General features: G+C 68.6%; 49 protein-coding genes, 2 rRNA genes and 1 other RNA gene (1 of these 52 running past the window's edge). 19 read left to right on the forward strand and 33 right to left on the reverse strand.

Annotation, left to right across the window (positions count from 1 at the left end; translation table 11 throughout):
- Window positions 1–2808: the 3' portion of a bifunctional diguanylate cyclase/phosphodiesterase gene (locus tag B9N72_RS13675; RefSeq protein WP_085276869.1), read on the forward strand. Its footprint begins 363 nt before the window's first position; only the last 2808 of its 3171 coding nucleotides appear in the window; its start codon lies beyond the left edge, outside the window; its stop codon occupies window positions 2806–2808.
- Between the two features lie 137 nt (window positions 2809–2945).
- Here the strand turns inward: B9N72_RS13675 and B9N72_RS13680 are convergent, their stop codons facing one another.
- Together B9N72_RS13680 and B9N72_RS13685 are read right to left on the reverse strand one after the other, a co-directional pair.
- The gene (locus tag B9N72_RS13680; protein WP_085276870.1) at window positions 2946–6758 is read right to left on the reverse strand and encodes a translocation/assembly module TamB domain-containing protein; all 3813 of its coding nucleotides are present in this window, start codon (window positions 6756–6758) and stop codon (window positions 2946–2948) included.
- Window positions 6759–7103: 345 nt separating this feature from the next.
- Window positions 7104–8873: an autotransporter assembly complex protein TamA gene (locus tag B9N72_RS13685; RefSeq protein ID WP_085276871.1), complete on the reverse strand. Its 1770-nt coding sequence runs from the start codon at window positions 8871–8873 to the stop codon at window positions 7104–7106.
- A gap of 155 nt (window positions 8874–9028) precedes the next feature.
- Between B9N72_RS13685 and B9N72_RS13690 the strand changes: the two genes are divergently transcribed.
- Window positions 9029–9232: a DUF3079 domain-containing protein gene (locus tag B9N72_RS13690; protein ID WP_014088666.1), complete on the forward strand. Its 204-nt coding sequence runs from the start codon at window positions 9029–9031 to the stop codon at window positions 9230–9232.
- 427 nt (window positions 9233–9659) lie between these two features.
- Here the strand turns inward: B9N72_RS13690 and lpdA are convergent, their stop codons facing one another.
- The 8 genes from lpdA to B9N72_RS13730 all read right to left on the reverse strand — a co-directional run bounded on the left by lpdA (window position 9660) and on the right by B9N72_RS13730 (window position 20853).
- The gene (gene lpdA, locus B9N72_RS13695) at window positions 9660–11435 is read right to left on the reverse strand and encodes a dihydrolipoyl dehydrogenase (RefSeq protein WP_085276872.1); all 1776 of its coding nucleotides are present in this window, start codon (window positions 11433–11435) and stop codon (window positions 9660–9662) included.
- Window positions 11436–11548: 113 nt separating this feature from the next.
- A complete protein-coding gene (gene aceF / locus B9N72_RS13700; RefSeq protein ID WP_085276873.1) occupies window positions 11549–13192 on the reverse strand; it encodes a dihydrolipoyllysine-residue acetyltransferase in 1644 nt (547 codons plus the stop codon).
- Between the two features lie 101 nt (window positions 13193–13293).
- Window positions 13294–15960, reverse strand: coding sequence for a pyruvate dehydrogenase (acetyl-transferring), homodimeric type (aceE, locus tag B9N72_RS13705; protein WP_085276874.1), 2667 nt, complete (start codon window positions 15958–15960; stop codon window positions 13294–13296).
- 296 nt (window positions 15961–16256) lie between these two features.
- Window positions 16257–17696 carry a M48 family metalloprotease gene (locus B9N72_RS13710; RefSeq protein ID WP_085276875.1) on the reverse strand — a complete coding sequence of 480 codons (1440 nt, stop codon included), beginning with the start codon at window positions 17694–17696 and terminating at the stop codon, window positions 16257–16259.
- A 56-nt stretch (window positions 17697–17752) separates the two neighbouring features.
- A complete protein-coding gene (locus tag B9N72_RS13715; RefSeq protein WP_085276876.1) occupies window positions 17753–19423 on the reverse strand; it encodes a SulP family inorganic anion transporter in 1671 nt (556 codons plus the stop codon).
- The gene (locus B9N72_RS13720) at window positions 19420–19836 is read right to left on the reverse strand and encodes a YeeE/YedE family protein (RefSeq protein WP_085276877.1); all 417 of its coding nucleotides are present in this window, start codon (window positions 19834–19836) and stop codon (window positions 19420–19422) included. Before B9N72_RS13720 ends, B9N72_RS13715 begins: the two co-directional genes overlap by 4 nt.
- 253 nt (window positions 19837–20089) lie before the next feature.
- Window positions 20090–20518, reverse strand: coding sequence for a YeeE/YedE family protein (locus B9N72_RS13725; RefSeq protein WP_085276878.1), 429 nt, complete (start codon window positions 20516–20518; stop codon window positions 20090–20092).
- Entirely contained in the window at window positions 20515–20853 is a 339-nt protein-coding gene (locus tag B9N72_RS13730) for an ArsR/SmtB family transcription factor (RefSeq protein ID WP_085276879.1), read from the reverse strand. Before B9N72_RS13730 ends, B9N72_RS13725 begins: the two co-directional genes overlap by 4 nt.
- A 107-nt stretch (window positions 20854–20960) precedes the next feature.
- On the opposite strand from B9N72_RS13730, the gene B9N72_RS13735 reads away from it, so the two are divergent.
- The 10 genes from B9N72_RS13735 (at window position 20961) to B9N72_RS13780 (ending at window position 28239) form a co-directional block, all read left to right on the forward strand.
- Window positions 20961–21821: an MBL fold metallo-hydrolase gene (locus tag B9N72_RS13735; RefSeq protein ID WP_085276880.1), complete on the forward strand. Its 861-nt coding sequence runs from the start codon at window positions 20961–20963 to the stop codon at window positions 21819–21821.
- A 169-nt stretch (window positions 21822–21990) separates the two neighbouring features.
- Entirely contained in the window at window positions 21991–22653 is a 663-nt protein-coding gene (gene pxpB / locus B9N72_RS13740; protein WP_085276881.1) for a 5-oxoprolinase subunit PxpB, read from the forward strand.
- Window positions 22646–23572 carry a 5-oxoprolinase subunit C family protein gene (locus tag B9N72_RS13745; protein WP_085276882.1) on the forward strand — a complete coding sequence of 309 codons (927 nt, stop codon included), beginning with the start codon at window positions 22646–22648 and terminating at the stop codon, window positions 23570–23572. Before pxpB ends, B9N72_RS13745 begins: the two co-directional genes overlap by 8 nt.
- Window positions 23562–24302: a 5-oxoprolinase subunit PxpA gene (pxpA, locus tag B9N72_RS13750; protein WP_085276883.1), complete on the forward strand. Its 741-nt coding sequence runs from the start codon at window positions 23562–23564 to the stop codon at window positions 24300–24302. The genes B9N72_RS13745 and pxpA overlap by 11 nt, the downstream gene beginning before the upstream one ends.
- 221 nt (window positions 24303–24523) lie before the next feature.
- Entirely contained in the window at window positions 24524–24970 is a 447-nt protein-coding gene (locus B9N72_RS13755) for a GNAT family N-acetyltransferase (RefSeq protein ID WP_085276884.1), read from the forward strand.
- A 122-nt stretch (window positions 24971–25092) separates the two neighbouring features.
- The gene (locus B9N72_RS13760; protein ID WP_085276885.1) at window positions 25093–25671 is read left to right on the forward strand and encodes a beta-class carbonic anhydrase; all 579 of its coding nucleotides are present in this window, start codon (window positions 25093–25095) and stop codon (window positions 25669–25671) included.
- The gene (gene nadD, locus B9N72_RS13765) at window positions 25668–26324 is read left to right on the forward strand and encodes a nicotinate-nucleotide adenylyltransferase (protein ID WP_085276886.1); all 657 of its coding nucleotides are present in this window, start codon (window positions 25668–25670) and stop codon (window positions 26322–26324) included. The genes B9N72_RS13760 and nadD overlap by 4 nt, the downstream gene beginning before the upstream one ends.
- An 86-nt stretch (window positions 26325–26410) precedes the next feature.
- A complete protein-coding gene (rsfS, locus tag B9N72_RS13770; protein ID WP_085276887.1) occupies window positions 26411–26779 on the forward strand; it encodes a ribosome silencing factor in 369 nt (122 codons plus the stop codon).
- 238 nt (window positions 26780–27017) lie between these two features.
- Window positions 27018–27488 (forward strand): 23S rRNA (pseudouridine(1915)-N(3))-methyltransferase RlmH, encoded by a 471-nt coding sequence (gene rlmH / locus B9N72_RS13775; RefSeq protein ID WP_085276888.1) that lies wholly within the window; start codon window positions 27018–27020, stop codon window positions 27486–27488.
- 232 nt (window positions 27489–27720) lie between these two features.
- Window positions 27721–28239: a YcnI family protein gene (locus tag B9N72_RS13780; RefSeq protein WP_085276889.1), complete on the forward strand. Its 519-nt coding sequence runs from the start codon at window positions 27721–27723 to the stop codon at window positions 28237–28239.
- A 170-nt stretch (window positions 28240–28409) separates the two neighbouring features.
- Here B9N72_RS13780 and B9N72_RS13785 read toward each other — a convergent pair whose 3' ends face one another.
- On the reverse strand, window positions 28410–28802 hold the full coding sequence (locus tag B9N72_RS13785) for a YidB family protein (RefSeq protein ID WP_085276890.1): 393 nt from the start codon (window positions 28800–28802) through the stop codon (window positions 28410–28412).
- Between the two features lie 105 nt (window positions 28803–28907).
- Between B9N72_RS13785 and B9N72_RS13790 the strand changes: the two genes are divergently transcribed.
- The gene (locus tag B9N72_RS13790; RefSeq protein WP_085276891.1) at window positions 28908–29642 is read left to right on the forward strand and encodes a lytic transglycosylase domain-containing protein; all 735 of its coding nucleotides are present in this window, start codon (window positions 28908–28910) and stop codon (window positions 29640–29642) included.
- Window positions 29643–29671: 29 nt separating this feature from the next.
- Here B9N72_RS13790 and B9N72_RS13795 read toward each other — a convergent pair whose 3' ends face one another.
- The 7 genes from B9N72_RS13795 to B9N72_RS13825 all read right to left on the reverse strand — a co-directional run bounded on the left by B9N72_RS13795 (window position 29672) and on the right by B9N72_RS13825 (window position 36971).
- Window positions 29672–29959, reverse strand: a complete 288-nt coding sequence (locus tag B9N72_RS13795; RefSeq protein WP_234985990.1) for a hypothetical protein — start codon at window positions 29957–29959, stop codon at window positions 29672–29674.
- A gap of 166 nt (window positions 29960–30125) precedes the next feature.
- Window positions 30126–31130 (reverse strand): DNA polymerase III subunit delta, encoded by a 1005-nt coding sequence (gene holA / locus B9N72_RS13800; protein ID WP_085276892.1) that lies wholly within the window; start codon window positions 31128–31130, stop codon window positions 30126–30128.
- On the reverse strand, window positions 31111–31641 hold the full coding sequence (locus tag B9N72_RS13805) for an LPS-assembly lipoprotein LptE (protein WP_085276893.1): 531 nt from the start codon (window positions 31639–31641) through the stop codon (window positions 31111–31113). The genes holA and B9N72_RS13805 overlap by 20 nt, the downstream gene beginning before the upstream one ends.
- 190 nt (window positions 31642–31831) lie before the next feature.
- Window positions 31832–34450 carry a leucine--tRNA ligase gene (gene leuS / locus B9N72_RS13810; protein ID WP_085276894.1) on the reverse strand — a complete coding sequence of 873 codons (2619 nt, stop codon included), beginning with the start codon at window positions 34448–34450 and terminating at the stop codon, window positions 31832–31834.
- 231 nt (window positions 34451–34681) lie between these two features.
- Complete coding sequence (gene pip / locus B9N72_RS13815) at window positions 34682–35623, reverse strand: prolyl aminopeptidase (protein WP_085276895.1); 942 nt, start codon at window positions 35621–35623, stop codon at window positions 34682–34684.
- Between the two features lie 83 nt (window positions 35624–35706).
- On the reverse strand, window positions 35707–36513 hold the full coding sequence (locus B9N72_RS13820; RefSeq protein WP_085276896.1) for a sulfite exporter TauE/SafE family protein: 807 nt from the start codon (window positions 36511–36513) through the stop codon (window positions 35707–35709).
- Window positions 36513–36971 carry an EVE domain-containing protein gene (locus B9N72_RS13825; RefSeq protein ID WP_085276897.1) on the reverse strand — a complete coding sequence of 153 codons (459 nt, stop codon included), beginning with the start codon at window positions 36969–36971 and terminating at the stop codon, window positions 36513–36515. Before B9N72_RS13825 ends, B9N72_RS13820 begins: the two co-directional genes overlap by 1 nt.
- A gap of 279 nt (window positions 36972–37250) precedes the next feature.
- Between B9N72_RS13825 and B9N72_RS21255 the strand changes: the two genes are divergently transcribed.
- From B9N72_RS21255 to B9N72_RS13840, 3 genes are all read left to right on the forward strand, one after another.
- Window positions 37251–37391: a hypothetical protein gene (locus B9N72_RS21255; RefSeq protein ID WP_200810988.1), complete on the forward strand. Its 141-nt coding sequence runs from the start codon at window positions 37251–37253 to the stop codon at window positions 37389–37391.
- 91 nt (window positions 37392–37482) lie between these two features.
- Complete coding sequence (locus tag B9N72_RS13835; RefSeq protein WP_234985991.1) at window positions 37483–37686, forward strand: hypothetical protein; 204 nt, start codon at window positions 37483–37485, stop codon at window positions 37684–37686.
- Window positions 37687–37779: 93 nt separating this feature from the next.
- Window positions 37780–37953, forward strand: a complete 174-nt coding sequence (locus tag B9N72_RS13840) for a vir-repressed protein (RefSeq protein ID WP_085276899.1) — start codon at window positions 37780–37782, stop codon at window positions 37951–37953.
- 49 nt (window positions 37954–38002) lie between these two features.
- On the opposite strand, the gene B9N72_RS13845 is transcribed toward B9N72_RS13840, so the two are convergent.
- The 5 genes from B9N72_RS13845 to cobU form a co-directional block, all read right to left on the reverse strand.
- Complete coding sequence (locus B9N72_RS13845) at window positions 38003–38605, reverse strand: 5-formyltetrahydrofolate cyclo-ligase (protein ID WP_085276917.1); 603 nt, start codon at window positions 38603–38605, stop codon at window positions 38003–38005.
- A 34-nt stretch (window positions 38606–38639) separates the two neighbouring features.
- Window positions 38640–38823, reverse strand: a non-coding RNA gene (gene ssrS / locus B9N72_RS13850) — 6S RNA.
- Between the two features lie 30 nt (window positions 38824–38853).
- Window positions 38854–39165, reverse strand: a complete 312-nt coding sequence (locus B9N72_RS13855; protein WP_085276900.1) for a cell division protein ZapA — start codon at window positions 39163–39165, stop codon at window positions 38854–38856.
- Window positions 39162–39371 (reverse strand): hypothetical protein, encoded by a 210-nt coding sequence (locus B9N72_RS13860; RefSeq protein ID WP_008952033.1) that lies wholly within the window; start codon window positions 39369–39371, stop codon window positions 39162–39164. Before B9N72_RS13860 ends, B9N72_RS13855 begins: the two co-directional genes overlap by 4 nt.
- Before the next feature lie 32 nt (window positions 39372–39403).
- Complete coding sequence (cobU, locus tag B9N72_RS13865) at window positions 39404–40006, reverse strand: bifunctional adenosylcobinamide kinase/adenosylcobinamide-phosphate guanylyltransferase (RefSeq protein WP_085276901.1); 603 nt, start codon at window positions 40004–40006, stop codon at window positions 39404–39406.
- 180 nt (window positions 40007–40186) lie between these two features.
- Between cobU and cobT the strand changes: the two genes are divergently transcribed.
- The 3 genes from cobT to cobS are packed head-to-tail and all read left to right on the forward strand — an operon-like array spanning window position 40187 to window position 42545.
- Entirely contained in the window at window positions 40187–41233 is a 1047-nt protein-coding gene (gene cobT, locus B9N72_RS13870) for a nicotinate-nucleotide--dimethylbenzimidazole phosphoribosyltransferase (RefSeq protein ID WP_085276902.1), read from the forward strand.
- Entirely contained in the window at window positions 41230–41832 is a 603-nt protein-coding gene (locus B9N72_RS13875; RefSeq protein ID WP_085276903.1) for a histidine phosphatase family protein, read from the forward strand. The genes cobT and B9N72_RS13875 overlap by 4 nt, the downstream gene beginning before the upstream one ends.
- A complete protein-coding gene (gene cobS, locus B9N72_RS13880; protein WP_085276904.1) occupies window positions 41820–42545 on the forward strand; it encodes an adenosylcobinamide-GDP ribazoletransferase in 726 nt (241 codons plus the stop codon). Before B9N72_RS13875 ends, cobS begins: the two co-directional genes overlap by 13 nt.
- Before the next feature lie 60 nt (window positions 42546–42605).
- On the opposite strand, the gene B9N72_RS13885 is transcribed toward cobS, so the two are convergent.
- The 10 genes from B9N72_RS13885 to B9N72_RS13930 all read right to left on the reverse strand — a co-directional run.
- Window positions 42606–43745: a hypothetical protein gene (locus B9N72_RS13885; RefSeq protein WP_085276905.1), complete on the reverse strand. Its 1140-nt coding sequence runs from the start codon at window positions 43743–43745 to the stop codon at window positions 42606–42608.
- Between the two features lie 91 nt (window positions 43746–43836).
- The gene (gene speB, locus B9N72_RS13890; RefSeq protein ID WP_085276906.1) at window positions 43837–44802 is read right to left on the reverse strand and encodes an agmatinase; all 966 of its coding nucleotides are present in this window, start codon (window positions 44800–44802) and stop codon (window positions 43837–43839) included.
- 238 nt (window positions 44803–45040) lie between these two features.
- The gene (locus B9N72_RS13895) at window positions 45041–47005 is read right to left on the reverse strand and encodes a PhoX family protein (RefSeq protein WP_085276907.1); all 1965 of its coding nucleotides are present in this window, start codon (window positions 47003–47005) and stop codon (window positions 45041–45043) included.
- Window positions 47006–47100: 95 nt separating this feature from the next.
- Window positions 47101–47892 carry a YoaK family protein gene (locus tag B9N72_RS13900; RefSeq protein WP_085276908.1) on the reverse strand — a complete coding sequence of 264 codons (792 nt, stop codon included), beginning with the start codon at window positions 47890–47892 and terminating at the stop codon, window positions 47101–47103.
- 85 nt (window positions 47893–47977) lie between these two features.
- On the reverse strand, window positions 47978–48823 hold the full coding sequence (locus B9N72_RS13905) for an SPOR domain-containing protein (protein ID WP_085276909.1): 846 nt from the start codon (window positions 48821–48823) through the stop codon (window positions 47978–47980).
- The gene (locus B9N72_RS13910) at window positions 48820–49536 is read right to left on the reverse strand and encodes a type III pantothenate kinase (protein WP_085276910.1); all 717 of its coding nucleotides are present in this window, start codon (window positions 49534–49536) and stop codon (window positions 48820–48822) included. The genes B9N72_RS13905 and B9N72_RS13910 overlap by 4 nt, the downstream gene beginning before the upstream one ends.
- Complete coding sequence (locus tag B9N72_RS13915) at window positions 49533–50501, reverse strand: biotin--[acetyl-CoA-carboxylase] ligase (protein WP_085276911.1); 969 nt, start codon at window positions 50499–50501, stop codon at window positions 49533–49535. The genes B9N72_RS13910 and B9N72_RS13915 overlap by 4 nt, the downstream gene beginning before the upstream one ends.
- Window positions 50498–50998 carry a D-glycero-beta-D-manno-heptose 1-phosphate adenylyltransferase gene (gene rfaE2, locus B9N72_RS13920; RefSeq protein ID WP_085276912.1) on the reverse strand — a complete coding sequence of 167 codons (501 nt, stop codon included), beginning with the start codon at window positions 50996–50998 and terminating at the stop codon, window positions 50498–50500. Before rfaE2 ends, B9N72_RS13915 begins: the two co-directional genes overlap by 4 nt.
- A gap of 284 nt (window positions 50999–51282) precedes the next feature.
- Window positions 51283–51396: ribosomal RNA gene (rrf, locus tag B9N72_RS13925) — 5S ribosomal RNA — on the reverse strand.
- A gap of 118 nt (window positions 51397–51514) precedes the next feature.
- A 23S ribosomal RNA gene (locus B9N72_RS13930) occupies window positions 51515–51594 on the reverse strand; the annotation flags it as partial.

Consider the following 51594-nt stretch of genomic DNA (forward strand, 5'->3'; position numbering starts at 1 on the left):
CTGCGCTTCTTCAACGGCCGCGGCTATATCTTCATCGACACCCTGGACGGACGCTGCGTGCTGCTGCCGACGGCGCCGGAACGGGAAGGCCGCTCGCTGCTCGACAACCGCGACGACCGGGGCACCTACATCATGCAGAACCTGCTGCGCGTGGTGAAGCAGCCGTCCGGCGCCGGGTTCACGCGCTATCGCTGGTTCGCGCCGGGCAGCACCGAGATGGCCGACAAGATCGCCTACGCGCGGCGCTTCGAGCGCTTCGGCTGGCTGATCGGCGCCGGCGAATACATCGCCAGCGTGGACCAGGACATGCAACGACAGGGCCTGACCGTGCTCGGCGGCAGCGTGCGCGACCGCAACGACCAGCTGCTGATCCTCGACGCCGCCGGCCGGGTGCTGCTGTTCCCCGGCCAGCCGCAATGGCAGGGGCGCGACTACCGCCAGTTGCCTGCCGCCATCGCCCACTCGCTGGCCCGCATCCTGGAACACGGTCCCCGCACCGCGAGCACTTCGATCATGCTGCCGGGCACGGGCTCGGCCGAGCCGCAGAGCCAGCCGGCCTACGCCCTGCACCTGCCGGGCTGGGGCTGGACGCTGATCAGCACCGCCTCGCTGTCCGAACGCATGCAGGCCGAGCGCCTGAGCCGGCAGCAGTCGCTGCGGCGCGAGCTGGCCGACAAAATCAGCGCCACCGGGCTGATCACGCTGCTGGCGCTCTTCAGCGCGATGTTGTTCTCGTGGTGGCTGAACCGCTGGATCAAGGGGCTGATCGCGCACTATCACCGCGACCAGGAACGCAGCCTGGAGGAACTGGGCGAGCGCTCGCGCGACCTGCAGCTGTCGCGCTTCATGGTGGACCATGCCAGCGACGTGGTGCTGCTGCTCGACGAGGACGGCGCGCCGCGCTACCTCAACGCCGCTGCGGCCGCCTTGCTGGGCGACGATCCGGCCCAACGCGGGCAACGCCTCGCCGCGCTACTGCCGCCGTCGGATCAGCCGCTGCCGCTGACCTACGAAACCGTGCTGGACGACGTGCCGTTCGAAGTCAGCCTCACCAGCATGCAGTACCAGGAGCACGCCTACCGCTCGCTGCGGGCGCGCGACATGAGCCGGCGTCAGCAGGCGGAGCAGCAGCGGCGGCTGGCCGCCAAGATATTCGACACCAGCAGCCAGGCCATCGTGATCAGCGACGCCAGCAACCACATCGTCATGGTGAACCGCGCCTTCACCGACATCACCGGCTACTCGGAGCAGGAGGCGATCGGCCGGCAGCCGTCGCTGCTGTCGTCCGGGCGTCAGCCGCCCGCCTTCTACCAGAAGATGTGGCAGCAGCTGGCGCAGCGCGGCCACTGGGCCGGGGAAATCTGGAACCGGCGCAAGGACGGCACCATCTACCCGGAATGGCTGAGCATTTCGCTGCTCCGTGACGAGGCGGGACAGGTCAGCCACCACGTGGCGCTGTTCTCCGATATCAGCGAGCGCAAGGAACAGGAAGCCCACATCCGCCATATGGCCGAGCACGACTTCCTCACCGACCTGCCCAACCGCGCGCTGATCCACGACCGGCTGGCGCAGGCCATCCGCGCCGCCGCGCGCCAGAAGAACCGGCTCGCCGTGCTGTTCCTCGACCTCGACCACTTCAAGAACATCAACGACACCTTGGGCCACGCCCACGGCGACGAGCTGCTCAAGCAGGTGGCGCAGCGCCTGCAGCACACGGTACGCGGCAGCGACACCGTGGGCCGCAATGGCGGCGACGAGTTCGTGCTGATCCTGCCCGAGCTGGCCTCCCCGGCCGAGGCGGCGCAACTGGCGCAACGCCTGCTCGACGACCTGCGCCGGCCGTTCCAGATCGACGGGCAGGCGCTGGCGATCAGCACCAGCATCGGTATCAGTCTCTACCCCGACAACGGCAGCCAGCTGCAGGAGCTGCTGGTCAGCGCCGACCTGGCGATGTACCACGCCAAGGCGCAGGGTCGGGGCCGTTACCAGTTCTTCACCCCGGAGCTGAACGCCCAGGTGGCGGAGCGGCTGACGCTGGAAAACCACCTGCGCCAGGCACTGGAACGGCAACAGCTGCACCTGGTGTACCAGCCGCAGTTCGCCATCGACCGCCGGCGCCTGGTCGGCTGCGAGGCGCTGCTGCGCTGGCAACACCCGGAGCAGGGGCTGATCTCGCCGGCGCGCTTCATCCCGCTGGCGGAAGAGACCGGCCTGATCGTGGAGATCGGGCGCTGGGTGCTGGACGAGGCCTGCCGCCAGGCCGCCGCCTGGCTTGCCGCCGGCACTCCGCTGCGGGTGGCGGTGAACGTCTCGGCCCGGCAGCTGGGCCAGCCGGATTGGCTCGCCGAAGTCGAGGCGGCGCTGGCGCGCCACCGGCTGCCCAGCTGCTGGCTGGAGCTGGAAGTGACCGAGAGCACGTTGATGGAGGACGCCGAGCAGGCGGTGCGCCACCTGCAGGCCTTCAAGGAACGGGGCATCCACCTGGCGGTGGACGATTTCGGCACCGGCTATTCCAGCCTGACCTACCTCAAGCGCTTCTCGCCCGACCTGATCAAGATCGACCGCGCCTTCGTGATGAACCTGCCGCACAACCGCGACGACGCCGCCATCGTCAGCGCCATCGTGCAGCTGGCCGAGGCGCTCGGCATGCAGACCCTGGCGGAAGGCGTGGAAAGCGAGGAACAGCTCGACTTCCTGGCCCAAGCCGGCTGCGACGTGGTGCAGGGCTACCTCACCGGGCGGCCGCAAAACGCCGCCGAGCTGACGGCGCTGCTGGCCACCAGCCGCGGCCTGGAGCCATTTCAGTAGTCGAGCGAGCCAAAGCAGGTTGAGCACCGCCAGCGCACCGGAACCGGAAGGTACATACGGTAGATACGGATTCCGTATCGCTGAGCGAATTACTGCCGGCGCTCAAGAGGCAAAGGCACCGCCGAGTAATGAAAGGCTCAATCGAAGCGTAGCGTGTAACGCGTCTCCAGCGAGGCGGTGGTGCCGGCGCGCAGCACCAGCGACCAGCCTTTGGACAACTGGTAGGACATCTTGAGCGCCTGGCTGGCGCTGGCGATGCCGTATTCGTAGCCGAGGTAGAGCGTGCGCGTCAGCTGCCGCCCCACCGTCACCACCTGCTCCGCCGGGCTCACCGTGCCGTCGGCCAGGGTCTTGCCTTGCTGGTTGACCAGGCCGAGGTCGTCGAACAGGCCGATGCGGTCGTTGATGGTCCCGGCCAGCAGCGCCCCGGCGGCGGCGGCCAGCGAGGCGTCGTCGCTGCCGCCCACCGAGGCGCGCCCGAGCACCAGCCAGGACAGCTTGTCGCGTTCCGACAGCGCCTCGTCGGCGATCAGGCGCACGCTCGGCGCGGCGACGCTGCCGCCCACTTCCACCCCGGCCCCGACCGGCGACAGGCGACGCTTGGCACGCACGTTGAGCGCCGGGTTGTCGAGCGAGCCGGTGAAGGTGATGGTGCCGTATTCGATGTCGAGGTCCTGCCCGTAGGCCTTGTAGCGTCCCTTCACCACGCGCACCTGGCCGCGCGCCGCCGGCGCCTCGCCAGGCGCGGCGCTGACGTGCACCACCCCGCTCAATTCCACGTCCAGCCCCTGCCCGGTGAAACGGAAGCGCTCGCCCAGATCGAGGTCGAGGCGCACCGTCACCGGCAGCGTCGCCAGCGCCGACGGCGGCGGCGCCTCGCGCCCGACCACATGCACGTCGTCGGACAGCTGCGGCGTGCCCTGCTTGGGCAATTCCACCCGCCCCTGGTCGGCGCGCAGGCGTCCGCTCAGCGTGAGCTTGTTGTCGACGAACAGGATGTCGCTGTCGCCGGAGACCACCAGCCGGCGATTGGGACGGTCGAACACGCTGAAGCGCTTCAGGCTCAACTGCACCGTGGCGTCGGGACCGCGGTCCTTGAGATCCAGCGCGCCGCTCGCCAGTGCCTCGCCCTCGCCGCTGGCGAAGCGCAGCCGGTCAAGCAGCAGGCGGCGCCCGTCCAGGCGCGCCTCCAGCACGCCTTCGGCCAACCTCAGCCCGGTCTTGCGGTCGGCGAACAGCAGCCCCTTGCCGTCGAGGCGGCCGTAGGCCAGCGGCGCAGCAAGCGGGCCGCTCAGAGTAACGTTGGCCGCGAGCTGCCCGCCCAGCTCCAGGCCCGGTCCGGCCAGCGCCTTCAGCGCCGGCACCTCGAGCTGCAGGGTGGCGGCGAGCGGGGTGCGGCCGTCGATACCGCCCGCCAGCGGCAGCGCGCCGTTGCCGCTGGCGTTGAGGTAGCGGCTCTGCAGCTGCAGCTCGAGCAGGGCGCGGTTGGCGTCGAGGCGCAGCCCAAGCCGGCTGGTGCCGAGCTCCAGCGCCAGCGGGCGGCCGTTGCTGCCGGGCAGCCAGACGTCGCCGCCGACACGTTGCAGGTTGAGCTGGCCCTGTGGCACGCCGCGCCCGGACAACGCCCAGTCGCCGGACACCACCAGTGTCTGCTGCACCGGCAGCGCCAGCAGCGGCGCCAGTTCGGCGAGGCGGAGACCGGCCGCCCGGCCGCGCGTGTTCACCAGGCCGCTGGCATCGCGGCGCAGCTGCTGCAGTTCGACCTGCCCCCCCAGCATGGCCAGCCGTGCCGCGCCCAGCTCCAGCCGCTGCGGCCCCACGCTCAAGCTGGCCGGGGCGAGCAGCGTCAGGCCGGGCTGGCCGGCCAGCTGCAGCGTCTCCAGCGTGCCCTGCCATTGCGTGGAACCCGCCGCCAGGCCGCCGTTGGCACGCAGCGCCAGGGCATAGGGACGCTGCTTGAGGTTGAGCCGGCCATCCAGCTCGATACGGTGGCGGTTGCGCTGGCCGACGGCGTTGAGGCGCAACGTGCTGGCGCCGAACTCGCCCAGCCGCAGCTGCTGGGCGGCGAGCTGCACGCGGAACGGGCTGGCGGCATCGGCCTGCAGTTCGCCCGCCAGCGTCAGCGCCTCGACGCCGACGCCGCCCGGCAGCGCCAGCCGTTCCGCCTTGAGGTTGGCCGACAGCAGCGGCAATTTGGGCGTGCCGGCGAGATCGAGCTGGCCGCCGATGCGGCCGGCGAAGCCCGGCCCCAACAAGCGCAGGTTGGGGGCATCGATCAGCAGTTTCAGCCGGTCGCCCGCCGCGCCGTAGGCGCCGGCGGCCTGCAGGCGGTTGTCCGCCAGGCGCAGGTCGGCGTCGAGACGCTTGAGACGGCCCGGCTGCAGGTCCAGCTCGGCGCGGCCGCCGAGCGGCGCGCCGGAGAGCCGGCTCGGGGCGAACTGCAGCCGCACCGTGGCGGCGAGCGGGGCCGCCAGCTGTCCGCGCGCCGTCAGCCGGGCGTTGAGGTCGCCGGCCGGCGCCCCCTTGAGAAAGCGTGCCGGATCGGCCTTTTCCAGTGCCCCGGACAGTTCGAAGCGGCGCGCCTGCTGCAGCTCGACGCGGCCACTCAGGGCCAGCCGTCCGCCGCCGGCGGTCAGTTGCAGACGCTCCAGCCGCAGCGCCTGGGCCGCCCCCTGCTCCCGTGCCAGGCGCGCCTCCAGCGCCAGCTGCCGGCTCTGCAGCGCCGCGCTCAGCGTCGGCTGCGCCGGGGTCCCGCCCAAGGTCAGCGTGCCACCCACGGTCTGGTCCGGCGCGCTGGCGTGCAGAGCGCGCAGCGCCACGTCCTGCAGCCGCGCCGTGAGCGCCAGCGCCTGCGCGTCGAGGGTCCCGCCCAGCGCCACCCGGCCGCCGCCGGCCAGCTGCGCCTGCAGCGCGTTCAGCGTCAGGCGTTCGTCGCGCACGCGGAACTCGCCGGCGAGGAAGGCCAGCGGCAGCTGCCCGGCGGACAGCGCGCCGACCTCGCTGTTGACCAGCGACAGCCCGCCCGCCACCGTGGCGCCGGCGGCCGGCTCGGCGTGCACCGCGAAGTTGAGCCGCGCCTTGGGCCAGGATGGCTGCAGCGCCTGGGGATTGACGCCGCCGACGCGCACGTCGAGGCGGCGGAAACGGTTCAGCGCCGACGCGGCGAACGGATCGAAGCGTCCGGACACTTCGGCCAGCAGCCCGCGTCCGGCAACGGTGCCGCGGGCCTGCAGATCGGCCAGGCTGCCCGCCAGGGCAAGGTCGGCCTTGATCGCCACCTGCTCCAGCGTGCCGCGCGCCGCCAGCGTGCCGGAGAGCGCAAACGGGCGGGCATCGGCCAGCGTCAGCGCCGCGCCGCCGCCGCCCCACGGCGAGTTCAGCCGCGCCAGTTGCACCTGGTGCCGCCCCCCCTGGTAACGGTAGGCGCCGGCGACGTCGTACAGGCGCACGTCGCCCGGCTGCAGTGTCAGGCTGGCGAGCGAGAAGCGGTCCAGCACCACCGTCAGCGGCAGGGCCAGCGACGCCGGCAGTTGCGGCGGCGCGGACGGCGCGGCGGCCAGGCTGGTCAGCCGCACATTCCCCAGCTCCAGCCGCGTCAGGTGCAGCGTGCGCCGCCACAACGCCGAGGGCTGCCAGTCGAGGCGCAGCCGCTCCACCTCGAGCCGCTGCGCCGGGCTCTGCCAGCGCACGCGCTGCAGCTCGAAGCCCTGCCACAGCGTGCCGCGCACCGCGCCCACGCCGAGCCGGCCGTGGCTGAGCTCGGCGGCGGTGCGCCAGGCCCAGGCAAAACCCTGCTCGCTGGCCGTGCCCCAGCCGGCCAGCGCCGCCAGCGCCAGCAGCAGCGCCAACACGCCGCCCGCCAGCCAGCGCAGCGGCCGCCCGCCGCGGTGCGGCGGCGGGTTGGCCGAAACCGGAGCGTCGTCAGGAGAATCGAGATGCGCTTGCGTCATGGTGTGGTTTCGAAACGTTTCAGCATTTGTCCCTGGAGCTTGCAGAAGAAATCGTCCCACAGGGATTCCCTGCGGTCATAAGCCGCGGCTCCAGGCTGATGCGACCCTGAAAAAAGATCGAAAGGCTCAGCCGTACACGTGGTGCGGCGAGCATCAAAGGAGCAGCCTGGAGGGGCGCAGTAGATTTATTCACCCGCCCTCAGAACCTGCTCAGGATCTGTCGCGAGCGGCCCTCAGCGGGGTGAAGAGCAGCACAGGAACCGGAATGTACACACAGTACATGAGGATTTCGCGCAACGCATGAGCCCCGATCAGGGATCGCTCAGCAAGATCATGAGCAGGTTCTCAGAAGGCCAGCCCCAGGCTCAGATACCAGCGGATGCCGCCGTCTTTCTGCGCCTTGGCGATATCCAGCGCCAGCGGAGCCACCGGGCTCATCCAGCGCAGGCCGACGCCGTTGCTGTGCTGCAGCGAAAAATCCTGCCAGCGGTCGGCGGCGTTGCCGGCGTCGTGGAACAGCGCCACGGACCAGTCGCGGCTGACCGGGATCTGATATTCCAGGCTCCCCACCGCCATCACCCGCCCGCCCAGCACCGAGCCGTCCGGCCCGGGCAGGCCCAGGCCGAGGTAGTCGTAGCCGCGCACGCTGGTGGCGCCGCCGGTGCGGAACAGGCGCGAGGTCGGCACGCGCTCGGGGTTGTTGCTGAACACTTCGCCCAGCTCCAGTCGGCTGACCAGCGTGCCCCACTCCTTGCGCGGGGTCCAGTAATGCACCAGCTTGCCGTAGCCGCGCACGAAGGCGGCGCTCGACAGCGTGTCGCCCAGCGTGCTGGAGAGCTGCAGGTCGATCAGCGTGCCGGAACGCGGACGGCGCACGTCGTCGAGCTGGCGCCGCGTCCAGCCGTAGCTCACCAGCAGCGCCTTGTTGTCGCGGTTCAGCACGTCGGCCACGCTTTCCTGCTCCAGCAGGTACTCCAGGCCGATGCGCGATTCGATCGCGCCGTTGCTGCGGATGCGCCACAGCCCGCCCTCCAGCGCATCGGTCTTCACCCCCTGCACGTCGCTGTGCTTGAAGGCGGCGTTGACGCTGTGCGAGTAGCCGTCGGACTGGCGCGGAAAGCTCAGGCCGAACTTGAGCGCCTGCTCGCTCGGCTTGTGCTCCAGCAGCACCGAACCGATGTAGCCGCGCTGGAACAGGTTGTAGTGGTCGTAGCCGATACGCGCGCCGAGTCCCTCGTCGGCCTCGTAGGTCAGTCCCAGCGTCAGCTTCTGGCGCGGCAGCTCCTCCACCGCCACGTCCACCGGGACACGGCCGTCGGCGATGCGGCTCATGTCGGTGCTCACCACCACGCTGGAAAAGTACGGCGACTGCTCCAGCGCCGACTGGTAATCGAGCAGCCCCTGCAGGGTGTACGGCGTGCCGGGGCGGAAGCGCGCCATGCCGGTGACCACGTCCTCGGGATAGCGCTTGAGACCGCTCACGGCGATGTCGCCGAACGCCACCGGCGCGCCGCTGTCGAGCTCCACCGTCAAGGTGGCGCGGTGCGTCGCGGGATCGACGTCGGCACGGCTGGTGGCAATCCTGGCCAGCGGGTAGCCGTCGACCTGCAACTGGCGCAACAGCACGCGCTTGCCGCTCTCCCACTCGGCCTGGCGGAAGCGCGCCGCGGTCGGCAGCGGCCACAGCTCGAGCGCGCGCGCCAGCCGCCGCGGGTAGTCTTCGGCCAACCTCACCGGCCCGGAGAGGCGCAGCGTGACGTCGTCGATCAGCACCGGCTCGCCCGGTTCCACCACCAGGCGGTAGCGGCGCGGCGTGTGGCTGTCCTCGTCGAGACGCACCTTGGCGGAGAAGTAGCCCTCGGTCTCCAGCAAGCCCTGCGCCTGCCCCGGAGCCTCGCGCCGCAGCGTCTCCAGCTGCGCCTCGTCCATCTCCGGCTCGTTCTGGCCGGCCACCAGATCGAGGTGCTCGCGCAGCAAGACCGCAACCTCGTCCGGCGCGTCGATCGCCACGCTGTAGGGCAGCGCCGCCCAGGCCGGCGCGGCGCCAGCGAGCACGGCGGCCAGCAGCATGGCGCGCGCCAGTGCGGCCAGATGGGGATGGGTGGTGAACGTCATGCGCCTCATGGTAAAGAAAGCCCGCGCAAGGGGCGAGCCCCGGCGGGGCGTCGATGGCGGAAAACCCTGCTCCAGATCAAGGAATAACACGGAGCTGGATGCGAAAATGGCGACACCGCCCCAACGGCGGCCCCCTTCAGTGTAGGTAGCTCATCATGGCAAAAAAGTTTCCCTTGCATCCCGCGCACCCCGAGCGCATCTGCTGGGGCTGCGACAAGTATTGCTCGGTCGACGAGTTGCGCTGCGGCAACGGCTCCGACCGCACCCAGCACCCGATCGAACTGTTCGGCCCCGGCTGGGCCGAGCCGGAAACCGACAGTAACGACTTCACGGCAACCACGCCGCCCGCCGCGCCCTAGCCCGGTCATCCACGGTTTCCCCGCCGCATTGCGGCCCCGACAGAGCCCCCGGCGACACCGCCTGGCGACGCGCAAAAACCAGCTGGGCAAGGCCGGCACAGCGCAGGTTGTGCCAGCTCCGCCGCACCAGCGTCCCCTCCTGACGCTCTCCGCCATCGCCCTGCTGGCGGTCGCGCACGCGGGCCCTCTCCCGGCACGCCGCCGCCCCGGCGGAGCCTGACCAACGGCGCACGCCACCAAAACAAAGGCGCTGTCGACCTGATGCGTTGCACCCTCCGCTACGCCCGCGCTTTCAGGCTATCTGCCCAAACCCAAAGGCGGCGCGGGCTTGCCGTGTACACAGAGCGATTCTCAACACATCATTCCGGCCGGGCCAAAACAAAAGCGGCGGGATTGCCCGCCGCTTTGTCGTTTGCTGCCGCTACGCTTACTTCTTGCGCTGCGGCGGCAGGTCGGTACACGTGCCGTGCGCCACTTCGGCGGCCATGCCGATGCTCTCGCCCAGGGTCGGGTGAGCGTGGATGGTCTTGCCGATGTCGGTGGCGTCGCAGCCCATTTCGATCGCCAGGCAGATTTCGCCCAGCATGTCGCCGGCGTGGGTGCCGACGATGGCGCCGCCGATCACCTGATGCGTTTCGGCATCGAAGATCAGCTTGGTGAAGCCTTCGTCACGGCCGTTGGCGATGGCGCGGCCGGAGGCGGCCCACGGGAACACCGCCTTCTCGATCTTGATACCGTCGCGCTTGGCGATTTCCTCGGTCACGCCGACCCAAGCCACTTCCGGATCGGTGTAGGCCACGCCCGGGATCACGCGGGCGTCGAAGTAGGACTTGCCGCCGGCGCAGTTTTCCGCCGCCACGTGCGCCTCGTGCACCGCCTTGTGCGCCAGCATCGGCTGGCCGACGATGTCGCCGATGGCGTAGATGTGCGGCACGTTGGTGCGCTGCTGCTTGTCCACTTCGATGAAGCCGCGGTCGGTCACCGCCACACCGGCGTTTTCGGCCGCGATCAGCTTGCCGTTCGGCGCGCGGCCGGCGGCCACCAGCACCAGGTCGTAGCGCTGCGGCTCGGCCGGGGCCTTGGCGCCTTCAAACGTCACGTAGATGCCGTCGTCCTTGGCCTCGACCGCCACGGTCTTGGTGCTGGTCATGATGTTGTCGAAGCGGTGGGCGTTCATCTTCTCCCACACCTTGACCAGGTCGCGGTCGGCGCCCTGCATCAGGCCGTCCAGCATCTCGACCACGTCCAGGCGCGCGCCCAGGGTCGAGTACACCGTGCCCATTTCCAGGCCGATGATGCCGCCGCCGATGATCAGCATCTTCTTCGGCACGGCCTTCAGTTCCAGCGCGCCGGTGGAATCCACGATGCGCGGGTCCTGCGGGATGAACGGCAGGTTCACCACGCGGCTGCCGGCAGCGATGATGGCGTTCTTGAACTTGATGGTCTGCTTGGCGCCGGTCTTGGCCTGGCCCGCGCCTTCGGTGGTTTCCACCTGCAGGTGATGCGGGTCGAGGAAGGAGCCGACACCGCGCACCACTTGTACCTTGCGCGCCTTGGCCATGCCGGCGAGACCGCCGGTGAGCTTGCCGATGACCTTTTCCTTGTAGCCGCGCAGCATGTCGATGTCGATTTCCGGCTCGGCGAACTTGATGCCGTTGGCGGCCAGGTGCTTCACTTCGTCGATCACCGCCGCGTTGTGCAGCAAGGCTTTCGACGGGATGCAGCCGACGTTCAGGCAGACGCCGCCCAGGGTGGCGTAGCGTTCCACCAGCACCACGTTGAGGCCGAGGTCGGCGGCGCGGAAGGCGGCGGAGTAGCCCCCCGGGCCGGCGCCCAGCACCAGCACGTCGCATTCGATGTCGGCGCCGCCGGCGTGGCTGGCGGCCTGCGGGGCAGGCGCCGCCGCTGCGGGAGCAGCGGCCGGAGCCGGCGCGGCGGCCTTCGGCGCTTCGGCCGTGGCAGCGGCGGCCTCGACGATGGCGATCACGTCGCCTTCGCTGATCTTGCCGCCGACGGCGACCTTCAGCTCGACGATCTTGCCGGCGTGGCTGGCCGGCACTTCCATGGTGGCCTTGTCGGTTTCCAGCGTGATCAGCGAGTCTTCCACCGCGACCACGTCGCCGGCCTTAACGAACACCTCGATGATGTCCACGTTGCTGTGGCCGCCAATGTCCGGGACTTTCAGTTCGATCAGATTGCTCATGGCTATTCATCCGTAGGGCGGAAGCCCCGCAGGGGCGTTCCGCCGATATTCAGCTCGCTCGCAAACAGCAGGCGGAACACCCCGGCAGGCCGGGGCTTCCGCCCTACGCGTGATTACAGAATCAGGCGGCGCACGTCGGACAGCAGCTTGCCCAGGTACACGGTGAAGCGCGCTGCGGCGGCGCCGTCGATCACGCGGTGATCGAACGACAGGCTCAGCGGGCACATCAGGCGCGGCGCGAAGTCCTTGCCGTTCCACACCGGCTTGATCTGGCTCTTGCAGACGCCGAGGATGGCCACTTCCGGCGCGTTGACGATCGGCGTAAAGCTGGTGCCGCCGATGCCGCCCAGGCTGGAGATGGTGAAGGTGGCACCCTGCATGTCGGTCGGCTTGAGCTTGCCTTCGCGTGCCAGCAGCGACAGATCGGTCAGTTCCTTGGCGATCTGCTTGATGCCCTTCTGGTCCACGTCCTTGATCACCGGGACCACCAGGCCGTTCGGCGTGTCGGCGGCAAAGCCGATGTGGTAGTACTGCTTGAGCACCAGATTGTCGCCGTCAAGCGAGCTGTTGAAGGTCGGGAACGCCTTCAGCGCCTCGGCGGCAGCTTTGATGATGAAGGCCAGCGGGCTGATCTTCAGGCCGGACTTTTCCCATTCCTTGCCGATCTGCTTGCGGAAGTCTTCCAGCTCGGTGATGTCGCACTCGTCGTTGAACGTCACGTGCGGGATCATCACCCAGTTGCGCGAGAGATTGGCGCCGGAGATCTTCTGGATGCGGCTCAGCGGCTTGGTTTCGATCGGGCCGAACTTGGCGAAGTCCACCTTCGGCCACGGCAGCAGGTCGAGACCCACGCCGCTGCCGCCCGCGGCCGGAGCGGCGGCCGGCGGCGCGCTCAGCACGCCCTTGACGTAGGCCTTGATGTCGGCCTCGACGATGCGGCCCTTGCGGCCGGAGCCCTGGACCTTGCCCAGGTCGACGCCCAGTTCGCGCGCGAAGCGGCGCGCCGACGGACCGGCGTGCGCCTTGCTGAAGGCGGCCTCGTCGATCTTGGCGCTGGCGGCCGGCGCCACGGCGGCGGCCACCGGGGCCGGAGCCGGAGCAGCGGCCGGAGCGGGTGCCGCGGCAACCGGGGCGGCAGCGGCAGCCGGAGCCGCCGCCACGTTGGCCGAAGCCGCGCCTTCCACCACCACGATCAGGTCGCCCTGGCTGACCTTGTCGCCCACCTTGACCTTCACTTCCAGCACCTTGCCGGCGGCGGTGGCCGGCACTTCCATGGTGGCCTTGTCGGTTTCCAGCGTGATCAGCGAATCATCGATGGCGATCACGTCGCCCGGCTTCACCGTCACCTCGATGACGTCGACGCCGTTGTGGCCGCCGATGTCCGGCACGGCGATCTCGACGCGGCCGGTGGCGGCCGGCGCCGCGGCGGGGGCGGCTGCCGGAGCGGGGGCGGCTGCCGGAGCAGGCGCGGCAGCGGGGGCCGGAGCCACGGCCGGAGCGGCCGCTTCAGCGGCGCCGGCGGCTTCCACCAGCGCGATCACGCTGCCTTCGCTGACCTTGTCGCCCACCTTGACCAGCACCTGCTTGACGACGCCGGCGGCGCTCGCCGGGACTTCCATGGTGGCCTTGTCGGTTTCCAGCGTGATCAGCGAGTCGTCCAGCGCCACGGTGGCGCCGGGCTGGATGAACAGTTCGATGACGTCGACGTTCTCGTGGCCGCCGATGTCGGGTACTTTCAATTCGATGAGATTGCTCATGGTTGCTTTCTCAAGTGCGGCGGGACGTCAGCACGACGCCCCGCGTCGATTCGGTACGCGGAGCAGGGGGAGAGCCGTGCCCTCCCCGTGCATTCCCCCGGTTACACCTTCCAGGAAGGCTGCTTGTCGGCTTTCAGGCCGTACTTGGCGATCGCCTCGGCCACCTTGTCGGTGCCGATCTTGCCCTCGTCGGCCAGCGCCTTGAGCGCGGCCACGGCGACGTAGTAGCGGTTCACCTCGAAGAACTCGCGCAGCTTCTGGCGGCTGTCCGAGCGGCCGAAGCCGTCGGTGCCCAGCACCACGTAGCGGCCCGGCACGTACTCGCGCACTTGGTCGGCGTAGTTGCGGATGTAGTCGGTGGCAGCGATGGTCGGGCCGTCGAAGCCTTCCAGCACCTCGGTGACGTAGGGCTTCTTGGCCGCTTCGGTCGGGTGCAGCAGGTTCCAGCGGGCGGTTTCCATACCGTCGCGGCGCAGCTGGTTGAACGAGGTGGCGCTGAAGATGTCGGAGCCGATGCCGAAATCGCTGGCCAGCAGGTCAGCTGCGGCGATCACTTCGTTGAAGATGGTGCCCGAGCCCATCAGCTTGACGCGCAGCGCGCCGTCGCCGACCGACTTGAACTTGTACAGGCCCTTGAGGATGCCCGCTTCGGCGCCGGCCGGCATGTCCGGATGCGCGTAGTTCTCGTTCATCACCGTCAGGTAATAGAACACGTCCTGCTGCTCGACGTACATGCGGCGCATGCCGTCCTGCACGATCACCGCCACTTCGTAGGCGAAGGTCGGGTCGTAGGTCACGCAGTTCGGGATCAGGCCGGCCTGGATGTGGCTGTGGCCGTCTTCGTGCTGCAGGCCCTCGCCGTTCAGCGTGGTACGGCCGGCGGTGCCGCCCAGCAGGAAGCCGCGGGCGCGCAGGTCACCGGCGGCCCAGGCCAGGTCGCCGACGCGCTGGAAGCCGAACATCGAGTAGTAGATGTAGAACGGGATCATCGGCACGCCGTGGTTGGCGTACGAGGTGGCGGCGGCGATCCAGGAGCTCATCGCGCCCGGCTCGTTGATGCCTTCCTGCAGGATCTGACCTTCCTTCGATTCCTTGTAGAACATCAGCTGGTCGTGATCCTGCGGCACGTAGTTCTGGCCCCAGGTGTTCCAGATGCCGAGCTGACGGAACATGCCTTCCATACCGAAGGTGCGCGATTCGTCCGGCACGATCGGCACGATGTGCTTGCCGATCTGCTTGTCCTTGACCAGGGTGCCCAGCATGCGCACGAAGGCCATGGTGGTGGAGAACTCGCGGCCGCCGGAGTCCTTGAGCAGCGCGTCGAAGGCGGACAGTTCCGGGATCGCCATCGGCTCCTTCACCGGGTTGCGCGCCGGCAGGTAGCCGCCCAGCGCCTTGCGGCGGGCGTGCAGGTACTGCATTTCCGGGCTGTCGTCGGCCGGCTTGTAGAACGGCACGCTTTCCAGCTGTTCGTCACTGAGCGGGATGCCGTAGATGTCGCGGAAGCGGCGGATGGAGTCCATGTCCATCTTCTTGGTCTGGTGCGCGGTGTTCTGCGCTTCACCCGAGTGCCCCATGCCCTCGCCCTTGATGGTCTTGGCGAGGATCACGGTCGGCTTGCCGTTGGCGTTGTGGCAGGCATCGTGGTAGGCGGCGTACACCTTGCGCGGATCGTGGCCGCCACGGTTGAGCGCCCAGATCTCGTCGTCGGTCATGTCGGCGACCAGTTCCAGCAGTTCCGGGTACTTGCCGAAGAAGTACTGGCGCACGTAGGCGCCGTCTTTCGACTTGAAGGTCTGGTAGTCGCCGTCCACGCATTCCATCATGCGCTTCTTCAACAGGCCGGTCTTGTCCTTGGCCAGCAGGGCGTCCCACTTGGAGCCCCAGATCACCTTGATCACGTTCCAGCCGGCGCCCTGGAATTCGCCTTCCAGTTCCTGGATGATCTTGCCGTTGCCGCGCACCGGGCCATCCAGGCGCTGCAGGTTGCAGTTGATCACGAACACCAGGTTGTCGAGGCCTTCACGCGCGGCCACGCCCATGGCGCCCAGCGATTCCGGCTCGTCCATCTCGCCGTCGCCGCAGAACACCCACACCTTGCGGTTCTTGGTGTTGGCCAGGCCGCGGTCGTCCAGGTACTTCATGAAGCGCGCCTGGTAGATCGACATCAACGGGCCCAGGCCCATCGACACGGTCGGGAACTGCCAGAAGTTCGGCATCAGCCACGGATGCGGGTAGGAGGACAGGCCGTTGCCGTCGACTTCCTGGCGGAAGTGCACCATCTGGTCTTCGGACAGGCGGCCTTCCAGGAAGGCGCGGGAGTAGATGCCGGGCGCGGAGTGGCCCTGCACGTATACCAGGTCGCCGCCGTGGCCGTCGTTCGGGGCGTGCCAGAAATGGTTGAAGCCGGTTTCGTACAGCGTGGAGGCGGACTGGAACGAGGCGATGTGACCGCCCAGGCCCATGTCGTTGCCCTTGTTAGCCTTGACCACGGTGGCCAGCGCATTCCAGCGCACGATGTTGCGCAGGCGCTCTTCCACGGCCGGATCGCCGGCGAGCGGCGCCTGGCGGTCAAGGGATACGGTATTCACGTAGGGGGTGGTGGACCCCAGCGTCAGATCGACGCCACCATCGCGGGAGCGTTCGACCAGATGCTCAAGCAGGTACTGGGCACGTTCGATACCTTCGTTTTCGAGTACCGATTGCAGTGCATCCAGCCACTCTTTCGTCTCCAACGGATCGATATCGTCAGGGAAGGTTGCAGCCATCTCTCATCCTCACATCTGGTTTTCTGGGGCGCCGCTCAGGGCTGATCCCGCTCTATCGTCATCCGGCTCAGGAATGAATCGACTTCGCCGGAGTTGGTTTGAAAATGAACATTAACAGAATCGAAATTTTCATTTCCGAACAGTTTGTTCATCAGATTCGCAGTGTAAAGCTTGCCCTGTTCGTAAAGGAATAGGCAATCAGGGATTTCCTGCAAATTATGCGGGTCGAGTTGAATTGCTGCGATGCACGATGTTGTTTTTTTGCGATTCCGGGCCGGTGGATGGCCGCGGCAGGCTCAACTGCGCGCCTGGCGGCGTTCTTCCTTGAGCCTGTTCTGCAGTTCGCGGATGCGCGCCTCGATCGAGGAACGCAGGTAGAAATCGTCGCCCGGGGCCTGGCTGGCGTACTGGAATTGCTCCAGCGCCGCCTCGTAGCGCTGCTCGTAATAGAACGCCTGGCCCAAGGCGGCGTGGTAGCGCAGCGCGTCCCGGTCGGCGTAGACGGCGGCCTGGCGCCGGTACAACGCGGGTTCGGAGGGGTAACGGTTGAGCTCGCCGCGCAGCCGCGTCAGCGCCGCCTCGCGCTGGCCGCTGTCGAGCAGGGTGTCGATCTCGCCGTAGCGCAGCGGGCCGTAACCGGGGAAGGCCGCCAGGCCGCGCCGGTAGGCGTCCAGCGCCGCCGTCCAGTTGCGCTCGGCGCGCTCGATGGCGGCCTCCTGGCCGAACAGCAGCGGGCTTGCCGGCAGGCGCCGGCGCGCCTCGGCCAGCGCCTCGCGCGCCGGACCGGGCTGGTTGGCGGCGAGCCGCGCCAGCGACAGGCCGTACCACTGCGCGCCCTCGCTGAGGAACTGGCGGCTCTTCAGGCTGGACTGGTAATAGCGCAGCGCCTCTTCGCGCCCCAGCGTCGCCAGCCGCAGTTTCTCCCGTACCAGCAGGTAGGCGGTGCTGTCGGCGTGCATCCTGAGCGGAAACGCCAGCGCCCGGTCCTGCGCTTCGCTGATGCGCTCGCCGGTGACCGGGTGCGAGCGCAGGAAGGCCAGCGCGTTGTTGTCGTTGAAGCGGTTGCTCTGCTGCATGCGCTGGAAGAAAGTCGGCATGGCGCGCGCGTCGAAGCCGGCGGCGGCCAGGTACTGCATGCCGAGGCGGTCGGCCTCGCGTTCGAAATCGCGCGTGTAGGCGAGCTGGCTCGACACCGACAGGCCGATGCCGGCGTTGATGGCGCCGAACGCGGCGTCGGAGTTGCCGGCGCGCGAGGCCAGCGCCCCGGCCAGCAGCGCCGCCAGCAGCCACAGCTGGTTGGGGGCGCTGGCGGCCTTGAGGCGCGCCAGGTGGTGCTGGCTGGCGTGGGCGATCTCGTGCGCCAGCACCGAGGCCAGCTCGGCCTCGCTCTGCGTCGTCAGCACCAGCCCGGAATGCACGCCGATGTAGCCGCCGGGCATGGCAAAGGCGTTGATGCTGCGCTCGTTGACGGCGAAGAACGAAAAATTCAGATCCGGTGCCTGCGCCGCCTGCCCCAGCCGCCCACCTAGTTCCTGCAGGTAGGCGGAGACGTCGGCGTCGTCCAGGGTTTCGCCGGATTCGCGCAGGCGGTTCATCACGTCGCGCCCGACCGCCGCTTCCTGGCTCGGGCTGAACGAGGCGGACGAGGCATCGCCCAGCTCGGGCAGGTCGATCTGGGCGGAGACGGTGCCGGACAGGGCCAGGGCCAGCGCGGCGGCGGTGAGGGCGGTTTTCATGTCCAGCCTATGATACCCATCGCCGGCGCAAAGTTGCAGCCGGCGTGCGCCGCGTTTCAGATATGAAAGTCCGGTGCCGGCGCGTAGTGGCGCCAGGCCTGGTCGGTGGAGAGGAAGTGGCGCCCGGCGAAACGCTCGAGCAGGCCGGCACGCGCCAGCACCGTGCCCACCGGTCCCTTGACCTCGGCCAGCGCCAGCGTCACGCCGCGCAGCGCCAGGCTGTCGTCAAGCCACTGCAGCATCGTCACGGCACTGGCGTCGAGGCGGTTGACCGCGCTCATGATCAGCACCAGCGTGGTGAGCTGCGGCCGCTCGGCGAGGCGGTCGAGCACGGTGTCGCGCACCAGCCGGGCGTTGCCGAAGTACAGGCTTTCGTCGACGCGCAGGAACAGCACGCCGGGTAGCGTCTCGGTGGCAAAGCGCGTGACGTTGCGGTAGTGCTGGGTGCCCGGCAGCCGCCCCACCTCGGCCATGTGCGGCCGGCTGCTGCGCCACAGCCAGGCGCCCAGCGACACCAGCACGCCGGCGACGATGCCGCTCTCGACGCCGAGCAGCAGCACCAGCACGAAGGTCAGCACGAACGCCACGGCGTCGGCGCGGTCGGCGCGCCAGGCCTGGCGCAAGGCGCCAAAACCGATGCTGGGGTAGACCGCCACGACGATGGTGGCGGCCAGCACCGCGAGCGGCAGGCTGGCCAGCGCGGCCCCGGCGAACAGCAGCACCAGCGCGATGCCGCCGGCGCTGATCCACGACGCCAGCGGACTGTGCGCCCCGGCGGCGGCGTTGACCAGCGAGCGGCTCAGGCCGCCGGTGACCGGAAAGCCGCCGAACAGCCCTGCACCAAGGTTGCACACGCCGAGCGCGAGCAGTTCGCGGTCCGGTTCCACCCGCTCATGGCGGGGTTCGGCCAACAGCTGCGCCACCGACAGGCTCTGCACGTAGTTGATCAGCGCCATGAAGAAGGCCGGCAGCATCAGCTCGGCGAGCCGCTCCCAGGGTAGCCGCGGCAGCGCGAACGCGGGCAGCCCGGCCGGCACCGCGCCCACCACCGGCAGCCGCGTGGCCCAGCCGGCCTCGCGCACCGCCACGATGCCCAGCAGCACCGCCAGTACCGGCGCGGCGCGCGCCAGCGTCGGCGGCAGCAGGCGCCTTGCCCCCACCAACCACAGCAGGGTCAGCGCGCCCACGCCCAGCGCCAGCGGGTTGAAGCCTTGCCAGCCGTCCAGCACCGCCGCCAACAGCGCCGGCAGCGCGGCACCGCCGCCGTGCAGCCCGAGCAGCGGCGCCAGTTGCGCCAGCACGATCAAGAGCGCCGAGGCCGCGGTGAACGCGGCCAGCACCGGCGCCGAGAGGAAATCGGCGAGGAAGCCGAGACGCGCCACCCCGAGCGCGACCAGCATCGCCCCGGACAACAGCGCCAGCCACACCGCCAGCGCCAGGTACTCCGCACTGCCCGGCGCGGCCAGGCGCGACAGCGTCGCCGCCGCCAGCAGCGAGGTCAGCGCCATCGGCCCGACCGACTGCGCGTGGCTCCGGCCGATCAAGCCGTACAGCAGCAAGGGAGGCAGGCTGGCGTACAGGCCGGTCACCGGCGGCAGCCCGATCACCAGCGCGTAGGCGAGGCCCTGCGGCACCAGCAGCAGCGTCACCACCACCCCGGCCACGACGTCGCCGTGCAGCCAGGCGCGGCGGTAATGGCGCAGCCAACCGGGCAGCCAGGCCGTCATGCGCGCTTGTGTTCTAGCAGGCGGAACAGTTCCATGCCGGCCAGCATCGCCGAGACGAACACCAGCGCCGGTCCGGACAGCGTGCCCAGCAGCACCAGCGCCGGGCCCGGGCACAGCCCGGCCAGGCCCCAGCCGATGCCAAACAGCAGGCTGCCCAGCACCAGGCGCGGCGTGATCTCGCGCGTGCCCGGCAGGTGCAAGGGCTCGCCCAGCCAGCTCTGCTTACGCTGACCGGCGAGCCGGAACGGCAGGAAGGCGGCGCCGATGGCACCCGCCATCACCAGCGCCAGGCTCGGGTCCCAGGCGCCGGCCAGATCGAGGAAGCCCTGCACCTTGGCCGGATTGGCCATGCCCGAGAGGATCAGGCCGAGGCCGAAGACCAGTCCGGCCAGCAATGCCGATAGTGTTTTCATCGTTGTCTCTCTTGATTCGAACCTGATTCAGTAGGCGAGCGAGCCAAGGCAGGTTGAGTGTCACCGGAACACAGGAACCGGAATGGACACGGAGTCCATGAGGATTCCGCATCGCTGAGCGAATCCCTACGTGCAAATCCATCGCTGGACCAATCTAAAGATTGGCACGCAGGGATTTGCTCAGCGATAGATTCGCACGCAGTACCGCCGGCGCTCGAAATGCGAAGGCGCAGCCGCCGAATGGAACAGGTTGCTACGCCAGGACGTGGCGCAGCAGATACACCGTGCCGAAGCCCGCCGCCATGAAGCTCAGCGTGGCCACCAGCGAACGCGGGCTCAGCCGCGCCAGCCCGCACACGCCGTGACCGCTGGTGCAGCCCGAGGCGTAACGCGTGCCGACCCCGACCAGCAGCCCGGCCAGCGCCAGCTGCGGCCACGCGGCCGTGACGTTGGCCGAAGGCATGTCGCCCGCCAGCACGCGGTAGAGCAGCGGTGCCAGCACCAGACCGGCGATGAAGGCGGCGCGCCCGCGCCAGTCGGCGGCGCGGTCCACCAGACCGCCCAGCAGGCCGCTGATGCCGGCGATGCGCCCGTTGGCGAGCACCAGCCAGCTCGCCGCCAGGCCGATCAGCACGCCGCCGGCGAGCGACGCCAGCGGGGTGAAGTGGTTCCAGTCGATCATGCCGTCTCCTCCTCGGTCGAATCCGCCGCCGGCGCCGTGGCGTCGCTGCAGAACAACCCGTGCAGCGCGTCCAGCAGTACCAGCGCCTCGTCGCTGGCGATGCGGTAGTAGATCCACTTGCCTTCACGCCGGGTGGCCACCAGCCCCTCGTTGCGCAGCACGCCGAGCTGCTGCGACAGCGTGGGCTGGCGGATGCCGGTGAGACGCTCCAGTTCCGACACCGTCTTCTCGCCGTCCACCAGCTGGCACAGCAGCAGCAGCCGGTCCTCGTTGGCCAGGCTGCGCAGCAGCGCCGAGGCCTTGCCGGCGTTTTCACGCAGTAGCGATAAATCCATCGTCCATACTCTCTTTAATGAGGCTTGCGGTTGACTTCATTATATTGATTTATATATCGTTAATCAATATAGTGTTTGCCAACACCACTCCTGCCACGAGGTCGACCATGTCCGCCCAGATCGAAGCCTTCTACGATCCCGCCACGCACACCATTTCCTACGTGGTGTACGACCAGCCCGGCGGCCACGCCGCCATCATCGACCCGGTGCTCGACTACGACGCCAAGGCCGGGCGCACCGGCACCGTCTCGGCCGGGCGCATCCGCGAGTTCGTGGCGACGCACGGCCTGAGCGTCGACTGGATCCTGGAGACGCACGCCCACGCCGACCACCTCTCCGCCGCCGCGCTGCTGCGCGACACGCTGGGCGGGCGCATCGCCATCGGCGCCGGCATTCCCGCGGTGCAGCGCATCTTCAAGGACATGTTTCATCTGGGAGAGGAGTTCCGCAGCGACGGCAGCCAGTTCGACGTGCTGCTGCACGACGACGAGCGCTTCATGATCGGCACGCTGGAGGCGCGCGCGCTGGCCGTGCCCGGCCACACCCCGGCCGACATCGCCTACCAGATCGGCGACGCGGTGTTCGTCGGCGACACCCTGTTCATGCCCGACGTCGGCTCGGCGCGCTGCGACTTCCCCGGCGGCGACGCCGCCACCTTGTACCGCTCGGTGCGACGCCTGCTGTCGTTGCCGGACGAGACGCGGCTGTTCATGTGCCACGACTACCCGCCGGAAGGGCGCGCGCCGCGCTGGGAAACCACCGTGGCCGAACAGCGCGCACACAACATCCACCTGCACGACGGCATCGGCGAGGCCGACTTCGTCGCCATGCGCGAGGCGCGCGACGCCACGCTGGAAGTACCGGTGCTGATCCTGCCCGCGGTACAGGTCAACATCCGCGCCGGCCAGTTGCCGCCGGCCGAGTCCGACGGCTACTCCTACCTGAAGATTCCGCTCAACCGGCTGTAGACCTTCCCCTCTTAATGGGCCGAAAAGCGGTGCCACGCCGGGTCGCCATATCCAATACAATGGAGCGACACTTAATCGGGCACCGCCGGCCATTCTTGATGTTGTCCCTAAGCACACCGATCGCACCGCCGGCACACCAGCCGGAACAGGACCACCAACGGAGCGCGCCTTGAAGCCAGCCGCCGTCCGCTTCTACCTGCTGGGGGAGCGCGCCGCCGTGCTGGCGGCCGACGCCCCGGCCGAGCTGGCCTGCCAGCGGCGCATCTGGTGGCTGGCGAGCCAGTTGCGCGGCCACCCCGGGCTGATCGACATCGTGCCCGGCATGAACAACCTGACCGTGGTGTTCGACCCGCTCGCCGTCGACGGCGAGGCCATGCTGAGCGAGCTGCAACAGCGCTGGAGCGGCGCCGCCGAGGCATGCGTCACCCCGCGCGAGGTGCGCATCCCGGTACGCTACGGCGGAGCGGACGGCCCGGACCTGGACCACGTCGCGCGCCACGCCGGCCTGTCCCCCGCCGAGGTGGTGGCCGCCCACAGCGGCGCGCACTACACCGTGTTCTTTCTCGGCTTCCAGCCCGGTTTCGCCTACTTGGGCGGCCTGCCCGAGGCGCTCGCCACGCCGCGCCGCGCCGAGCCGCGCCTGGCGGTGCCGGCGGGCTCGGTCGCCATCGGCGGCAGCCAGACCGGCGTCTATCCGGCCGCCGCCCCCGGCGGCTGGCATCTCATCGGCCGCACCGCGCTGACCCTCTTCGACCCGCGGCGCGAGCCGCCCTCGCTGCTGCTGCCGGGCGACAGCGTGCGCTTCGTCGCTGAGGAGGCCGACCATGCTTGAAATCCTGCGTCCCGGGGTACAGACCACGGTGCAGGACCTGGGGCGCCACGGCCTGCGCCACCTGGGTATCGGCCAGAGCGGCGCGCTCGACGCGCCGGCGCTGCGCATCGCCAACCGCCTGGTCGGCAACCCGGAAGGCGCGGCCGCGCTGGAGATCACACTCGGGCCGGTGCGCCTGCGCTTCCTGCGCGACGGCTGGCTGGCGCTCAGCGGCGCCGATTTCGACGCCACGCTGGACGGCCAGCCGGTGTGGTGCGGCTGGCGCCAGGCGGTGCGCGCCGGCCAGGAGCTGCACCTGGCGGGCAGCCGCCGCGGCATGCGCGCCTACCTGGCGGTGGACGGCGGCATTGCCGTGCCCGAGGTGCTGGGGGGGCGCGCCACCGATCTGGCCGCCGGCTTCGGCGGCTTCGCGGGCCGCGCGCTGCAGGCCGGCGACCGCCTGCCGCTGGGCGAGCCGCTGGCGCTCGAGGGCAAGGCGGGCAGTCGCCCGCCGGCGTGGACGCCGGAGATCCGCGCCCTGCCCGGCCCGGAATACGCGGAATTCAGCGCCGCCGCGCAGCATGCCCTGTGGAGCCGCCCCTGGCACGTCACCGCGCAGAGCAACCGCATGGGCTACCGCCTGGCCGGGCCGACGCTGGACCGCACGGCACGCCACGAGCTGCTGTCGCACGGCGTGCTGCCGGGCGTGGTGCAGGTGCCGCCCGGCGGCCAGCCCATCGTGCTGCTGGCCGACGCCCAGACCACCGGCGGCTACCCGCGCATCGCCACGGTGATCGAGGCCGACCTGTGGAAGCTGGCGCAGGCCCGCCCCGGCGCCGAGCTGCATTTCGTCCCCACCACGTTGGCCGAAGCGCGCCACGCCCTGCAGCAGCAGCGCTATCACCTGAATCGTTTCAACTGGAGTGCCTATGGAGATTGATCTGAACGCCGATCTCGGCGAGGGCTGCGGCGACGACGCGGCAATCCTGGACTGCGTCAGCTCGGCCAACATCGCCTGCGGCTGGCACGCCGGCGATGCCGACACCATGCGCGCCGCGGTGCGGGCCGCCAAGGCACGCGGCGTGGCGGTGGGGGCTCATCCCAGCTTTCCCGACCGCGAGCACTTCGGCCGCCGCGCGATGCAGCTGCCGCCCGGCACCGTCTACAGCGGCGTGCTGTACCAGATCGGCGCACTGCAGGCGATCGCCCGCGGCGAGGGCGTGCGCCTCACCCACGTCAAGCCGCACGGCGCGCTCTACAACCAGGCGGCGCGCGACCCGCAGCTGGCCGCGGCCATCGTGCGCGCGGCGCAGGCGGCCGACCCGGCGCTGGCCGTGGTCGGCCTCGCCGGCAGCGAGCTGGTGCGCCAGGCGCGGGGCGCCGGGCTGCGCGCGCTGGACGAGGTATTCGCCGACCGCGCCTATCAGGCGGACGGCAGCCTGGCGCCGCGCGGCAGCCCCGGCGCGGTGATCGAGGACGAGGAAGAGGCACTGGCGCAGACGCTGCAGATGATCACCCAGGGCCGCGTCACCGCGCTCGACGGCAGCAGCGTCGCGCTGCATGCCGACACCGTCTGCCTGCACGGCGACGGCGCCCACGCCGTGGCCTTCGCGCGGCGGCTGCGGCGCGAGCTGCTGGCGCGGGGCCTGACCCTGCGCGCGCCGGGGTAGCAATCTGTTCTATTGGCCAGCGGGCACTAGCGGTGCGGCTCGCCGACGACGCTACCCGTAGGCGATGCTGCTGTCGAAGCGCACGCTCGGCCGCATCCATCAAGACCACTATCCCGCGGCCTCCGCAGCGGTGCGCCGCCCCGGCTTCGGACAGGGCGGCACCCGCCTCCACCCTGGCTGGCCGCCCGTCGTCAACTGTAACCCGCAAGGAGCCCTGCCCCATGTCCACCACCCCCGCCCTGCTGTTGCGTCCGGCCCGCGCCGGCGACATCGACGCCCTCGCCGCGCTGTCCGGCGAACTGGGCTACCCGTGCGACCCGGGCCGGTTCGCGGCGCGCTGCGCCACGCTGCTGGCGGCACCGGAACAGCACTTCGTCGGCGTGGTCGAAGGCAATGGGGTGGTGTGCGGCTGGATCCACGCTTTCGTGCTGACGCTGCTGGAAGCAGACCCCACCGTGGAAATCGGCGGGCTGGTAATCGGCGCCGACTGGCGCGGCCAGGGACTGGGAGCGATGCTGCTGGACGCCGGCGAGCAATGGGCGCGGCAACGCGGTATCGCCAGCGTCAGCCTGCGCAGCGCCGAGTACCGCCACGACGCGCACCGCTTCTATCTGCGCCAGGGTTACCAGCACGTCAAGAACCAGTTGATGTTGCGCAAAACCCTCTAAATCACGGGGTTGGCATCGCCACCAACCGTGGTAGCATTGCTGCCGGCCAAAATAGAGCAAACACCCGAGAACCCGTGCAGCCACCCGCTGCCCGCGGGCAAGCATCGAAACAGGAGAACACCATGGGCCTGCTTAACAGCTTGCTGGAACACAATCGCAGCTTCGTCGACAACCGCGAATACGAGCAATTCCAGACCGACAAGTTTCCCGACAAGAACCTGGCCGTGCTGGCCTGCATGGACGCGCGCCTGGTGGAACTGCTGCCCAAGGCGATGGGACTGAAGAACGGCGACGCCAAGCTGATCAAGAACGCCGGCGCGCTGGTTACCCACCCCTGGGGTTCGGTGATGCGCAGCCTGCTGGTCGCCATCTACGAACTGCGCGCCGAGGAAATCTGCGTGGTGGCGCACCGCGACTGCGGCATGAACGCCATCGACCCGGCGAGCATCCTCGACGCCGCCTGCCGGCGCGGCGTCAGCGCCGACACGCTGGCCACGCTGCGCAGCGCCGGCATCAACCTGGAAGGCTGGCTCAAGGGCTTCGACAACGTCGAGGACAGTGTGCGCCACACCGTCAACGTCATCCGCACCCACCCGCTGATGCCGCGCGACGTGCCGGTGCACGGCCTGATAATCCACCCGGTGACCGGCCAGCTCGACCTGATCGTCGACGGCTACGCCACCCTGCCCAAGGCCGCATGACCCACGCCATCGGGCTGTTCGGCGGCACCTTCGACCCGATCCACAACGCCCACCTGCGCATGGCCGAGGCGTTTCGCGAGCAGTGCCGGCTGGCCGAGGTGCGGCTGATCCCGGCCGGCCAGCCCTACCACCGCGCGCAGGCGCCGCACGCGTCGCCGGCACAGCGCCTGGCGATGGTCGAACTGGCCATCGCCGGCCGTCCCGGTCTGGTCGCCGACGACCGCGAAGTGCGCCGGCCGCGCCCGGCCTACACCGTCGAAACGCTGGAAGAACTGCGCGCCGAAATCGGTGCGGAGGCGCCGCTGTGGCTGCTGATCGGCGGCGACTCGCTCGCCACACTCGACAGCTGGCGGCGCTGGCGCGAACTGTTCGAGCTGGCGCACGTGGCGGTGGCGCTGCGCCCCGGCTTCGATCCGGCCACCCTTCCTGCCGCCGTGCGCCACGAGTGGCAGACGCGCCAAGTCCCTGATTTTCCAAATCGAACGCCTTCCGGTACAATCCGCCCCTTGGCTTTGCCGCCGGTGGCGCTCTCCGCCACCGACATCCGCGCCAGACTGGCCCGCGGGGACGACGTCAGCGAACTGATTCCCCCGCCGGTCCTCGGCTACCTGCGCGCGCACCGGCTCTACCAGACGAGCCCGGCCGGCCCCTGAACGGCCGCCCGGCGGTCAAAGCCCCTGAATACCGGATGTTGCCTTAGCCAAAACGCAACGTCCTACCCAACATTGCGGAAGGAAACATGGAAATCGACGCTATCGCCAAACTGGCCGTGGAAGCCCTGGAAGACATCAAGGGCAAGGACATCATCGAACTCGACACCAGCGAACTGACCTCGCTGTTCCAGCGCATGGTCGTCTGCACCGGCGACTCCAACCGTCAGGTCAAGGCGCTGGCCAACAACGTGCAGGTCACCCTGAAGGAAGCCGGCGTCGACATCGTCGGCAGCGAAGGCCAGGAATCGGGCGAATGGGTGCTGGTCGACGCCGGCGACGTGGTAATCCACGTCATGCTCCCGGCCGTGCGCGACTACTACGACCTCGAAGCGCTGTGGGGCGGCCAGAAGCCGTCGTTCCTGCCCACCGGCGGCAAGCCGTGGTCGGTGCTCTGAGAACCTGTTCACGATCTGTCGCGAGCAGCCCTCAGCGGGGTGAAGAGCAGCGCAGAAACCGGAATGTACTGGAGTACATGAGGATTTCGAGCAGCACATGAGCCCCGATCAGGGAGGCGCAGCACGATCGGGAACGGGTTCTGAGCGTAGCGCCGGACATATCCCGCCCCCCCTTGGCCGAAGCACCGGCGCCTCGACGCGCCATGGGCTTCGGCCATGCTTTTTCCCTGCTGACACCATGAAAATCACCATTCTCGCCGTCGGCACCAAGATGCCGCACTGGGTCGACGAGGCCTACCAGGACTACGCCAAGCGCTTCGGCCGCGACGTCACGCTGGAACTGAAGGAAATCAAGCCGGAGAAACGCGGCGGCGGCGTCACCGCGGAAAAGGGCATCGCCGCCGAACACGCCCGGCTCATGGCGGCCATCCCGCCGCGCAGCCGGCTGGTGGTGCTGGACGAGCGCGGCCGCAACTGGACCACGATGAAACTGGCCGAGGCGATGAAGGACTGGCTCGCCGGCGGCGACGACCTGTGCTTCGTCATCGGCGGCGCCGACGGCCTCTCGGACGAGCTCAAGGCGCGTGCCGACACCCTGCTGCAATTGTCGGCGCTGACCATGCCGCACGGCATGGTGCGCGTGCTGCTGGCCGAACAGCTCTACCGCGCGCTGTCCATCCTCAACAACCACCCCTACCACCGCGAGTGACGCCGGCGGCCGGCGCGCCGTCCCACTAATGAAAAGCTCAGCCGCGTCGGGCATCACGCTGCCCCGGCCGCGCCGCCGCTTTCCCGCCGTTTACCTCCCGTCATCACGCCGGGCAAGGCAGTCCCCCGCCGGGGAAACCGTGCCACGGCTGCGACAGTTTGTCGCATTCCGCCGCCCGACCGGGGCGATTACACTGCGCCATCAAGAATTATTCTCAACCAGGAATTCACCGATGCGCCGCTCCCTCGCCCTGCTGCCGCTGCTGTTCGCCGCCGCCGCTTCCGCCCACATCACGCTGGAAACCCCGCAAGCCGACGCCGGCAGCACCTACAAGGGCGTGCTGCGCGTCGGCCACGGCTGCGATGGCTCTCCCACCACCGAACTGAGGCTCATCGTGCCGGCCGGTGTGGAAAAGCTCAAACCGATGCCGAAAGCCGGCTGGCAACTGACGGTGAAAAAGCACAAGCTGGCCCAGCCCTACGACTACTACGGCGAACAGGTGACCGAGGACGTCAGCGAGGTGAGCTGGAGCGGCGGCAATCTGCCGGAAGACTTCTACGACGAGTTCGTGTTCCGCGCCCGCCTGCCCAAAACGCCGGGCGAAACCCTGTATTTCAAGGTCGAGCAGCGCTGCGCCAAGGGTGAGACGCGCTGGGTCGACATCCCGGCCGCCGGCCAGGACGCCCATGACCTGCCGACCCCGGCCGCCGCACTGAAGCTGACCGCGCCGGGCGAAGGACATCGCCACTAGGCGGCACTACGCACCACACCATGACCAGCATGATCCCTTGCACCGTCCCCAGCTGTCCGGCCTGACCCGGCGGACCGAGAATCGCTCCGGTCACGGCCGTGACGGTGTGGCGTCAAAACAATCGAGGCTCCCGCGGGAGCCTCGATCCGTCCTTGCGCTTCAAACGCACATCAACCGCGGCCGAACAGCCCCGACAGCGCCTTCAGCCCCTGCTCCGCCAGATCGCCTGACGGCAGCTCGCCCCCCGGGGTGAGCTTGTCCACCAGCTGCGGCAGTTGCTCCGCCAGCTGCTGCGACAGCTGCGCGGTATCGATCCCCACCGATTGCGCCAGCCCCGCCAGCTGCTCGTTGCCGAGCACCGCCTGGATCTGCTCCGGCGACACCGCCAGGTTGGCACCGGTGCCGACCCAGCTGGACACGACGTCGCCCAGACCGCCCTGCTGGAACTTCTCAACCAACCCGGCCACACCGCCATTCTGCTCCAGCAGGCCCTGCGCCACTCCCAGCAATCCGCCGCCGGACTCGCCGCCGAGCAGGCCGGTCACTTGATCGAACAGGCTCATGTTTTCACCTCGCTTACTTGGAAAGTCATTTCAATGATCCTAGTATAAATAGCAAATAAATCAATCAGTTATATTTAACAAATCGTTGCTGACAGGGCCCTCATTATGAAGCCGACATTGATGCTGCTGTTCGCCCTGCTGTTATCCGGCTACGCCCGGGCCGATCTGTACGGCTACATCGACGCGCAGGGACAGGCGCATCTGGCCAACTACCCGGTCGACGAACGCTACCAGTTGTTCCAGCGCGGCAGCTCACCGACGCCAGAGCCCGCCGAGCGCTCCGCCGTACTGGCCGACGCCACCACCCCGGGCCTGGGCGCCACGCTCAGCAGCGACAGCCGTCCCCCCGAGCCCGTCAGCGTCAGCGAGGCCAGCGCCGTGCCCTTCGACCCGCAGCTGGCAGCACGCTTCAGCCGGCTGATCAGCCGCACCGCACGCGAGTTCGGGCTGGACGTCCAGCTACTGCATTCCATCGTCACCGTGGAATCCGCCTACAACCCGCTGGCCATCTCGCCCAAGGGCGCCGTCGGGCTGATGCAGGTGATGCCGGCCACCGGCAAGCGCTTCGGCATCACCGCACTCACCGACCCGCGCCAGAATCTCCTGGCCGGGGCACGCTACCTGCGCTTCCTGCAGGAACGCTTCAACCACGACCTGCCGCTGGTGATCGCCGCCTACAATGCCGGCGAGGGCGCGGTGCAGAAGTACCGCAACACCATCCCGCCGTTCCGCGAGACGCGGGACTACGTGGCCAAGGTGCTGGCGTCCTACCAGCAACGCAAGGGAGGGGAGAACGGGACGCGGGTGCGCGCCGTGTTCACGCCGGACGCCGGGTTCTAGCCGGCAACCGACGGGCAACGGCGCGGCGGCTAGAGACGGATGCCGAGAATATCGCCCAGCGAGTCGGCCAGGTCGCGATAGGTGGCGCGCTGGTCGAACACCCCGAGCAAACCGGGGAAAGCGTCCGGGCTCTGCAGGATCTGCGTCGCCTTGCGCGAACTCAGCTTGTGCACGCGCAGGATGCGCCCGTCCCAGTTGACCACCCGGCTATCGTCGGCGGTCAGCAGGGTATCCAGCGTTTGATAGATGTTCTCGACCACCATCATCTTGCTGCGCGTGCGGCCTTCGGCCTGCCAATTTTGTGCTGTCGCAGTCACACATGACTCCAATGTCATTTACAAGATTCGGGATCTAGCCCATTTGAAATGACAATGGTAAACGTCATAGGTTTCCATGACAACCGTATATTTTTTACGGCAATCGCGCCGGGCACGGCGCCAAAAACAGAAAACGGCACGCGGGGAGCGTGCCGTCACGGGAAAGTCAGGCCGCCAAGCGGGTGCCCAGCGCCTTCAGCGCCGCCCAGGCGTCGCCGGGCTCGACCCCCTTGATCAGACGATCGATGCGCGCGCAGTCGGCCAGCGCCGCCATCAGCGTGCGCGGTCCGATGCGGCGCAGCGCCGGCTCGGCCAGGCGCTGCTTGTCGCCCCACAGCTTGAGCTCGCGCGTGAGGTCGCGCACCTGGCGGCCATCCTTCAGCCCCTGGCGCAGCTTGAGCAGCATGCGTACGTCTTCGCTGAACGACCACAACACCAGCACCGGCGCCTCGCCCTCCGCCGCCAGGCCGTCGAGCATGCGTGTCACCCGCACCGTGTCGCCGCCCAGCCAGGCCGCCGACAGCTGGAACACGTCGAAGCGCGCCACGTTGGCCACGGCGTCCCGGACGGCGTCCAGGTCGAGGCAGGCGCCGGGGTGGAGGATGGCGAGCTTGTCGACCTCCTGGCGCGCCGCCAGCAGGTTGCCTTCGACGCGGTCGGCAAAGAAGCTCAACGCCTCCTCGCTCAGGCTCAGCCCCTGCGCCTTGAGGCGGCGGCTGATCCAGCCCGGCAGCTGCTGCCGGCTGACCGCCGCGGCGTGCACCACCACCGCGGCCTTTTCCAGCGCGGCGAACCACTTGCTGGAGAGTTGCACGCGCTCGAGCTTGGGCAGTATCACCAGGGTGACGGTGTCGGCCGGCGGGGCTTCGGCCAACCTTTGCAGCGCCTCGCCGCCTTCGCTGCCGGGCTTGCCGCCGGGGATGCGCAGCTCCAGCAGCTTGAGCGAGGCGAACAGCGACACGCTGCCCATCGCCTCGGTCAGCTGCGACCAGTCGAAGCCGCCCTCCACCGTCAGCACCTCGCGTTCGAGGTAGCCCTGCGCCCGGGCCGCCTGACGCAGCGCGTCGGCCGCCTCCAGCGCCAGCAGCGCCTCTTCGCCGTGGATCAGGTAGAGCGGCGCCAGGCCGCGCTCCAGTGCGGCGGGCAGGGCGTCAGGGCTGAGTGCCGGCATGCTCGCCCGGAGCCTCCTTCAGATAACCGAGCCGGGTCACCAGCTGCTCGGCGGCGTCACGCCGCATGTCGTTCCACAGCAGGGATTCTTCCTGTTCCTTGCCGAGAATCGCGCTGTCCGAATAGCCCAGGCTGCGACGCACGATCACCGTCATGTCCGGCCCCCAGGCCACGCCACGCTGGCTCAGCCGCGCCGTGACACGGTAGATCAACTGGTATTCGTTGACCTTGCCGACGCTGTTGATGGTGAGGATGTCCTTCGACACTTTTTCCTCGGTGATGGTCAGCGCCGCCTCGGCGTCCTTGGCCGACACCGTCACCGTGACGTGCGGCTGGCGCCGGAGCGCGGTGCGCAGGTAGGGCTTGAGGCTGCCATCGCCGCCGGAAAGGTAGACGCTGCCAAACGGCATCTGATGCACGGTCGAGCCCGCCGTGCCGCGCAGCTGGAAGCCGCAGGCCGCGAGCGAGAAGGCCAGCACGGCGCAGGCCAGCCAGCGGATGAATCGGGTCATGCCATTTCCCCCAGAGAAAAAGGCCGGGAAACCCGGCCCGTCGGGCCTGAAGGCCCGCATAAGCGGTTCAGGAGCGTGTCGCGCGCCCCAGAGCGGGGCTTGGCGGCCCGGCTCGCGGAAACCATGATGGACGCCCTGCCCATTCCGGTGCCCGCGCCGAGGCCGCTGGCGACAACGTCCGAACAGGTGCTTATACCACGATGTTGACCAGACGGCCCGGCACCACGATCACCTTCTTGGCCGGCTTGCCTTCCATGAACTTCTGCACGTTGTCGTTGGCCATGGCGGCGGCCTCGATCACGTCCTTGGCGGCGTCGGCGGCCACGGTGACGCTGCCGCGCAGCTTGCCGTTGACCTGCACCATCAGTTCGATCTCGCTCTTCACCAGCGCCGCTTCATCGACCTTGGGCCAGGCTTGCGCCAAGAGCTCGCTGCCCGGCTTCAGCGCGTTCCACAGCGCGTCGGTGAGGTGCGGCACGATCGGCGACAGCAGGATCACCACCGCTTCCAGCACTTCCTGCGCCACGGCGCGGCCGGCATCGCTGCTGCGGTCGGTCTTGTCGTAGGTGTTGAGCAGTTCCATCACCGCGGCGATGGCGGTGTTGAACTGCTGGCGGCGGCCGTAGTCGTCCGCCACCTTCTGGATCGTGCCGTGCAGCTTGAAGCGCAGCTCCTTCAGGCCGGCGTCGAGTTCGCCGCCCTGGTAGGCCGCCACCACGCCGCCGTCGGCGTGCTCCTTGACCACCTTCCACAGCCGCTTAAGGAAGCGGAACGCGCCTTCCACGCCGGCGTCGGACCATTCCAGGCTCTGCTCCGGCGGGGCGGCGAACATCATGAACAGGCGCGCGGTGTCGGCGCCGTACTTCTCGATGAACTCCTGCGGGTCGACGCCGTTGTTCTTCGACTTGGACATCTTCTCGATGCCGCCGATGGCCACCGGCTGGCCGTCGACGCGGTGCGTGGCGGACAGGATCTTGCCCTTGCCGTCGCGCTCGAGCACCACGTCCTGCGGCGCGATCCAGTCCTTGGAGCCGTTCGGCAGGTCGCGATAGAAGGTCTCGCACACCACCATGCCCTGGGTCAGCAGGCTCTTGAACGGCTCGTCGGACGACACCAGGCCCTCGTCGCGCATCAGCTTGTGGAAGAAGCGCGCGTACAGCAGGTGCAGGATGGCGTGCTCGATGCCGCCCACGTACTGGTCGACCTGCAACCAGTAGTCGGCCGCGTGCTTGTCCACCATCGCGGTGTCGCACTTCGGGCTGGCGTAGCGCGCGTAGTACCACGACGACTCGACGAAGGTATCCATGGTGTCGGTTTCGCGCTTGGCCGCGCCGCCGCACGTGGGACACGTGGTCTCGTAGAATTCCGGCATCTTGGCCAGCGGGGAGCCGGCGCCGTCCGGCACCACGTTCTCCGGCAGCACCACCGGCAGCTGGTCTGCCGGCACCGGCACGTCGCCGCAGCACGGGCAGTGGATGATCGGGATCGGGCAGCCCCAGTAGCGCTGGCGGCTGATGCCCCAGTCGCGCAGGCGGTACTGGGTCTTCTTGGTGCCGTGCGCCTGGGCGGCGAGGTCGGCGACGATGGCGTCGAACGCGGCCTGGTAGCCGAGACCGTCGTACTTGCCGGAGTTCACGGTCTTGACCGAGTCATCCTTGTCGGCATACCACTCGCGCCACACGGTCGCGTCGAAGTCGTCGTCGCCGGCGGCCTTGGCGATCACCTGCTTGATCGGCAGCGCGTACTTGTTGGCGAAGGCGAAGTCGCGCTCGTCGTGCGCCGGCACGGCCATCACCGCACCTTCGCCGTAGCCCCACAGCACGTAGTTGGCGACCCACACCGGCAGCTTGTCGCCGGTCAGCGGATGCACCACGGACAGGCCGGTCGGCATGCCCTTCTTCTCCATGGTCGCCATGTCGGCCTCGGCCACCGAGCCGGCCTTGCATTCGGCGATGAAGGCCTGCAGTTCCGGGTGGCTGGCGGCGGCCTGCGTCGCCAGCGGGTGCTCGGCGGCGACCGCGACGTAGGTGGCGCCCATCAGGGTGTCCGGACGGGTGGTGTAGACCTTCAGCTCGCCGCCGTGGCCGACCGACGCCTCGTCGTACGGGAACACGATCTCGGCGCCGAAGCTCTTGCCGATCCAGTTCCTCTGCATGGTCTTGACCTGCTCGGGCCAGCCGTCGAGCGTGTCGAGGCTGGTGAGCAGTTCATCGGCGTACTGGGTGATGGCGAAGTAGTACATCGGGATTTCGCGCTTTTCCACCAGCGCGCCCGAGCGCCAGCCACGGCCGTCGATCACCTGCTCGTTGGCGAGCACGGTGTGATCGACCGGGTCCCAGTTCACCACGCCGTTTTTCTTGTAGATCACGCCCTTCTCGAACAACTTGGTGAACAGCCACTGCTCCCAGCGGTAGTAGTCGGGCTTGCAGGTGGCGAGCTCGCGCTCCCAGTCGAGCGCGAAGCCCAGGCTGTCAAGCTGCTTCTTCATGTAGTCGATATTGGCGTAGGTCCACGCCGCCGGCGCGCCGCCGCTCTTCATCGCGGCGTTCTCGGCCGGCAGGCCGAAGGCGTCCCAGCCCATCGGCTGCAGCACGTTGTAGCCCTGGAAGCGCTTGAAGCGCGCCAGCACGTCGGTGATGGTGTAGTTGCGCACGTGGCCCATGTGCAGCTTGCCGGACGGATAGGGGAACATCGACAGCGCGTAGTACTTGGGGCGCGAGGTATCTTCGACGGCCTTGAAGGCGGCGGTGCGTTGCCATTTCTGTTGCGCGGCGGCTTCGATCTCGCGCGGGCTGTAATGTTCTTGCATGGTGATCTTGTCGGAATCCGGAAAAAGGCTGAGAAATCAATCGGCCAATTATAGCCGCGCCAGGGGCCGGCGCAGAAGGGCTACGCAGGAAAAGCTCGCCCCGGCCGTCAACGTTGGCCGAAGCACCGGGTCGCCCACCTGGCTCCGCCGCCCACGGCGGCGCGACGTTACCGAGCGAAAACGGGCGCAAGGGACCGGCAGCCGCCCCGCGCCACGCCACGCCCCCGGCCATTACGCCAGCCGCGTCTGGAAGCGCACCAGCGCGCTCGTCACCGCCTGCAGGATGCCGGGCTCCCACAGCGAATGCCCCGCTCCCTCCACCATCGTCAGCTCGCCGCGCGGCCAGGCCTGCGCCAGCTCGTAGGCGGAGCTGGGCGGGCAGATCACGTCGTAGCGCCCCTGCACGATGATGCCGGGGATATGGCGGATACGCTCCACGTTCTTCAACAGCTGATTGTGCGGCAAGAACAGGCGATGGCTGAAGTAATGCGCCTCGAGCCTCGCCAGCGGCAAGGCGTTGAACTCGTTCGAGGCGCGCACCACCGCATCGGGGTTGGGCAGCAGGGTGGCGCAGCTGCTCTCGTACTGCGCCCATTGCCTTGCCGCCGCCAGGTGCACCATCGGCTCGGGATCGGTCAGGTGTTGGTAGTAGGCCTGCAGGAAGTCGCCGCGCACCGCCTCGGGCACCGGCGCGACGAAACGCTGCGCGGCCTCCGGAAAGAAGCGCCCCATGCCGGACAGGAACCAGTCGATCTCCTCGTCGCGGCCGAGGAACACGCCGCGCAGCACCAGGCCGCTGACGCGTTGCGGGTGCGCCTCGGCGTAGGCCAGCGCCAGCGTGCTGCCCCACGAGCCGCCGCACACCAGCCAGCGCTCGATACCGAGGTGTTCGCGCAGCTGTTCGATGTCGTCGAGCAGGTGCGCAGTGGTGTTGCTGCGAATCTCGCCGCGGGGAATGGAACGGCCGCAGCCGCGCTGGTCGAACAGCACGGCACGGTAGAACGACGGGTCGAACAGCTGGCGGCAGGCCGGGGAGCAGCCGTCGCCGGGGCCGCCGTGCAGGTACAGCACCGGCACACCGTCGGGCTTGCCGCATTGCTCCCAGTACATCAGGTGCAGGTCGTCCAGCGGCAACATGCCGCAGGCGTAAGGCTCGAGCGGGGGGAACAACATAATGTCTCTCTCTTGATTCTCGGATGGTGATCGTCCGCACTCTGCCGGTGCGGTACGCAAAACGGGGTGATACCAGTGGGGTACTAGTGCAGCAGGCTGTACAGCATCTGCGATGCCATCACCGCCATCAGCACGGAGAAGGCACGCTTCAGGCCCGCCACCGGCAAGGCGTGCGCCATGCGCGCGCCGAGCGGGGCGCACAGCACGGTCATCAGCATCAGCGCCAGCGTGGCCGGCAGGTAGACGAAGCCCAGCGCGCCCCAGGGCAGGCCGGGGACGTGCCAGCCGCTCACCAGGTAGCCGGCGGCACCCGACACGGCGATCGGCCAGCCCAGCGCCGCGCTGGTGGCGATAGCGGTGTGCACCGGCACGTTGCACCAGCTCATGAACGGCACGCTCATCGAACCGCCGCCGATGCCGACCCAGCTGGAAATCATGCCGATCACGCCGCCCGCGCCCCACTGACCGGCCAGACCCGGCATGTCGCGACTGGCCGCCGGCTTGGCGCCGAAGAACATCTGCAGGCCGATCAGATAGGCGTACACCACGAAGAACCAGCGCAGCACAGGACCCGGGATGAAGCCAGCGAGCAGGCTGCCGACGAAGGTCCCGGCGACGATGGCGGGCGCCATGGCGCACACGATGCGCCAATCCACCGCGCCCTTGCGATGGTGCGCCAGCACGCTGGAGAAGCTGGTGAACACCATCACCGCCAGTGAGGTACCCACCGCCAAGTGCTGCACGTGCTCGCCGCCGAGCCGCGCCGAGGTCAGCACCCCCACCACCACCGGCACGATCACCAGCCCGCCGCCCACGCCGAGCAGGCCGGCCAGAAAGCCAGCCAGCGCGCCGCAGGCGAGCAGGACCAGCAGCAAGGAAATCGACAGCATCAGATCAGTTGCTCCGTGATGTAGGCCCACTCGTCGGGGGTCACCGGGGTGATGGACAGGCGGTTGCCGCGCTTGAGCACGGTCATGCCGGCCAGCGGAGGATGGAGGCGCAGCTCGGCCGGGGCCAGCAGCCGGGTCTTGGCCAGGAAACGCACGTCCACGCACAGCCAGCGCGGCGCGGCGGTCGTGGACTTGGGGTCGAAGTAAGGGCTGGCGGGGTCGAACTGCGAGGAATCGGCATGGGCAGCCGTCACCACTTCGGCGAGGCCGGCAATACCGGGCTCGGGGCAACTGGAATGCCAGAACAGCACGCGGTCGCCTGGCTGCATGGCGTCGCGCATGAAATTGCGCGCCTGGTAGTTGCGCACGCCGGTCCACGCGAAAGCCTGCCCCGGCCGGGCGGCCAGATGGTCGATGGAGACCTCGTCGGGCTCCGATTTCATCAGCCAGTAACGCATGAAAAACCTATGTCTGTCGCCTGTCGCCGGGAACGGCGGCCAGCAAGGGCGGAGGCGGTCGCGGGGCACGAAATCGTCACGCCGCCCGCTCGACCGGGCCGGCAAAACACACCGTCAATGGCAACCGCCACTTAATAATTGTTAGCAATTTTCGGGTATCCGGCGGATGGAAGCTTCGATTATGCTCGAATTGCACCTTCTGCCGGCATAGTCATTGTGCGCAGCGCGCCGCCTTTACGCAACGAGCGCGCTCACCGGCAGCACCGAGGAGACTGCCTCATGAAAGCCCTGATTCTCGTTCTGGTGGCCGCCACCTTGTCGGGCTGCGTGATCCGGCCCTTGTACCCCTATCATGATCGTGGCTACGATGGTGATTATCATCATCGCGACTACGGTGGGCGGGGCGGCTGGCGCCGCTGACATGCGGGAACACGCCCGCTCACGAGGGCTCTCCGGCACTCTCACAACCATCGGGTGGCAGCACTCCAGGCGCCATCCCTAAGAATACGCTATGAAAAACCTGTTGCTTGTCCTGATTGCCGCCGGCAGCCTGTCGGCCTGCGTTGTCGAGCCTGCCCATGTCCGGGTCCGCTCGCCCATCGTGCTCGAACCGGGGGTGATCGTCGCTCCGACCTATCAAGGCGGCTATGGCGGCGAGGAATACCGCCATCACCGGCACGAACGCCACGATGACGACGACGACGACGACAATTAACCAAGCGGCCGGGCCGTACGCGTCACCCCGCATCAACCCGCTACCTCATAAACCCTGGGCGGTGTCGGCCACACCGCCGCCGGAGACCATAATATGAAAACCTTGCTGTTTGCCCTGATTGCCGCCGGCAGCCTGTCGGCCTGTGTCGTCGAGCCCGCCCACGTCCGCGTGCGCGCCCCCATCGTCCTCGAACCCACCGTGGTCGAACCGGTCTACGACGGCGGCGGCTTCTGTCCGCCGGGGCAGGCCAAGAAGGGGCGCTGCTGATTCCCCACCCGAAGACAGAAAAAAGGCCGCAAAAGCGGCCTTTTTTCGTTTATGCGCCGGCGGCCGCGTGCCGCGGAAAGCGGTGCAGTCCCGACTCGGTCACCAGGTAGTCCAGTTGCACGTCCCACGGCTCGCGTGGCACCCGCGCCACGCGCTGGCAATCGTACGCCACCCCCACCAACAGCGGGCGGTGCCGGTGCACCTGACGGTGCCGGAACGCCAGCGTGGTGTCGTAGAAACCGCCACCCTGCCCCAGCCGATAGCCTTCCTCGTCCACCCCAAGGAGCGGCACGAACAGCACGTCAAGCTTGTGGGCGCGCAGTACCGGGCCATGGTACTCGGCGATGCCGTAGCGCGGGTGGCGGCTCCAGCGGTTGGCCGTACCCAGCCGGGAAAACCACAGCCGGCGACCGCGATCCGGAATTTGCGGCAGGAACAGCACGGCGCCACGGAACAGCGCGGCGCTCATCAGCGGCTCGAGGTCGAGTTCGGAACCGGCCGCGAGATAGCCTCCGATGCGCCGGCCGCGTGCCAGGAAGCGTCGGGCATGGCGCGCCACCGCTTCGGCAGCGGCCTCACGGTAGGCACGCGGCAAGGCCATGCGGGCACGACGAATGGCGCGGCGCAGGGCATGCTTGTCGTCGGGGGTCATGGACACGGAAGTGGTCACGATGGAATGAAAAGGGGAGCCCCCCGCGAGTGCCGTTCGGGCAAAATTCGCTTGAACCCTGTTTCCAGGGGGTCGCCTGCCTCGTGCATCGGGCACATCCGTCAGTGGGACGCGCGCACCCGCACGGTAGATGCTGGCAACCAAAGCGAACGCATTGGTTCAAAGGAATTTTTGAGCCGTCACGAACACCGCAGGGGATGAACTGATCTGTGCTGCGTCAGCTTCGCCGTTTAACCCAGCGAGTGCTGACTTTGTTGAAGCGCCGCATCGGCTGCTTCACTCATGGTTCGTATTTTACGCTGAAACTCGGCCATCTCCAAGCCACCCCCCACTTTTGTTTTCAGCAGATCGTGGGCGATGTTGAGCGCGGCCATGATGGCGATCTTGTCGGCATCGACGATGCGCCCCTGTCCCTTGATGGTGTTGATCTTGTCGGAGATCAGCTGCACCGCCTGCAGCAGGGTGTCGCGCTCGGCCAGCGGCGTTCCTACGGTGAACTGCCGTCCCAGCAGTTCGATATCGACCTGAACTACGTCGCTCATGCCTCATTTTCCTCGGCTTTGGGCAGCCGCTCGATCAGCGCCGCCACCCGGGTCTTGGTTTCCTCGACGCGGAAGTGCAGTTCGGCGTTTTCCTTCAAGGCCTGCGCCAGCGCCTCGGCAAAACGACCGTTCTGTGCTTCCAGCTCGCGGATGCGGGCGATCAGCGCCGCTACCCGGGATTCCAGATATTCAAGTTCTTTGTCCATGGCGGCGAGGATAGCCAAGCCTCGGCAGGGCGTCAAACCCCGCCGGGCGCGGCTGTCTCGGGGGCGGTACAGCCGCTCGCGGCAGCCCGGAATGCGGGACTGGCGGCGCCCTCGGGCGGGGCCTTCAACACCAGCGGCAGACCACAGGCGACCAGCGTGACGCGCTCGCAAAGGGCCGCGATATCCTGGTTGAGCCGTCCCAGTTCGTCGACGAAACGGCGCGAAAGCCGCCCCAGCGGCACCACTCCCCAGCCGATTTCGTTACTGACCAGCACGATCTCGCCGGGCAGCGTGGCCAGGGCGTGCAGCAACGCGGCCTTCTCACGCGCGAACTCGGCCTCGTCGAGACCGTCGTCGAGGCAGAAGCGCATCAGCCACATGCCGAGGCAATCCACCAGCAACAGCGTATCCGACGCGGCGGCGGCTGTCAGCACGGCGGCCAGGCCGCGTTCGGCCTCGCACAGGGCCCAGTGGGCCGGACGGCGCTCCCGGTGTAGCGCGACGCGCGCCGCGAAGTCGGCGTCCGCCACCGCGGCGGTAGCGACGTAGGCGACCGGGCCCGGGTGGGCCAGTGCCAGCTGTTCGGCGAAGCGGCTCTTGCCGGAGCGCGCGCCGCCGCTGATGAGATGGGTCATGGCGGGATGATCTGCTGATGAAGAAGGGGGCGCGGCGAGACGCTTGGCCATCCGGTGTAGATACGGACGGCGGCCGCGGCGCTATTATACCCGCCGCTACCCACGCTTTCCCGACAAACTGCCCCCGTGGCCGGTACGCCTCTGTTGCCGTGGCCCCGGGCTTGGCTTAAGGTCTCGCCCATGACGACATTCCTCTCCCCCATTGCCGCGCCCGATGCGGCTTCCGCCGCCCTGGCCCGCGCCCGCCAGGACACCCTGACCAAACCTGCCGGCAGCCTCGGCCAACTGGAGGCACTGGCCTGCCGCTTTGCCGGCTGGCAAGGCAAGGTGCAGCCGGCGCCGCTGCAGCCGGCGATCACGCTGTTCGCCGCCGACCACGGCGTAACGGACGAAGGCGTGTCCGCCTTCCCGCAGGCGGTGACCGCCGAGATGGTGAAGAACTTCGCCGCCGGCGGCGCCGCCATCTGCGTGCTGGCGCGCCAGCACGGCGCCCGGCTCGAGGTCGTCGACGCCGGCGTGGCGGGCGACCTCACCGGCCTGCCCATCGTGCACGCCAAGGTGCGCCGCGCTTCGGCCAACCTGCGCCGCGAGGCCGCGCTCTCCCTGGCCGAGGCGGAAGCCGCGCTGGCAGTGGGACGGGACGCCGCACGCCGCGCCGTGGAAGCGGGCGCCAACCTGCTGGTCGCCGGCGACATGGGCATCGGCAACACCACGCCGTCGGCGGCGCTGATCTGCCGCCTGTCCGGCGCCGCGCCGGACATCGTGGTCGGCCGCGGCACCGGGGTCGACGACGCCGGCCTGGCGCTCAAACGTCGGGTGGTCGAGGATGCGCTGGCGCGGCTGGCCGGGCGCGAGCTGGCGGCACTGGAAGTGCTGGCCGAGCTGGGCGGTCTGGAAATCGCCGCCATCGCCGGCTTCTATCTGGAAGGCGCCGCGCTGGGCGTGCCGTCGCTGGTGGACGGCTTCATCACCAGTGCCGCCGCGCTGGTGGCCAAGGCGCTGCAGCCGGCGGTGGCCGACTGGCTGATCGCCAGCCACCGCTCGCAGGAAACCGGCCACGGCATCGCGCTGGAAACGCTCGGCCTGACGCCGCTGGTGGAACTCGGCCTGCGCCTGGGCGAGGGCTCCGGCGCCGCGCTGTGCCTGCCGCTGTTGCAGTCGGCCATCCTGCTGCACAACGAAATGGCCACCTTCGCCGAAGCCGGCGTGTCGGAAAAGGCCGAGTGAACCCGTACACGCTGACCTTGCTGCGCCACGGCGACATCGACCACGACGGCCGGCTGGTGGGCCGTCTCGACCTGGCGCTGAACGAGCGCGGCCGGCGCCAGCTCGCCGCCAGCTGGCAGCGCATCAACGCCCTGGCGCCGGTGACCAGCATCGCCAGCTCGCCGCTCAAACGCTGCCGCGAATTCGCCGTGCAGCAGGCGCTGGCAGGCGGCGTGCCGCTCAAGCTGGACGAGCGGCTGGCCGAGTGCGACTTCGGCGCCTGGGACGGCATGGCGCTCGCCGAGCTGGCGGCGCGCCACCCCGACTGGAGCCAAAGGTTGGCCGAAGGCTCGCTCGACGCCCCCGGCGGCGAGAACTTCGACACCTTCCGCACTCGCGTGCTGGCCGGTTTCGCCGGCTGGATGAGCGAGGCGCGCGGCAGCCACCGCGTGCTGGTGAGCCACGGCGGCGTGATCACCGTGCTCCTGGCCGAGCTACTCGGCACCGGCTTCAACGTGGCGCGGCTGTTGACGGTGCAGCGAGGCGGTTTCGCCCAGCTTTCCATTCTCGACGGGCATCCGGCCTACCTGTTGCGCCTGGAGCCGCCATGCGCGGACTGATCCTGGCCCTGCAGTTCCTCACCCGGCTACCCACCCCTGAGCTCAAGGAATACCGCCCGGAGTGGCTGGCCGACAGCGCGCGCTGGTTCACCGTGGTCGGCGCGCTGATCGGCGCCCTGCTGGCCGCGGCGCTGTGGCTGGGCACGCGCGTCGATCCGTGGCTCGGGGCGCTCGCCACGCTCGGCGTGTGGGTCTGGGTCAGCGGCGGCCTGCACCTGGACGGATTGGCGGACCTGGCCGACGGCCTGGGCGCGGCGCACCGTTCCCGCGAGCGCATGTTGGCGGTGATGAAGGAGCCGCACGTCGGCAGCTTCGGCGTGATCGCGCTGGTGCTTGCGCTGATTGCCAAGCTGGTGCTGCTGATGCTGCTCGCCAAATCCTCAGCCAACCTGTGGGGGCTGCTGCTGGCGCCGGCCTGGGCTCGCCTCGGTGCGGTATGGTGGTCGGCCACCCTGCCGCCGCTGGCCGCCGGCAGCGGCGCACGTTTCGCCGAAACCACCGACTGGCGCGCACTGGGCCTCTCCGCCGCCATCCTCACCGGACTGTCCGCGCTGCTCGCCCCGGCCCTGCTGCTGGCGCCGCTGGCGCTGTGGGGCTGGCGCCGCTTCCTCCTGCGACGCCTCGGCGGCATGACCGGCGACTGCCTCGGCGCCGGCGTGGAGTGCAGCGAGATCGTGCTGCTGGTGCTGCTGGTCGTCGCCCCCGCCTTGTGAATCCCCGCGCCGCCCGGCCCGACGCCGGGCGTTACCGCCCCCCTCCCGGCCTCGCCGCCCTCAGTGCAGCGGCAGCGCCGCCTCGCCACGGTGGCGGTCCACCACTTTCCACGGCAGCACCGGCCATTCCGGGTATTCGCAGGCGCGCGCCACGCGCGGGAAGGACGGCCCAAGGTACAGCCCCTGCGGCAGCAGGTACCAGGTGGGCAATGCCCACAGCCCGCTGTCGCGGTAGTCGCAGCCGTCGTCCTTGCCCGGCGACGCCATCTGCTGGGGGTAGAGCTGGTGCAGGGTGCGTGCCAGCCACGGGCCGAGCACCTTGTTCTGGTAGTCGTAGTTCTGCAGATGACCGTCGGCGTCACGCGCCAGCCGGGGCTTGCCCTGGCCCAGCCACAGCACCTCCTCCAGCTGCAGTTCGCGGCCGCTTTGCACCTCGAGGTTGAGCGGGTTGTCGCCGAAATCGGGGTGGGCGCCGCCACAGTCGAAACTGGTGAACACGCTGGCGCTGAGCACGTGCTCGTTCAGCAGGCGCGGTGTGACCGTCTGCTCGTAGTCGAAGCCGCGGCGGCGCGCCCCGCCGAGGGCGCAGTCGAAGTAGCCGTTCACCTCCTGCCAGTGCCGGCTTTCCAGCACGGGGTTGAGGCGCTGCTGCACCCCGGCAGGGTAGCCCTCCTCCACCCGGAAGAAGCGGATCTTGCTGACCGGTTCCTGCCACCAGCGCAGCCGGTAGCTGCCGACGCGCTGCTCCCGCCCCGGGCGCAGCGTCAGATCGGCCAGGCGCACGAACTCGTAGGGGTGCTGCTGGCGCAGCCGCGCCAGCACGTCCACCTCGCTGGCGGGCAAGGCGTCGGGCGGCAGCGGACTCAGGCTGATCGGCTTGCTGCCCTGCCAGCGCCCCTGCCAGCCGCCCTTGCCGTCCGGGCGCAGCACCAGGTCGGTACGGCTCTCGTCGTAGCCGAGGTTCTCGCCCAGCGTGACGCTGCCGTCGGCGCGGCGCTGGCCGTCCAGCGCGATGTCATGGTGATACTTGCGGTAAAAGTAGCGGCCGTCGGCCTTGCCGTCCTTGGCGAGGTTCAATTCCATCACCACCGCCGCGCTGCCGATCTGGCCCTGCAGCAGCAGCGGCGCCGCCAGCAGCGGCGACAGCACGCCGGCCGCGCCGAGGGAGGCGAGGCCGACACGGAGCATCATGGTCTTCATACGGGTATCCGGCATCCATCTGACAGCAGCATACAAAAAACAACGCCACTGCGGGGCAGTGGCGTCGTCGGGGTGGGGACGGGAGGAACGCTTACAGCGTACCGGCCACCTTGCGGTTGCGCAGCAGGCACAGCAGGTCACAGGCGATGTGCGCCGCGGCCAGCGCGGTGATCTCGCTCTGGTCGAACGGCGGCGACACCTCCACCACGTCCATGCCGACCAGGTTGACGTCGCCCAGGTTGCGCACGATCTTCAGCGCCTGCGCCGTAGTCAACCCACCCGGCACCGGGGTACCGGTGCCCGGAGCGAACGCCGGGTCGAGGCAGTCGATGTCGAAGGTCAGATAGGTCGGGTTATCGCCGACGACTTCCTTGATACGCGCGATGGCCGCCTCGGTGCCGTTGTCGTGCACCCACGGCGCATCCAGGCGCTGGATACCCATGAAGTCGTCGTTCCAGGTGCGCAGGCCGACCTGTACCGAGGTCTGCGGGTCGATCAGCCCGTCCTTCACCGCCTTGTAGAACATGGTGCCGTGGTTGAGCGAGTCCGGGCTGTCGTCCGGCCAGGTGTCGCAGTGCGCGTCGAAGTGGATGATCGACAGCGGCTTGCCGAACTTCTCGGCGTGCGCGATCAACAGCGGGTAGGTGACGTAGTGGTCGCCGCCGAAGGTCAGCATCCTGGCGCCCGAAGCCAGAATGGTACGCGCGTGCTCGATGATGCTGTCCTTGATGGTCAGCGGGTTGTGGGCGTCGAACCAGCAGTCGCCGTAGTCGATCACCGCCAGATCGTCGAACGGGTCGAAGCCCCACGGGAACGGCTTGAGCTCGGCCAGCTGCACGCTGGCAGCACGCACCGCGGCCGGGCCGAGACGCGCGCCGGGGCGGAAGGTCACCGCTAGGTCGAGCGGGATGCCGGACACGGCCACGTCGACACCGGAGAGGTCGCGCGTGTAGTTGCGGCGCATGAAGCTCAGGACGCCGCCGTAAGTGTTTTCAATCGAGGAACCGTACAACGAGGTACGACGAATGGCGCCATCGCCATGAATCGTGTGAGACATGAAACTCTCCGTCAGAGAGTACGCCGGGGCTGCACCGCAGCCGGCACCGACGCTTCCCGTCCATCTTGCAAGCCGACGGGTTGAGGCTGCCGCGCCGCCTTGGCACGGAGAGCGATAGTGTGCCGCGCCCGTGCGGCACTTTCAAGCCCGCCGGGGTTGGCCGAAGCCACCCCGGCATGAAAAAGACCGGCGTGAACACCGCCGGCACAAGGCTTGAGAGGCACTACGAACGGGAAGATCAGGAACCGATCACGCCGCCGTCCAGCTTGCGGATCACCACGGTGGCGGCACGCGGACGGCCGGCTTTCGGACCTTCCGGCCAGCTGGAGATCGCCAGCGGCTGGGCCGGATCGGAGCGCTCGCTGTCCGGTTCGCCCGGGTGCTGGATGTTGATGAACAGCGTCTTGTTGTCCGGGGTGAAGGCGATGCCGGTGATCTCGCAGCCGTTGGGGCCGGTCAGGAAGCGGCGGAACTCGCCGGTCTCCGGCACCACCGCCAGCACCTGGTTGTTGCCCATGCCCTTGTATTCCTTCATGTTCACCGTCGAGGTGGACACGTCGGTCTCGACCCACAACACGCCGTTGTAGTCGAACTTCAGGCCGTCCTGGCTACCGAAGGCATCACCCTTGATATTGCCCTTGTGCTCGGCCTTGTCGGCGTCCGGGCGACCGGCCAGCACGAAGATGTCCCACTTGAAACCGGTAGAAGCGGCATCGCCACCGTTCTCGTTCCAGCGGATGATGTGGCCAAACTTGTTGTCGACGCGCGGGTTGGCGGCGTCCGGACCGGGCTTGCCATCCTTGCCGCGGTCGCTGTTGTTGGTCAGGGTGCAGTACACCTCACCCGGCTTGTGGCTATGCACCGCGATCCATTCCGGACGGTCCATCTTGGTGGCGCCCATCACGTCGGCCGCCATGCGCGCCTTGATCACCACGTCGCCCTGGCTGGCGAAGCCCTTGTCGGCGGTCAGACCGTTCTGGCCGGCCACCAGCGGCAGCCACTGGCCGGAACCGTCGGCGTCGAAGCGCGCCACGTACAGCGTGCCCTCATCCAGCAGGTGCATATTCGCCTTGCGGTTCTTCGGATCGAACTTGTTCTTGGAAACGAATTTGTAGATGTATTCAAAACGCTGATCGTCGCCCATGTACACCACGGCGTGGCCGGACGGCGCAATCGTCACCGTCGCGCCTTCGTGCTTGAAGCGGCCCAGCGCGGTGCGCTTGACCGGCTTGGATTTCGGATCAAACGGATCGATCTCCACCACCCAGCCGAAGCGGTTCGGTTCGTTCGGGTTGAGCTGGGCGTCGAAACGGAAATCCTCCCACGCCCACTTGTAGCCGGCGTCCTTGTTGGAGATGCCATAGCGCTTCTCCAAGTCGGTCAGCTTGCCCGAATCGTTGACGAACACGCCGTCGAAGTTCTCTTCACAGGTGAGATAGGTGCCCCACGGCGTCGGGCCACTGGCGCAGTTCTGGAAGGTGCCGAGCACTTCCACCCCCTTCGGGTCCGCCTCGGTCTGCATCAGCGCATGACCGCGCGCCGGGCCCTGGATGGCGATCGGGGTATTGGCATGGATGCGGCGCGCGTACTTGGACGGGCGCACCACCTTCCAGCCGCCCTTGCCGGTGTCCTCGACCTCGATCACCGACACGCCGACCGCCGCCTGCGCCTTCTTCACCTTGTCGGCGTTCCAGGTCTTCATGCCATCGATGTGCAGCAAACCATCGTCGGTGTATTCGTGGTTGATCGCCATCAGGCCGTGCTTGGAGCCGATAGAGCCCAGCGGCAGCGGGAAGAAGGCCATGCCATCGTGGTGCATGCCGGCCTGCAGCGCCTGCTCTTCGGCGCTGTTGGACGCATCCGGCTTGAACGCCGGCATCGCCCCCTTGATGCCGACCGGGTCGCCCCAGGCGTACAGCACGTCGGCCACGTAGCCTTCCGGCACCACCACCTTGTCTTCGAAACTGAACGGCACCGGCTTGAAGCCCAGCACCGGAGCCTTGCGCGTGAACGGCACCTGCGCCGCCTCGGCCAGGGTGGCCAGGCTACCGCCCAGCAGACCGGCCAGGCCGGCGGCGCCCGTGCCCTTCAGCACGCCGCGGCGCGAGAAGCGCGCTTCCAGCACCTCGGACAAGGCGGGGTTGGCCGAATGATTGGAGGGTTCATCCACGCCGTGCTGCTTGATCTTGTAGCTCTCGCTCATTCAACGCTCCTGGAAAATCGGTCTTACCCCGCAGGGAATCGACCGCCAAGCCTAAGAGCGAGACATGACAATCAGATCACGCCGCCATGTCGATTTCATGAATGATTGCGCGCCGCCCAGCCCTGCTGCTGCCACAGGCGCAGACGCAGCCTCACGTCGTACCACACCGGACGCAAGCCGAGCAGGAACAACCCGCCCGCCAGCGGCAGCGAAAAACCGAAACCGAGATGCTTGAAGCCCAGCGCCCCGACCACCCCGCCGACGAAGAACGACACCAGGATCAGCAGATAGAGCCGCAACTTGGCATGATTGGCCTGCACTCGTTGCACCCGCGTCGGGCCGGCCCGGTCGAGGTAGAACAACTTGGCCAGCTCGATGCCGATGTCGGTGGCGATGCCGGTCATGTGCGTGGTGCGCAGCAGCCCGCGCGACAGCTTGGTGACGATGGTGTTGTGCATGCCCATGATGAAGCACAGCAGCAGCACCGTCGGCGGCGTCAACAAGCCCTTGTGCGTCGACAGCCCCGCCCCCAGCAGACCGAACAGCAGCAGCAGCAGGGCCTCCTCCATGATCGACACGCCGTAACCGCCGCGCAGGCGCCGACGCCGCGCCCAGATGATCAGCCAGGTGGAATGCATCGCCCCGGCCACGAAGCTCACCAGCATCAACAGCGCGGACAGGGCCAGGCGCAATTCGCCCAGCGCGAAATGGTCCGCCATGCTGGAGACGACGCCGGAAACGTGGGAGGTGTAGCGGTGTACCGCGAGGAAACCGCCGGCGTTGAGGGCGCCGGCACTGAACGCCATCGACCAGCCGAGCTGATGAATTACCCGGTCGTTGAAAGGCCCCCGGTCCAACAGCCGGGTGATGTTGACGCGTCGCGACATGGCAGCAGATGGCCAAAGAAAAAGCGGCAGGAGCGCCGCTTTTCAATAATGCGCCGCCAGCCTCACCCTGGCAAGCGGGCCGACGTCATGGACACGCCGCCAGCGGCACCCCCGGCAGCAGACGCTTCTGCAGTGCCTCGAGATGCGCAACCTGCTCCGCGTTCAGCGCCCCTAGCGTCAGCCGGGTGCGGGTTACCTGCTGACCACGCGGCTCGACCTGCACCTTGGCATACCCCGCCGCCTTGGCCTTGGCCGCCAGCGCCTGGGCCGAGGCCTCGCTGCCGAACAGGCCGAGCGACACGCTGCCCTTGCGCTCGTCGTTCTGCACGATGTAGCCGTCGAAACCCTTGCCCTTGAGTTCGGCCAGCAAGGTCTGCGCTTCGGCCGGCGTCGCCAGCGCCGGGTGGTAGACCCAGAACTTGCCGCTGCCGCGCAGCTCGCTGCTCTGCACCTCCTTGAGCTGGCCCGCACCGAGCTTGAACGATGCTAGGCGTGCCTTCACGCGAGCCAGCTGGCGCGCCTCGAACGGCCCCCACTGGTAGCACGCCAGCGCCTCGGGCTTGGGTGCCGCGACCTTCGGTGCGGGCACGACCGGGGCCGGCGGCACCGCGGCCAGCTTGGGCGCAGGCACGGGCTTGGCCTCCACCGGATTCGGGGCCGGCACGGCTGCCTTTCCTGGCGCAACCGCCGGCACGGCATCGAGCGAGGCCGGCAGCGCGGTCGGGGTAGCCGCAGCGGCCGGTGCGCTCGTCGCCGCCTTCGCCGTCATGGCGACCGGGGCCGACGCCGCGACCCAGCCGGCCGGTAGCAGCTTGAGCGACTCCGGGCTGACTTCCTGGGCGTGGATATCGACCGTCGGATGCGGCTTCAGCGCCCCGTACAATGCCGCCACCAGATTCAGCCCGACCACCAAGGCTAGAAACCACTTCATGATTCGCCCGCCATCTTCAACAATCCCATGAGGACCAGATTATCCACGATCCGCAGCGGCGCCGCGAGCCAGGGAGCCAGCCGCTCGGCATCCCCCCCAGTCAGCAACAGTTCGGCCGGACCGCGTCCGGTGCTCTCGACCAGGCGGCGGCGCATGCGCTCGATCGCACCGCACAAGGCGTCCGCCGCGCCCGACGCCAGCGCGTCCTGCGTCCCTTGCGGAAAAGCCACCACCTGCCCCGGCATCCGGTTCAGATTGGCGGTGCCGCGCGCCAGGCTCTCCAGCATCAAGGCATGGCCCGGCAGAATCAGCCCGCCCAGATAGTCGCCCTCGGCGGTCAGCGCCTCCACCGTCAACGCGGTGCCGGCGCAGGCCACCACCACGTCGCCGGCGCACAACTCGCGCGCCGCCAGCACCGCCAGCCAGCGGTCCGCCCCCTGCTCGGACGGATCCCGGTAACGGTTGCGTACCCCGCCGCCGTCACGCTGCGACCTCACCCACTGCACCGGCTGCGGCGCCGCCGCCTCCAGCGCCGCCGTCACCGCCGCGCTCGCCACCGAGGCCGCGTGCACACTGCGAATGGGATACCCCGCCCAGACCGCGGCCAGGGTAGCGATGTCGGCGTGCGTGACCGCCCCTTGCGCCAGCCAGTCGCGGCCGTCGTGCAGCGCCCACTTCACCCGGGTATTGCCGGCGTCGATCAACAGCTTCACGACAACGCCCTCAGGCTCACTTCGCCGACGTGGAAGCGCTGCATTCCCGCCGCCGTTTCCACCTCCAGCGCGCCGTCGTCGGCCACGCCGCGGGCGATACCCTCGATCGGCTCGCCGTGCGAGAACGACAGACGCACCGGGCTGTCGCGGTGTGCCGACAGCGCCAGCCACTCCTCGCGCACCGCGGCGAACCCCTGTTTGGCAAAGGCGTCGAGCACCTGCTGCAGCTCGTTGAGCAGCGCCGCCAGCAGGGCATTGCGGCCCACGCGCACGCCGGCCTGGTCCAGCGCCGCCACCGGCTGATCGACCTCGCCCGGCAACTGCAGGTTGAGGCCGATGCCGATCACCACCGCCGCCGGCCCCATCGCCTCGCCGGACAGCTCGATCAGGATGCCGGCCAGCTTGCGGCCGTCGAGCAGCACGTCGTTGGGCCACTTCAGCGTCACCGGCGCACCCAAGACACGCAGAGCCCTCGCCAAGGCCACGCCGACCGCCAGCGACAGGCCGGCCAGGCCGGCCAAGCCCTTGTCGAAGCGCCACAACAGCGAGAAGGTCAGCCCCGAGCCCAGCCGCATCTGCCAGCGCCGGCCGAGCCGGCCGCGGCCGGCGGTCTGCAGCTCGGCGGCCAGCACCAGCCCGTGCAGGTCGCTGCTGGTGGCATGCTGCATCAGCTGGGAATTGGTCGAATCGATGCGCTCGGCCACCGCCACGGTCAGGGCTTCGGCGGCCGCCGGCGCGAGCCCGGCGCGGATCGCCGTCACGTCGAGCCACTCGAAGCCTTCGGCCAACTTGTAGCCCTGGCCGCGCACGCTGTACACAGCGAGACCGAAGTCGTTCTCGATGGTGTGCACCGCCTGCCACACCAGGGTGCGCGACACGCCGAGCTGCTGCGCGATCGCCTCGCCGGAATGGAAGCGGCCGTCGGACAGCGCCCGCAGCACCGCGAAGGCGTGCTGCTCGCTCACGCCCGGCCTTCGCTTTCGCGGATCTTCTGCAGCGTCGCGGTGGTCGAGGTGTCGAACAGGAACGGGATCGAATGCACCTTACCGCCACGTGCCAGCGTTTCCGCCGCGCCGACGATGCGGTCCGGCGTCCAGTCGCCGCCCTTCACCAGCACGTCGGGCTTCACCAGCTCGATCAGCTCGGCCGGGGTGTCGGTGTCGAACCAGGTCACCAGCGCGACGCTCTCGAGCGCCGCCAGCACCGCGGCGCGGTTGTGCTGCGAATTGATCGGGCGGTCGTCGCCCTTGCCCAGCCGCTTGACCGAGGCATCGGTGTTGATCGCCACGACCAAGCCGGCGCCGAGCGCCGCCGCCTGGGCCAGATAGGTCACGTGGCCGCGGTGCAGGATGTCGAAACAGCCGTTGGTGAAGACCAGCGGCCGCGGCAACGCCGCCAGCCGCTCGGCCAACTGCTCCGGCGGACAGATCTTGTCTTCAAACTGAGGGGAGGGATAAGTCATGGGCTTCCTTCAAACTGGCCGGCAACGGCCGGGGCTTCCGCCCTCGGCCTCGCTGGCCCGGCAAGTTGGTCAGCATACCATCCGGGCCAGCCACCGCCCAAGCGTTACCGGGGTTTGGGTACAACGGAGACACGGTCTCGGGGAGAACAGATCGTTGCCCCCGGTTACACCGTCATGGTAAGAAGGAGGCAGTCAGGGCGGACTGTGGCCAAGACGGCCTGCAGCCGTTTGGAAACAGCAAAGCCAAAAGCCCAGCTCTGTTGAGCTGGGCTTTGGAGAGGGGAGTCTGGCGGTGTCCTACTTTCACACGGCAAGGCCGCACTATCATCGGCGCTAAGGCGTTTCACGGTCCTGTTCGGGATGGGAAGGGGTGGGACCACCTCGCTAAGGCCGCCAGACATAAACTGTCAACAAACTAGAAGAAGCCTGGAAGCCGGTTGGCTTCCATTTCGAATTGGGTAATCGATCGTACGTCGCACACTCTATTCACCGCGTGGCCCAAGCCACTCAAATGATAGGATCAAGCCTCACGAGCAATTAGTATCGGTTAGCTTCACGCCTCACAGCGCTTCCACACCCGACCTATCAACGTCCTG

This window comes from Pseudogulbenkiania subflava DSM 22618 (genome assembly GCF_900177275.1).
GTDB classification, from domain to species: domain Bacteria; phylum Pseudomonadota; class Gammaproteobacteria; order Burkholderiales; family Chromobacteriaceae; genus Pseudogulbenkiania; species Pseudogulbenkiania subflava.

Bases quoted from the DNA above. Each gene is read 5' to 3' on its own strand.
- B9N72_RS13680 (WP_085276870.1), bottom strand. From the start codon at position 6,758: ATGACGCAAGCGCATCTCGATTCTCCTGACGACGCTCCGGTTTCGGCC.
- B9N72_RS13685 (WP_085276871.1), bottom strand. From the start codon at position 8,873: ATGACGTTCACCACCCATCCCCATCTGGCCGCACTGGCGCGCGCCATG.
- B9N72_RS13690 (WP_014088666.1), top strand. From the start codon at position 9,029: ATGGCAAAAAAGTTTCCCTTGCATCCCGCGCACCCCGAGCGCATCTGC.
- lpdA (WP_085276872.1), bottom strand. From the start codon at position 11,435: ATGAGCAATCTGATCGAACTGAAAGTCCCGGACATTGGCGGCCACAGC.
- aceF (WP_085276873.1), bottom strand. From the start codon at position 13,192: ATGAGCAATCTCATCGAATTGAAAGTACCCGACATCGGCGGCCACGAG.
- aceE (WP_085276874.1), bottom strand. From the start codon at position 15,960: ATGGCTGCAACCTTCCCTGACGATATCGATCCGTTGGAGACGAAAGAG.
- B9N72_RS13710 (WP_085276875.1), bottom strand. From the start codon at position 17,696: ATGAAAACCGCCCTCACCGCCGCCGCGCTGGCCCTGGCCCTGTCCGGC.
- B9N72_RS13715 (WP_085276876.1), bottom strand. From the start codon at position 19,423: ATGACGGCCTGGCTGCCCGGTTGGCTGCGCCATTACCGCCGCGCCTGG.
- B9N72_RS13720 (WP_085276877.1), bottom strand. From the start codon at position 19,836: ATGAAAACACTATCGGCATTGCTGGCCGGACTGGTCTTCGGCCTCGGC.
- B9N72_RS13725 (WP_085276878.1), bottom strand. From the start codon at position 20,518: ATGATCGACTGGAACCACTTCACCCCGCTGGCGTCGCTCGCCGGCGGC.
- B9N72_RS13730 (WP_085276879.1), bottom strand. From the start codon at position 20,853: ATGGATTTATCGCTACTGCGTGAAAACGCCGGCAAGGCCTCGGCGCTG.
- B9N72_RS13735 (WP_085276880.1), top strand. From the start codon at position 20,961: ATGTCCGCCCAGATCGAAGCCTTCTACGATCCCGCCACGCACACCATT.
- B9N72_RS13745 (WP_085276882.1), top strand. From the start codon at position 22,646: ATGCTTGAAATCCTGCGTCCCGGGGTACAGACCACGGTGCAGGACCTG.
- pxpA (WP_085276883.1), top strand. From the start codon at position 23,562: ATGGAGATTGATCTGAACGCCGATCTCGGCGAGGGCTGCGGCGACGAC.
- B9N72_RS13755 (WP_085276884.1), top strand. From the start codon at position 24,524: ATGTCCACCACCCCCGCCCTGCTGTTGCGTCCGGCCCGCGCCGGCGAC.
- B9N72_RS13760 (WP_085276885.1), top strand. From the start codon at position 25,093: ATGGGCCTGCTTAACAGCTTGCTGGAACACAATCGCAGCTTCGTCGAC.
- nadD (WP_085276886.1), top strand. From the start codon at position 25,668: ATGACCCACGCCATCGGGCTGTTCGGCGGCACCTTCGACCCGATCCAC.
- rsfS (WP_085276887.1), top strand. From the start codon at position 26,411: ATGGAAATCGACGCTATCGCCAAACTGGCCGTGGAAGCCCTGGAAGAC.
- rlmH (WP_085276888.1), top strand. From the start codon at position 27,018: ATGAAAATCACCATTCTCGCCGTCGGCACCAAGATGCCGCACTGGGTC.
- B9N72_RS13780 (WP_085276889.1), top strand. From the start codon at position 27,721: ATGCGCCGCTCCCTCGCCCTGCTGCCGCTGCTGTTCGCCGCCGCCGCT.
- B9N72_RS13785 (WP_085276890.1), bottom strand. From the start codon at position 28,802: ATGAGCCTGTTCGATCAAGTGACCGGCCTGCTCGGCGGCGAGTCCGGC.
- B9N72_RS13790 (WP_085276891.1), top strand. From the start codon at position 28,908: ATGAAGCCGACATTGATGCTGCTGTTCGCCCTGCTGTTATCCGGCTAC.
- holA (WP_085276892.1), bottom strand. From the start codon at position 31,130: ATGCCGGCACTCAGCCCTGACGCCCTGCCCGCCGCACTGGAGCGCGGC.
- B9N72_RS13805 (WP_085276893.1), bottom strand. From the start codon at position 31,641: ATGACCCGATTCATCCGCTGGCTGGCCTGCGCCGTGCTGGCCTTCTCG.
- leuS (WP_085276894.1), bottom strand. From the start codon at position 34,450: ATGCAAGAACATTACAGCCCGCGCGAGATCGAAGCCGCCGCGCAACAG.
- pip (WP_085276895.1), bottom strand. From the start codon at position 35,623: ATGTTGTTCCCCCCGCTCGAGCCTTACGCCTGCGGCATGTTGCCGCTG.
- B9N72_RS13820 (WP_085276896.1), bottom strand. From the start codon at position 36,513: ATGCTGTCGATTTCCTTGCTGCTGGTCCTGCTCGCCTGCGGCGCGCTG.
- B9N72_RS13825 (WP_085276897.1), bottom strand. From the start codon at position 36,971: ATGCGTTACTGGCTGATGAAATCGGAGCCCGACGAGGTCTCCATCGAC.
- B9N72_RS21255 (WP_200810988.1), top strand. From the start codon at position 37,251: ATGAAAGCCCTGATTCTCGTTCTGGTGGCCGCCACCTTGTCGGGCTGC.
- B9N72_RS13835 (WP_234985991.1), top strand. From the start codon at position 37,483: ATGAAAAACCTGTTGCTTGTCCTGATTGCCGCCGGCAGCCTGTCGGCC.
- B9N72_RS13840 (WP_085276899.1), top strand. From the start codon at position 37,780: ATGAAAACCTTGCTGTTTGCCCTGATTGCCGCCGGCAGCCTGTCGGCC.
- B9N72_RS13845 (WP_085276917.1), bottom strand. From the start codon at position 38,605: ATGACCCCCGACGACAAGCATGCCCTGCGCCGCGCCATTCGTCGTGCC.
- B9N72_RS13855 (WP_085276900.1), bottom strand. From the start codon at position 39,165: ATGAGCGACGTAGTTCAGGTCGATATCGAACTGCTGGGACGGCAGTTC.
- B9N72_RS13860 (WP_008952033.1), bottom strand. From the start codon at position 39,371: ATGGACAAAGAACTTGAATATCTGGAATCCCGGGTAGCGGCGCTGATC.
- cobU (WP_085276901.1), bottom strand. From the start codon at position 40,006: ATGACCCATCTCATCAGCGGCGGCGCGCGCTCCGGCAAGAGCCGCTTC.
- cobT (WP_085276902.1), top strand. From the start codon at position 40,187: ATGACGACATTCCTCTCCCCCATTGCCGCGCCCGATGCGGCTTCCGCC.
- cobS (WP_085276904.1), top strand. From the start codon at position 41,820: ATGCGCGGACTGATCCTGGCCCTGCAGTTCCTCACCCGGCTACCCACC.
- B9N72_RS13885 (WP_085276905.1), bottom strand. From the start codon at position 43,745: ATGAAGACCATGATGCTCCGTGTCGGCCTCGCCTCCCTCGGCGCGGCC.
- speB (WP_085276906.1), bottom strand. From the start codon at position 44,802: ATGTCTCACACGATTCATGGCGATGGCGCCATTCGTCGTACCTCGTTG.
- B9N72_RS13895 (WP_085276907.1), bottom strand. From the start codon at position 47,005: ATGAGCGAGAGCTACAAGATCAAGCAGCACGGCGTGGATGAACCCTCC.
- B9N72_RS13900 (WP_085276908.1), bottom strand. From the start codon at position 47,892: ATGTCGCGACGCGTCAACATCACCCGGCTGTTGGACCGGGGGCCTTTC.
- B9N72_RS13905 (WP_085276909.1), bottom strand. From the start codon at position 48,823: ATGAAGTGGTTTCTAGCCTTGGTGGTCGGGCTGAATCTGGTGGCGGCA.
- rfaE2 (WP_085276912.1), bottom strand. From the start codon at position 50,998: ATGACTTATCCCTCCCCTCAGTTTGAAGACAAGATCTGTCCGCCGGAG.